This window comes from Psychrobacter sp. 78a-MNA-CIBAN-0178 (assembly GCF_040309625.1).
GTDB lineage: Bacteria > Pseudomonadota > Gammaproteobacteria > Pseudomonadales > Moraxellaceae > Psychrobacter > Psychrobacter okhotskensis.
Genome location: NZ_JBEOOZ010000002.1, coordinates 1 through 57,671, shown reverse-complemented (window position 1 = coordinate 57,671; position 57,671 = coordinate 1). Strand labels below are relative to the sequence as shown.

At 44.0% G+C, this 57,671-nt stretch carries 47 protein-coding genes and 1 tRNA gene (1 of these 48 running past the window's edge); 18 read left to right on the top strand and 30 right to left on the bottom strand.

The window, feature by feature from the left end; translation table 11 throughout:
- Together AAEY80_RS02010 and speB are read right to left on the bottom strand one after the other, a co-directional pair.
- Window positions 1-1,452: the 5' portion of a 5-guanidino-2-oxopentanoate decarboxylase gene (locus AAEY80_RS02010; RefSeq protein ID WP_350587827.1), read on the bottom strand. Its footprint begins 270 nt before the window's first position; the window shows 1,452 of its 1,722 coding nt (coding positions 1-1,452); its start codon is at window positions 1,450-1,452; its stop codon lies off the left edge, out of view.
- Between the two features lie 117 nt (window positions 1,453-1,569).
- A complete protein-coding gene (speB, locus tag AAEY80_RS02005; protein WP_201584031.1) occupies window positions 1,570-2,538 on the bottom strand; it encodes an agmatinase in 969 nt (322 codons plus the stop codon).
- Window positions 2,539-2,751: 213 nt separating this feature from the next.
- Between speB and AAEY80_RS02000 the strand changes: the two genes are divergently transcribed.
- On the top strand, window positions 2,752-3,672 hold the full coding sequence (locus tag AAEY80_RS02000; protein WP_201566051.1) for a LysR family transcriptional regulator: 921 nt from the start codon (window positions 2,752-2,754) through the stop codon (window positions 3,670-3,672).
- Window positions 3,673-3,827: 155 nt separating this feature from the next.
- Here AAEY80_RS02000 and AAEY80_RS01995 read toward each other — a convergent pair whose 3' ends face one another.
- The 3 genes from AAEY80_RS01995 to AAEY80_RS01985 all read right to left on the bottom strand — a co-directional run bounded on the left by AAEY80_RS01995 (window position 3,828) and on the right by AAEY80_RS01985 (window position 8,130).
- Complete coding sequence (locus AAEY80_RS01995; protein WP_201566050.1) at window positions 3,828-5,618, bottom strand: potassium/proton antiporter; 1,791 nt, start codon at window positions 5,616-5,618, stop codon at window positions 3,828-3,830.
- 308 nt (window positions 5,619-5,926) lie between these two features.
- Window positions 5,927-6,316 (bottom strand): GlpM family protein, encoded by a 390-nt coding sequence (locus AAEY80_RS01990; protein WP_227687547.1) that lies wholly within the window; start codon window positions 6,314-6,316, stop codon window positions 5,927-5,929.
- 143 nt (window positions 6,317-6,459) lie between these two features.
- Window positions 6,460-8,130, bottom strand: a complete 1,671-nt coding sequence (locus AAEY80_RS01985) for an alpha-keto acid decarboxylase family protein (RefSeq protein ID WP_025650871.1) — start codon at window positions 8,128-8,130, stop codon at window positions 6,460-6,462.
- A gap of 258 nt (window positions 8,131-8,388) precedes the next feature.
- On the opposite strand from AAEY80_RS01985, the gene AAEY80_RS01980 reads away from it, so the two are divergent.
- A tRNA-Gly gene (locus tag AAEY80_RS01980) sits at window positions 8,389-8,463 on the top strand.
- Between the two features lie 425 nt (window positions 8,464-8,888).
- On the opposite strand, the gene ppiC is transcribed toward AAEY80_RS01980, so the two are convergent.
- On the bottom strand, window positions 8,889-9,167 hold the full coding sequence (ppiC, locus tag AAEY80_RS01975) for a peptidylprolyl isomerase PpiC (RefSeq protein ID WP_201566049.1): 279 nt from the start codon (window positions 9,165-9,167) through the stop codon (window positions 8,889-8,891).
- A 305-nt stretch (window positions 9,168-9,472) separates the two neighbouring features.
- Here ppiC and AAEY80_RS01970 point away from each other — a divergent pair, with 305 nt between their 5' ends.
- Window positions 9,473-9,784 (top strand): DUF1244 domain-containing protein, encoded by a 312-nt coding sequence (locus AAEY80_RS01970; protein WP_025650869.1) that lies wholly within the window; start codon window positions 9,473-9,475, stop codon window positions 9,782-9,784.
- A 116-nt stretch (window positions 9,785-9,900) separates the two neighbouring features.
- Here the strand turns inward: AAEY80_RS01970 and AAEY80_RS01965 are convergent, their stop codons facing one another.
- The 6 genes from AAEY80_RS01965 to AAEY80_RS01940 all read right to left on the bottom strand — a co-directional run bounded on the left by AAEY80_RS01965 (window position 9,901) and on the right by AAEY80_RS01940 (window position 15,680).
- Entirely contained in the window at window positions 9,901-10,338 is a 438-nt protein-coding gene (locus AAEY80_RS01965) for an SRPBCC family protein (protein ID WP_101212045.1), read from the bottom strand.
- 159 nt (window positions 10,339-10,497) lie between these two features.
- Window positions 10,498-11,478 (bottom strand): 23S rRNA pseudouridine(2604) synthase RluF, encoded by a 981-nt coding sequence (gene rluF, locus AAEY80_RS01960; protein ID WP_201566048.1) that lies wholly within the window; start codon window positions 11,476-11,478, stop codon window positions 10,498-10,500.
- Between the two features lie 171 nt (window positions 11,479-11,649).
- Complete coding sequence (locus AAEY80_RS01955; RefSeq protein ID WP_201575760.1) at window positions 11,650-12,363, bottom strand: DarT1-associated NADAR antitoxin family protein; 714 nt, start codon at window positions 12,361-12,363, stop codon at window positions 11,650-11,652.
- Between the two features lie 158 nt (window positions 12,364-12,521).
- Complete coding sequence (locus tag AAEY80_RS01950; protein ID WP_350587826.1) at window positions 12,522-13,256, bottom strand: hypothetical protein; 735 nt, start codon at window positions 13,254-13,256, stop codon at window positions 12,522-12,524.
- 365 nt (window positions 13,257-13,621) lie between these two features.
- Window positions 13,622-14,269: a glutathione S-transferase gene (locus AAEY80_RS01945; RefSeq protein WP_201616571.1), complete on the bottom strand. Its 648-nt coding sequence runs from the start codon at window positions 14,267-14,269 to the stop codon at window positions 13,622-13,624.
- A gap of 91 nt (window positions 14,270-14,360) precedes the next feature.
- Complete coding sequence (locus AAEY80_RS01940) at window positions 14,361-15,680, bottom strand: short-chain fatty acid transporter (RefSeq protein ID WP_025650863.1); 1,320 nt, start codon at window positions 15,678-15,680, stop codon at window positions 14,361-14,363.
- Window positions 15,681-16,340: 660 nt separating this feature from the next.
- On the opposite strand from AAEY80_RS01940, the gene AAEY80_RS01935 reads away from it, so the two are divergent.
- Window positions 16,341-17,120 (top strand): class II aldolase/adducin family protein, encoded by a 780-nt coding sequence (locus AAEY80_RS01935; RefSeq protein ID WP_173239721.1) that lies wholly within the window; start codon window positions 16,341-16,343, stop codon window positions 17,118-17,120.
- A gap of 7 nt (window positions 17,121-17,127) precedes the next feature.
- Window positions 17,128-18,009: an alpha/beta fold hydrolase gene (locus AAEY80_RS01930; protein WP_025650861.1), complete on the top strand. Its 882-nt coding sequence runs from the start codon at window positions 17,128-17,130 to the stop codon at window positions 18,007-18,009.
- Between the two features lie 160 nt (window positions 18,010-18,169).
- On the opposite strand, the gene AAEY80_RS01925 is transcribed toward AAEY80_RS01930, so the two are convergent.
- From AAEY80_RS01925 to AAEY80_RS01895, 7 genes are all read right to left on the bottom strand, one after another.
- Entirely contained in the window at window positions 18,170-18,805 is a 636-nt protein-coding gene (locus AAEY80_RS01925) for a hypothetical protein (protein ID WP_350587825.1), read from the bottom strand.
- Window positions 18,806-19,193: 388 nt separating this feature from the next.
- On the bottom strand, window positions 19,194-20,480 hold the full coding sequence (gene amaA, locus AAEY80_RS01920; protein ID WP_350587824.1) for an L-pipecolate oxidase: 1,287 nt from the start codon (window positions 20,478-20,480) through the stop codon (window positions 19,194-19,196).
- A gap of 17 nt (window positions 20,481-20,497) precedes the next feature.
- Complete coding sequence (gene nhaC / locus AAEY80_RS01915; protein WP_025650858.1) at window positions 20,498-21,958, bottom strand: Na+/H+ antiporter NhaC; 1,461 nt, start codon at window positions 21,956-21,958, stop codon at window positions 20,498-20,500.
- A 290-nt stretch (window positions 21,959-22,248) separates the two neighbouring features.
- Window positions 22,249-23,739, bottom strand: a complete 1,491-nt coding sequence (gene amaB / locus AAEY80_RS01910) for an L-piperidine-6-carboxylate dehydrogenase (protein ID WP_350587823.1) — start codon at window positions 23,737-23,739, stop codon at window positions 22,249-22,251.
- Window positions 23,740-23,909: 170 nt separating this feature from the next.
- A complete protein-coding gene (gene hglS, locus AAEY80_RS01905; protein ID WP_502945281.1) occupies window positions 23,910-25,310 on the bottom strand; it encodes a 2-oxoadipate dioxygenase/decarboxylase HglS in 1,401 nt (466 codons plus the stop codon).
- Between the two features lie 209 nt (window positions 25,311-25,519).
- Window positions 25,520-26,791 (bottom strand): 2-aminoadipate transaminase, encoded by a 1,272-nt coding sequence (locus AAEY80_RS01900; protein WP_350587821.1) that lies wholly within the window; start codon window positions 26,789-26,791, stop codon window positions 25,520-25,522.
- A 267-nt stretch (window positions 26,792-27,058) separates the two neighbouring features.
- Window positions 27,059-28,006 carry a LysR substrate-binding domain-containing protein gene (locus tag AAEY80_RS01895; protein WP_201632147.1) on the bottom strand — a complete coding sequence of 316 codons (948 nt, stop codon included), beginning with the start codon at window positions 28,004-28,006 and terminating at the stop codon, window positions 27,059-27,061.
- 600 nt (window positions 28,007-28,606) lie between these two features.
- Between AAEY80_RS01895 and AAEY80_RS01890 the strand changes: the two genes are divergently transcribed.
- Window positions 28,607-29,806, top strand: a complete 1,200-nt coding sequence (locus AAEY80_RS01890) for a sugar transporter (RefSeq protein WP_201618707.1) — start codon at window positions 28,607-28,609, stop codon at window positions 29,804-29,806.
- Window positions 29,807-29,903: 97 nt separating this feature from the next.
- On the opposite strand, the gene arfB is transcribed toward AAEY80_RS01890, so the two are convergent.
- On the bottom strand, window positions 29,904-30,317 hold the full coding sequence (arfB, locus tag AAEY80_RS01885) for an alternative ribosome rescue aminoacyl-tRNA hydrolase ArfB (protein WP_173239714.1): 414 nt from the start codon (window positions 30,315-30,317) through the stop codon (window positions 29,904-29,906).
- Between the two features lie 330 nt (window positions 30,318-30,647).
- Between arfB and uvrA the strand changes: the two genes are divergently transcribed.
- The gene (uvrA, locus tag AAEY80_RS01880) at window positions 30,648-33,245 is read left to right on the top strand and encodes an excinuclease ABC subunit UvrA (protein ID WP_350587820.1); all 2,598 of its coding nucleotides are present in this window, start codon (window positions 30,648-30,650) and stop codon (window positions 33,243-33,245) included.
- A gap of 30 nt (window positions 33,246-33,275) precedes the next feature.
- Here the strand turns inward: uvrA and AAEY80_RS01875 are convergent, their stop codons facing one another.
- Window positions 33,276-34,154 carry an HpcH/HpaI aldolase/citrate lyase family protein gene (locus AAEY80_RS01875; protein ID WP_350587819.1) on the bottom strand — a complete coding sequence of 293 codons (879 nt, stop codon included), beginning with the start codon at window positions 34,152-34,154 and terminating at the stop codon, window positions 33,276-33,278.
- An 82-nt stretch (window positions 34,155-34,236) separates the two neighbouring features.
- A complete protein-coding gene (locus tag AAEY80_RS01870) occupies window positions 34,237-35,373 on the bottom strand; it encodes an AraC family transcriptional regulator (protein ID WP_350587818.1) in 1,137 nt (378 codons plus the stop codon).
- A gap of 390 nt (window positions 35,374-35,763) precedes the next feature.
- Between AAEY80_RS01870 and AAEY80_RS01865 the strand changes: the two genes are divergently transcribed.
- The gene (locus AAEY80_RS01865) at window positions 35,764-37,023 is read left to right on the top strand and encodes an alkane 1-monooxygenase (protein WP_350587817.1); all 1,260 of its coding nucleotides are present in this window, start codon (window positions 35,764-35,766) and stop codon (window positions 37,021-37,023) included.
- A gap of 119 nt (window positions 37,024-37,142) precedes the next feature.
- Here AAEY80_RS01865 and AAEY80_RS01860 read toward each other — a convergent pair whose 3' ends face one another.
- The 4 genes from AAEY80_RS01860 to AAEY80_RS01845 all read right to left on the bottom strand — a co-directional run bounded on the left by AAEY80_RS01860 (window position 37,143) and on the right by AAEY80_RS01845 (window position 41,914).
- Window positions 37,143-37,904 carry an SDR family oxidoreductase gene (locus tag AAEY80_RS01860; RefSeq protein WP_502945548.1) on the bottom strand — a complete coding sequence of 254 codons (762 nt, stop codon included), beginning with the start codon at window positions 37,902-37,904 and terminating at the stop codon, window positions 37,143-37,145.
- A 177-nt stretch (window positions 37,905-38,081) separates the two neighbouring features.
- Complete coding sequence (locus AAEY80_RS01855; protein ID WP_350587816.1) at window positions 38,082-38,876, bottom strand: SDR family NAD(P)-dependent oxidoreductase; 795 nt, start codon at window positions 38,874-38,876, stop codon at window positions 38,082-38,084.
- Window positions 38,877-38,879: 3 nt separating this feature from the next.
- The gene (locus AAEY80_RS01850; RefSeq protein WP_010198539.1) at window positions 38,880-39,887 is read right to left on the bottom strand and encodes an NADP-dependent oxidoreductase; all 1,008 of its coding nucleotides are present in this window, start codon (window positions 39,885-39,887) and stop codon (window positions 38,880-38,882) included.
- Between the two features lie 221 nt (window positions 39,888-40,108).
- Window positions 40,109-41,914 (bottom strand): acyl-CoA dehydrogenase, encoded by a 1,806-nt coding sequence (locus tag AAEY80_RS01845; RefSeq protein WP_201583996.1) that lies wholly within the window; start codon window positions 41,912-41,914, stop codon window positions 40,109-40,111.
- Window positions 41,915-42,113: 199 nt separating this feature from the next.
- Here AAEY80_RS01845 and AAEY80_RS01840 point away from each other — a divergent pair, with 199 nt between their 5' ends.
- Window positions 42,114-43,124 carry a GlxA family transcriptional regulator gene (locus tag AAEY80_RS01840; RefSeq protein ID WP_201583994.1) on the top strand — a complete coding sequence of 337 codons (1,011 nt, stop codon included), beginning with the start codon at window positions 42,114-42,116 and terminating at the stop codon, window positions 43,122-43,124.
- A gap of 207 nt (window positions 43,125-43,331) precedes the next feature.
- Here AAEY80_RS01840 and AAEY80_RS01835 read toward each other — a convergent pair whose 3' ends face one another.
- A complete protein-coding gene (locus AAEY80_RS01835) occupies window positions 43,332-44,588 on the bottom strand; it encodes an LD-carboxypeptidase (RefSeq protein ID WP_350587815.1) in 1,257 nt (418 codons plus the stop codon).
- A 271-nt stretch (window positions 44,589-44,859) separates the two neighbouring features.
- Here AAEY80_RS01835 and AAEY80_RS01830 point away from each other — a divergent pair, with 271 nt between their 5' ends.
- The gene (locus tag AAEY80_RS01830; protein ID WP_350587814.1) at window positions 44,860-45,330 is read left to right on the top strand and encodes a YkvA family protein; all 471 of its coding nucleotides are present in this window, start codon (window positions 44,860-44,862) and stop codon (window positions 45,328-45,330) included.
- Window positions 45,331-45,494: 164 nt separating this feature from the next.
- Here AAEY80_RS01830 and AAEY80_RS01825 read toward each other — a convergent pair whose 3' ends face one another.
- Window positions 45,495-45,794, bottom strand: a complete 300-nt coding sequence (locus AAEY80_RS01825) for a hypothetical protein (protein ID WP_350587813.1) — start codon at window positions 45,792-45,794, stop codon at window positions 45,495-45,497.
- A gap of 98 nt (window positions 45,795-45,892) precedes the next feature.
- Window positions 45,893-46,450 carry a hypothetical protein gene (locus tag AAEY80_RS01820; protein ID WP_350587812.1) on the bottom strand — a complete coding sequence of 186 codons (558 nt, stop codon included), beginning with the start codon at window positions 46,448-46,450 and terminating at the stop codon, window positions 45,893-45,895.
- Window positions 46,451-46,907: 457 nt separating this feature from the next.
- On the opposite strand from AAEY80_RS01820, the gene dnaQ reads away from it, so the two are divergent.
- The 8 genes from dnaQ (at window position 46,908) to AAEY80_RS01780 (ending at window position 55,617) form a co-directional block, all read left to right on the top strand.
- A complete protein-coding gene (gene dnaQ / locus AAEY80_RS01815) occupies window positions 46,908-48,494 on the top strand; it encodes a DNA polymerase III subunit epsilon (protein ID WP_350587811.1) in 1,587 nt (528 codons plus the stop codon).
- A gap of 143 nt (window positions 48,495-48,637) precedes the next feature.
- Entirely contained in the window at window positions 48,638-50,320 is a 1,683-nt protein-coding gene (locus tag AAEY80_RS01810; protein WP_350587810.1) for a hypothetical protein, read from the top strand.
- A 165-nt stretch (window positions 50,321-50,485) separates the two neighbouring features.
- A complete protein-coding gene (gene nudC, locus AAEY80_RS01805; protein WP_350587809.1) occupies window positions 50,486-51,448 on the top strand; it encodes an NAD(+) diphosphatase in 963 nt (320 codons plus the stop codon).
- Window positions 51,449-51,548: 100 nt separating this feature from the next.
- Window positions 51,549-52,382, top strand: a complete 834-nt coding sequence (locus tag AAEY80_RS01800; protein ID WP_350587808.1) for an RnfABCDGE type electron transport complex subunit B — start codon at window positions 51,549-51,551, stop codon at window positions 52,380-52,382.
- A 104-nt stretch (window positions 52,383-52,486) separates the two neighbouring features.
- Entirely contained in the window at window positions 52,487-53,131 is a 645-nt protein-coding gene (gene nth / locus AAEY80_RS01795) for an endonuclease III (RefSeq protein ID WP_502945549.1), read from the top strand.
- Window positions 53,132-53,236: 105 nt separating this feature from the next.
- Window positions 53,237-53,833, top strand: coding sequence for a DJ-1/PfpI family protein (locus AAEY80_RS01790; protein WP_101212026.1), 597 nt, complete (start codon window positions 53,237-53,239; stop codon window positions 53,831-53,833).
- A 162-nt stretch (window positions 53,834-53,995) separates the two neighbouring features.
- The gene (metK, locus tag AAEY80_RS01785; RefSeq protein ID WP_025650834.1) at window positions 53,996-55,162 is read left to right on the top strand and encodes a methionine adenosyltransferase; all 1,167 of its coding nucleotides are present in this window, start codon (window positions 53,996-53,998) and stop codon (window positions 55,160-55,162) included.
- Window positions 55,163-55,320: 158 nt separating this feature from the next.
- Entirely contained in the window at window positions 55,321-55,617 is a 297-nt protein-coding gene (locus AAEY80_RS01780; RefSeq protein ID WP_173239734.1) for a DUF3144 domain-containing protein, read from the top strand.
- 157 nt (window positions 55,618-55,774) lie between these two features.
- On the opposite strand, the gene AAEY80_RS01775 is transcribed toward AAEY80_RS01780, so the two are convergent.
- On the bottom strand, window positions 55,775-57,430 hold the full coding sequence (locus tag AAEY80_RS01775; protein WP_025651074.1) for a BCCT family transporter: 1,656 nt from the start codon (window positions 57,428-57,430) through the stop codon (window positions 55,775-55,777).
- Window positions 57,431-57,671 lie beyond the last annotated feature (241 nt).

Genomic DNA, 57,671 nt, shown 5'->3' with positions numbered 1-57,671 from the left:
AATTAACGGCAGCTCAAGCTCAGCGGCGCAGATGAGCTCGGCAATCGTAAACTGAATACCACCGTCGCCAATCAAGCTAACCACCGGACTGTTTGAGCCAATCATAGCCCCAATTGCAGCAGGCAAACCATAGCCTAACGTGCCAAATCCAGTCGATGAGTTAAACCATCGACGCGTTGCCAACGCTTCAAAGCCAAGGTTGCCGCTATAGACAGGCTGGGTCGAATCACCAACAAAGATAACGTCTTCTACCTCATCCCGAATCAGCTGCAGCAGCGCATTTTGACCCGCAAAATCTGGTGTCATGTTTTCTATAAGTGACTGTTTTGCATCAGCTACTCGCGCTACTGCTTGATGGTTTAACGCCTGATCCTCTAAACGGCTACACAGCCCACTGATAGCCACTTGCGCATCGGATAATACGGCGATATCGGCTCTAAAAGGACGCTGCAATTGCTGAGCATCGCAGTCAATGCGAATCAGCGTGCCATTGATTTTAAACTCACCATTAAAGAACACGTCATAATCAGTCTCACCCAGCTCAGTGCCAATGGCTAATACTAAATCAGCCTCGCTAATAACAGCACGGCCGGTATCTAATGACTGATTGCTACCCAAACTCAACGGATGATTAGGTGGTAGCAACCCTTTAGCATTGATGGTCAAAAAAGTCGGTGCATCGATAAGCTCTGCCAGTTTTTGTGCATCATGGTCGACATCAACACAGCCACCACCATAAAGAATCACGGGATTCTTTGCGGCTTTCAAAGTTTCAACAATCAAATCTAATTGCGCAGGATTGGGCAGCGGTCGCATCACTTGCGGAAAGGTCAAGCCATTCGTATTATCTTGACCTTTTGCAATATGACTCAAGCTAGGAGGCTTGGCGACATGACTGGCATCGGCGGTAATCACATCAATAGGTAGCTGGATATGCACGGGGCCCGGACGCGCGCCATTAAACAAAGCAAAAGCTTCAGCGATGACTTTCGGTAATGCTTCAGGCTGCCAGATGGTTTTGCTGGTGAGCGCTACCTTACTAACCATGCCTTGTTGGTCATGCAATTCATGCAAGTGCCCTTCACCGCTACCCGTATCTTTTACCTTATTGACACTAGAGATTACCAGCATTGGGATAGAGTCAGCCAAGGCTTGCGCCATAGCAGTCATGATGTTGGTCATACCGGGGCCAGTAATGATAAAGCAGACGCCAACTTTGCCAGACGCACGGTAATAGCCATCAGCCATAAACCCAGCACCTTGCTCGTGACGCGGTGTCACGTGGCGAATACTGGTACTCGGTAGACCTCGATATAGCTCGACCGTATGGACACCCGGAATACCAAATACGGTCTCTACCCCATAATACTCTAGCCATTGCACGAGCAGCTCACCGCAGGTTAGAGACGGCGTGGCTGGTGCTGAAGCAGGCGTTTGCATCGTTTGCGTCATGAGTTAATCATCCTAAAATATTTAATTATTATTTAAAGAAATCGTTAAATCTAATATAAAAACCAATACCACCCTATTAACAAAGGATGAATTTGGCGAAAAGATAACGAATGATGATTAATAGATCGCTTTGACTTTATCGTCGTAGCGGACGCCCGGCAAGATACACAGCATCTCAAACAATAAGTTCGCGGCTAATACAGAGGTGTTACCAAATGGGTCGTACGGTGGTGACACTTCTACTAAATCACCTCCGACGACATCAAGGCCACGCATACCGCGAATAATCTCGATACCTTGCGTCGAGGTTAAGCCACCGATTTCAGCCGTGCCCGTACCCGGTGCAAATGCAGGATCAATACCATCGATATCGAAACTTAGATAAACAGGACCATCGCCTAACTTTTCACGCACTTCTGCCATCAATGGCGTCAGTGACTTATACCAACATTCCTCAGCAGGTACCACGCGAAAGCCTTGCTGGGTTGACCAATCAAACTCTTCAGCACTATATCCAGTGCCACGCAGACCGATCTGCACCACACGATTGCCATCGATGAGGTTCTCTTCGACAGCACGGCGAAATGGCGTACCATGAGCGATTTTTTCACCGAACATCTCATCATTGATATCTGCATGCGCATCAATATGTACCATACCGACAGGGCCATGTTTTTTGGCGAGTGCACGCAGAATAGGCAAAGCAATGGTATGATCGCCGCCCAATGTCAATGGGATAGCACCATGATTCACGACTTTTTCTGTATAGAACTTTTCGATGATATCGATACTTTTTAAGAGATTGAAGGTATTGATAGGTACGTCGCCGATATCAGCGACTTGTAAAGACTCAAAGGGTGCCGCGCGAGTGGCAACGTTATAAGGGCGAATCATGCGTGATTCATCGCGAATCTGGCGAGGGCCCAATCTGGCACCGCTACGGTTTGACGCCCCAATATCCATAGGTACACCAACGAAAGCCACGTCTAATCCTGCTGCATCAGCCTGAGTTGGCAGGCGCATCATAGAAGCAAAACCGCCAAATCTTGGCATGTCGTTGCCGCTCAATGGTTGATTGAATTTCATAATTCACATCCTTGTTTTATGTCGTCGAAATAGACAATTTGTTATATATCAATTTTTATATGACTCTGACAATACCTAAATATCGGTAGGCAGACCATGGTAAAATTCAGAAGTAAACTTCTATTTTTTCGTAGTAAGTTAGATTTAATCGTTATTATTAGAAGTTTTATAAAAGTTTTGGTCAAGACAATAGATACGGGAACATAACTTTCGATGTTAGATGAATTGATAAAAATAGACATCAAAACCTTGCGTAGCTTTATGGCAATCGTGGAGTGTCAAGGCGTGACCGCCGCTCAGTCGCGCTTAAATGTGACGCCCTCTGTTATTAGTGGACATTTAACCCATTTAGAAGATCGCTTGGGTATGACGCTTTGTCATCGTGGCCGCGCGGGTTTTAAGCTGACAGAAGATGGCGCTGCGGTTTACGAGGCTTGCTTGAGTTTTACTGAAGCGGTGGCCAGCTTTCAGCATCAACTGCACTATATTCGCCAATTAGATTCGGTGCGTGGCGGTCATATCCGACTGTGTCTCATTGACCAGATGCCGACGTTTTTTTATGACGCCTTGCGCCAATGCTTGGCTGCTAGCTATCGTGACAATCCACTCATTCATTTTTCTATCGATGTGCAAAGCCCTGAAAGCATGCTGGAGAAGCTGCTGAGTAACGAGAGTGATATTGGCGTGGGTTATTTTGGTAGTTTTCCACCATTACTCACTTTTCAGCCAGCATTTATTGAAAGACAGGTCGTCTGCTGCGGACGCGAGCATAAACTGTTTTATGACTCAGAAAACTTAAGCTTTGAGGACTTGGAACAAAACCATCCATGGATAAAACGAGGGTATATTACTGATATGAGCATCAATCATGTCCGCCCCAAGACGTTAAGCGCTACCACTTATCATATGGAGGCAACCGCGCAGCTGATTTTGGCAGGTCATCATGTTGGCTATTTGCCACGCGATCTAGCAATGCGCTATGAAGAGATGGGGCTGATGAAAATACTACTGCCTGATGAGGCAAGCTATGAAGTGAAGCATCACTGGGCATACCGAGAAAACCTACACAAACATGTGGCAGATTTTTTGAATAAAATGATAAATTTGTTGTCAGAGAATTATTCTAAAGCGTAATTTATCAGCAGATTTTGCTACTCGGATTCTCAGTGTTTCTTAATCACAGTGTCCTAATAGCTGGTGCATTGTCTTGTATTGAAAGTAATGCCTTTAAAGACAAGGCTTTATCTTACTGTTTTGATCATCAGCTGTTAACAATTTGCGACAAAATTTTAGGCGGTCGCTGCTTGGTCTTGGTACTTTAGACCAATGGTTCTTAGCTTCCCTTTGTCATCGACTTCCTTAATAACCAATGACCATTCATCGCTTATCACAACAGTATCGCCTGACACTGGCGCAGTACCTAAGTGTGATTTCACGTACTCGGCCACCGTCTGCTCCCACATGTTTTTTGCGCTGTCTTCATCGGACGTTTTAAGTGTTTTTACCAATGTCTCAGACGCCATAATTCCTGTAAAAAACGGCAAGTCTCCAAGCTTGACACTCGGTGATAGCAACCAATCGCCATAGAAGTCATCGATAGCTTTGCGATCCAATGTCGTGTCATTAAAAATCTTAGCGATTTTGCTCGCGTGATTACCTCTCATGGCATACCAGACACTATCGCCGAATTTTAGCTTTGTGTTGTCATTGACTACTACGATTTGCTGATTACGGACTAGCGCAAAGACACTGATTTCATCTGGATTGATGCCTTTAGAGATACCCATAGGATGACGCCCAATGGCAAATGCACCTGACTTTGCCTCAAACTCATATAGCGTGATACTGGCCTTATCGGATACCCAGACCTCGTGCTCCTCTTTTGGGTCTTTATTGGTTGGAATACGTACTTTAAATAGATTGGCCATCGTCGGGATAGTTGTGCCTTGCAAAATCAATGATAAGACCACGACACCAAAGGCAATATCAAACAGCATAAAGGCATTATCTATACCAGCCATAACAGGTAAAATTGCCAAAGTAATAGGCACTGCACCGCGTAAACCAACCCAAGAGATAAACCCGATCTCTCTGTCTTTAAATTTGAAAGGTTTGACACTGGTATAGACGGCAATAGGACGCGCGACAAAGATCATAAAGAGCGCGATTGCAACCGAATAATGCCAGACATTGAGGACGTTTGACGGAGTGACCAGCAGTCCTAATACCACAAACAGCACCGCCTGAGACAGCCAAGCAAAGCTGTCCATCACTCGCATGACATGCTCAGTCGAGCGCACTTTATGGTTACCGATTAACACACCAGTGAGGTATACCGCCAAAAATCCACTGCCGCCAATGAGATTGGTCGCGGCGAACACAGCCAAGCCAGCGGAGAGGATTAAAATGGCGTACATGCCTTCTGCCAAATGTACCTTGGGCAATAATCGGGATAAGAAATAACCGAATAACAAGCCCATCCCTAGCCCAAAGCTCAGCTGCTGTAGCAATAAAACTAAAAAGCCAGACACTGTCTGACCAGCAGGATCAACATTTAGGGCAATCAAACCAGTGACTAATAAAATAGCCAAAGGATCGTTGGCACCAGACTCAAGTTCAAGCGTGGCTTGTACACGGTCGTTAAGCTTGACACCGCCATTACGTAATAGAGAAAATACTGCTGCCGCATCGGTTGAGCCGACAATCGCTGCCATCAGCAAACCAAAGCGCCAATCGACATCGAGCAGCCAAGTGACAAATACACCTAGCACCATGACCGTGACCAACACGCCCCACGTGGCCAGCGTAATCGCAGGCTTTAGACCCACTCGGAACGATTTAAAGGAAGTGCGTAAACCACCATCTAGCAAGATACAGGCTAAGGCTGCCTGCCCAACGAAATTGGCTAGCGCATATTGAGAGAACTCAATACCCAAGATACCCTGCTCGCCTGCCAACATACCCACTATCAAAAACAGCAACAATAATGGTACGCCTAAGCGCGCCGATAATGTACTCGCCATGATACTGGCGAAAATTAATATCGCGCCTACCAAGTAGAGGATATTTAAGGTATCCATTTTTTAAGCCCTATTTTGTCGTTGTCGTGATTGTATTTGTGGTTATATTTATGATGAGTGGGATATTACTTGATTCAAAAAAAACTTACGTTGTCGCACTGTCAGTAGATATCACACCAGATAAGCGCCTATCAGCGATGGTCAATCGACCACTGCCAAGCGTAACATCTACTATCAAATTTTATAAAAGATATTTTAGCCAAATCATATCCGTTTATAGATGAAAGCTGTCTGTACTACCTCATGTAAACGTCAACTTTTATTCAACGATAATTGTCATCTGTATCAGCTAATCTAAGCCTGAATGCTTAAGCTTGAATGTATTGCCATGTCAGTACTAAGATAGCCGCGGCTATCATCCAAGCGACGACGCCCAATAGTAAAGCCTTATATAAGCTCATATAGCCAATACTGAAAAACACCACAAAAGTATAAATAAGATGCGGGATGACACCAAGCATACTAAATATCAATGCCACTCTTAGATCCGCGGCACTACGCTCAGTACCAACGATGAAATGACTGATCAGGGTAAATGTAGGGAATAGCGGTGCCAATGCCGCCAGATAGAAGAATTTGGTCTGCGCAAATAATTGAATGAGCAAAACCATCAAAGCGCCAATAAGCATTTTTAGCCAAATCACGACGGGGTCATCTCCTATGGAATGATAAGGGCTGGAAATAACCCAATCTACCATGATACTAAAGTCTGCAAACCGACATAAGAGCAATAACTGATTAATTAATCTATAGGATAAAAAAGTGCAAGAAGCCCCATTTAGCAACATTGCTAGATGGGGCTTCTTGCACTTTTTTATGAAGCGAGTTTTTTATTAATTACTCAATCATTTTTTGGCTTCAGCGCGGCACTGATGTCGGCCAGTAGTGGCGGGATATCATGCTTACCAGCGATGACTTCCAACATAACCAGCTTGTCTTTGGCGGCAGCTGCTTGCTTGAGAGCTGCTTTTAACTCACCCGCTGTCTCTGCTTTTAGTAGCAGACTATTATCATCAGTAGCACCAAACGCTTTTGGCATCAGCTGCCAGTCACATTTAGGGATGTCGTTATAATACTGATTTTCACCATGAATCGCCCGCTCAACGGTATAGCCGTCATTATTAATCAGTACAATCACAGGATTGACCCGCTCTTGAATCATGACCGCAATCTCTTGAATGGTTAATAATGCCGAGCCATCACCAATCAGCAAAATACTACGCTTATGCGGCGATGCAATGGCCGCGCCTAAACTCGCCGGCAAAGTATAACCGATAGAACCCCACATAGGCTGTCCATAAGACGTCACGCCTTCTGGCAGACGCACATCACTGATACCAAAATAGGCAGTACCTTGTTCAGAAAACACCAAGTTTTTATCATCAAGCGCATCAGCGATGATATGCCATAAGTCATCTTGACGGATAGCCTCATCATCCTTGCCATGTTGCTCATGCGGCTTTACCTCTTCACAGAACTGCTTTGGCACAATGTTAATATCTGAAGTCATCACCTCATGCAATGTTTTTAGAGCATCTTTTAGGGCAATGGGTGCAAAGTTTCTGCCTGCGATACTTGCACGCTCATAATGCAGGTCAACCACCACATTTTCATCAATATTTTGGCTAAAACCCGCTGTCGTCGTATCCGTATACTGCACGCCAATCTTAATCAAACATTCACAGTTTTCGACCATATCCTTAACGACGGGACGCGATGCCACGCCTGCATAAGTCCCTGCCCAACGATCACTGTTTTCGTCAAGCAAAGTTTTGCCCCACGATAGCGTCGTATAAGGAATATTGGTATCGGCAAGCAACGCTTTTAACTGCTTTTGCAGCCCTAAACGATGCACCATCAAGTCTGCCATAAGCGTGGTGGTTTTGTTTGGCAGAAATTCTATTAGCGCTTGCTTAAAATCATCTAACGCCGCTTGACTGGTGATATCTTCTTCACTATCGACAAGTTTGGTCGTTGGCGGATAAATTGGCGTTTTTGCAACATCTGGTGATAACAGTAAATAACCGGGACGATGCTTTTTAAGAATCAGACGAATAACCCGATCAATCTCAGAAGCAGCATTTTCAGGTGTAATGTGCGCGCGCGCCACAGTCACCGGCTCGACCATTTTAATAAAATGGTTAAATACCCCGTCACCCAAAGTATGGTGAATCCGGCGTTTGGAATCTTGCAATGCTGTGCTTGGTGCGCCGACCACATGCAATACCGGTGCATACTCTGCAAACGAGCCTGCCGTTGCATTAATCGCTGACAGCTCACCGACGCCAAAAGTCGTTACCATAGCGGCAAAACCACGCTCACGTGCATAGCCGTCAGCTGCGTAGCCTGCATTCAACTCATTGGTGTTACCCACCCAGCGCAATTTATCAGAAGCGATAACATTGTCTAAAAATGTTAAATTAAAATCACCGGGCACACCAAATATTTCAGTGGCACCCGCTTCAGCGATTCGATCAAACAAATAATCAGCGATGGTATATTGTTGACTCATTTCTTATCCTTTGACTTATCATTCTAAGTATTGTTGGTTTTTAATTTGATTATGACTAACTATAAAGTACATCCCAGCTTATTTATTTAATGCAAAGCTTTTGGAATGCATATTATAAGAAACTGTTATAACATACATTTATGGCCAGATAACATACCTGTCTTACTAACTTTTACTTTTTTCGTCATAGGTATTGACACTCTTAAAAAACTGCGTATAATACGCCTTCATCAACTAACGACAGTTAATTGATAATCAGCGGGAATAGCTCAGTGGTAGAGCATAACCTTGCCAAGGTTGGGGTCGAGAGTTCGAATCTCTTTTCCCGCTCCAAATTAGCTTGAATAAAGCGCAAAAGCCTCACATCTCTTAATGGGAGATGTGAGGCTTTTTTTTGTCTATTTTTAGGGGATTACGCAGAGCACCTATGATATTCAAATATGGGCGGACTACTGGGCATACAATAATAAAGGCGGCTTTATTAAGCACGTAAAGACGCTTTGCGGGAATTATGAGCTTAGCGCATAAATACAATTTGAGATGATTTCTCAACGCTATGCTCACTTAGATGATGTTGTATGTAAATACTATGGTTATAACTATCCGATTGAAGTACACATATACGTCAGCATGATTTTTAGCAGACAGATAAGTACCAAGAATTAAAAAAGCCAGACAACTAAGCTGTCTGGCTTTTCTTGTGTGCATCATCTATTAAAAACAGTTTAAGGCTTCTATGCCACTACAGTCTCTAACGCTTACGTCCTATAAAGCACTTTAACCACATGCCAGCCAAATTTGGTTTTCACTAAATGTGGGGTAAAGAGTTCGCCGCTGAAGCAGACTTTATCAAATGCTGGTACCATGTCGCCTTTTTCAAACTCACCTAAGCTGCCACCTTTTTTGCCTGATGGGCAGGTGGAGTGTTTCTTAGCCAGTACATCAAACTGCGCGCCTTTTTTGAGTTTGGCAATAATGTCGTCAGCCAATGCTTTATCTTTGACTAAAATGTGTAATGCGCTAGCGGTGCGAGCCATAACGTAAACCTTCATAAAATATTGATTATCAGGGCATTATATCACTACTTACTTTGGTTTCTCACCTAACTTGACTGCGCTATTTTATCAAAAGCCATTATCTACACAGGCGATTTTATAAAGCGCTGAGTTCTTTTATCCAATTTTTCAGGTTTGGAGGGAATTTCAATGTTAGCTCATGTAAATAAATTTTTAATAAATGGACAACCATTAAATGAACAGAAAACAGGTTATCATTACTCTTAAAATGCCCTGTATAACAATGCATAAATACCCATTAACAATTAACCATTAGGAAGAATCTTATGGCAAAATTAGAATCCAACATCGAATTAGAAGCCGCAGCATTCCGTCGTTTATTGGCTCACTTGGACGAGCGTAAAGATGTACAAAATATTGATTTAATGAACCTTGCTGACTTTTGTCGCAACTGTTTATCCAAATGGTATAAAGCAGCTGGTGAAGAGCGTGGGATTGACATCGACTACGAAGACGCGCGTGAGCTTGTTTATGGCATGCCCTATTCTGAGTGGAAAGAGAAGCATCAACAACCAGCAACACCAGAGCAATTGGCACGCTTTAACGACATTGAAGCCGCCAAGAACGAGTCCAATTAAGAGTAATTGTAGTTGCTCTCAATCAATGAATCAATATTGATTGAGAACAACTATAAAAACGCTAAGCAATACTTGGAATACAATCAAGCGAGGCCGCTAGTTTAGCGGCTTTTAGTTTATCTGCTCTCTAAAGACTTGAGCATACTATTAAATACTTTTGTACCTTGTTTTTGCATTTTACGATCCAACGCCCATCCAATTAATGGCACAACTATTCGACCTTCAGACAGCCAAGTCACGTGTGTGGTTCCGTCTCCTAAATCTTTTAGATCAATCATGCCTTTGTTATGTTGCATTCTTATAGGTTTAGATTTTTCGATTTTGTATTGCATATGGGTGGGACGCTCAAACGCCGTAATGCGCTCCCATACTTTAAAGGTGCCCGTTTGTACTGATCGTAAAGCGCCAACGCCATTGCGTTCCTCGTCACCTTCAGTCAACAATTTAGCAGTACCTACAGCTTTAAATAATCCATAGCTAGCGTGGTCACTTAGTGCTTCAAAAACCTCATTAATCGGTTTTTTGACAATGCGTTCTACTTTTATCTTGAACATAATATTATCTCATTAAGGTTAAGATTATTTAGCTTATTGCCATTTCATAAATGAATAAAGCAATCAAACTTTAAGTTATCTGGATTTTGATACAGTATCTTTTGTAAAACGCTCTAAACCAGTCAACCACTACTTACCAATCTATGACTTTGAAGACTGTTACCGCTTAGAGCCTCGACCTTTTGAAGGCCGATTGCCACGTGCAGTAGGTTTGCCATTGCCACGAGATTTATTGCTATCACCAAAAGGACGCTTATCTTTAGAACCTTTCGGCTTTCTAGCACCATCCTTTGAGTGTTTGGTACTTCCCTTTGCGGCGCCCGTTGGTTTTGAAGATGATTTTGGCTTTGATGAGCTATCAGTGCGAGCTTTTTTTCGAGGCGCATTCTGAGACTTCTTGCCCGATTTATTGTCCTCTGAAGAAGACGCTCCTATAGACTTCAGTAAAACAGACAGCTCTTTTTCGGTCAAATCTCGCCAGTCTCCAACGGGAATTCCCTTAAGACTGACATTCATAATCCGTGTACGTTCAAGCTTCACCACTTCATAGCCAAAATGCTCACACATACGGCGAATTTGGCGGTTCAAACCCTGAACTAGCGTGATGTTAAACACGGTGGGTGCGACCTTAGTAACCGGGCATTTCTTTGTCATCTGCCCCAAAATAGGCACACCACCGGCCAAACCCTCGATGAAACTATCGGTGATCGGTTTATTGACCGTGACCAAATATTCTTTTTCGTGATTATTGCCAGCACGTAATACCTTATTCACCAGATCGCCATTGTTGGTCAAAAAGATTAAACCTTGGGAGTCCTTATCCAAACGACCGATGGGGAAAATACGTAAACTATGTCTCACAAAATCGACGATGTTGTTTTTCTCAGAGCTCTCGGTGGTGCTGACAATACCTACTGGCTTATTCAACACAATAAAAACAAAATCATCAGGCTCTCGTGGCTCAATAAGCTGGCCGTTAACTTTTACCGCATCTCCAGCGACTACTTGCGCGCCTACTTGAGCACGCTTGCCATTGACGTACACATTACCTTGTTCAATAAAGCGGTCAGCGTCGCGTCTGGAGCAAATACCGCTTTCGCTGATGTATTTATTTAAACGAGTCGAGGAAGCGTTAAACATAAAGCACCGTTTTACTTAATAAAAGGCTTTTCCTGCTAAGAAAAAAACCTAAATTGAATGAATAATTAATAACTGGATGGCTCGTATTATATAGGAAACTCAGTGCTCATTTGTATCGTCGCTTTTAGAAAACCAATTGACTTCTTATATCAAATTGAAAGCACAGAGCAATCAAACCCACCCTTCTTCCAAAAGCTGCTCGGTGTTACTTATTTTGAATTCATGATATAAATTGAAGAATACCGCAGGGTCTTCAATGTTATCGAGCAACTCGCGTTTATTAAGCGCCACAAACATCGCCAGCGCATAAGCGGCACAATGGATAGTTTTTTTGGGATTAAAATCACGATCAGTAAAGGCCTGATATTGCATGACTTCCTCATGCAGATGCGGGTTTTGCTTTAGGGCATTGATATACAGCCAGTCATAAAATGTCGTCAACGGCTCTACGCTCCATTCCATGCCAAAATAATTATAGCCAATCAGCTCACCTGAAGTTATTAAGCGCTCGTCCTTTTTGGCTTGTCTTGGCGGCACACTTAGCAAGTCGATATAAGGGCCATCATCCTCAAAAACCATACTGCTTTGAAAGGCGTTTTCGACACTATATTGCTGCCCATCTTGCTCATTCGTGAGCTTTAAGCTCAATGGACTGAGCGGAAAACTCAATTTATTGCCCGATTTACTCGATAGCTCTAGGACATGACTAAAGCCATACTTTTTACGAATGACTTGATGCATATCATTAATGGATTTTTTCTTTTGGCGACTCGCAAACCCCACATGCCGCTCAAACCGAACCATGTCCGTTTTGACCAGATTATCACTGTTGGTTCTCGGCATGAATACGGGTTTATGTTCTACAGCATCTTGTCTTTGATCCACAGGGTTCTGTGTTTGTTGCATAGCAATGTGCCTTATATCAATAATCTTGTATAAATGTTCTTTTGTAACGGCTTTTTTATAACAGCTTTGGCATAAACAGTATTTTAAAATAACTGTCATGCGAATTTAGGACATACCCTACTCTTAGCGCTTGCTACCTACTCAGCAGCATCTAATAAGGTGTTAAGCTCGTCCACCATGGCATCGTCTATGATGTTGTCCTCAACATAGCTCACTGTCTCATCTATAGTGTTCAGATCCATTTCTCGAATACCTAAGCTGGCTAGCTGCTTATTGATCGAGTCTAAACTGTCATTCTCTTCGGTATCGTCCAATAGATTTTCTTCGAATCTGCCTCTAACGAACCAGTACATTTTTTCTAATACGGTTTCTTTTTTGGTCAAAGTAGAATAACCGTCACCATAAATGAACAAGTTAAAATGATAAGGTATCTCTACATCGTTAATGAAAAAGGTGCGCTTGCACTCTAGTGTATAAGCTTGAATCTCCTTGTCCTCAGCGGCTAGGTCCTCAGCGTCTAGGTCTTCAATACCTTCATCATTTTTATTGTCTTCATCATATTCAATCACTTCTTTTACCAACTCGCCTAGGATTTCATAGCGCCCTGCTTTGACCTTATGATTATAAATGATAGAGGACTCCGCGATTGCGTCAAAAATAATCGCACTGACGTCTAACGTATGATTGTCAATATCATAAAAACTCTTTAGCGCGGGTAAAAACTCGGTCAGCTTTTCTTCAGGTACTTGAATGAGAAACTGCTGCTCGTATATTTTAATCATGTCTTCAGGCGCATAAGTGTTGGCAGTATCAGTCTCGTTTCTACCAGTCGGCTGCAAAGGTAAAAAATTATACGGGTTATTATTGCTCATTCAGGACGGCCTTTTTATTTGGAGGTACTTTGTTAAATTTTTATTGCTGCTAATTGCTATTAGATAATGAGTGATACATAAAATACCGCTCACACTCTGGCAGCTCATACTCAATGCTATCAATAATCTCATTACGCTGTTTAGTGATAAGTCGATAACCACTAATTACCAATGACTAATCACGCAATTATACGGCAGGTTACCATTATACGTCTTATAGTGCTTGTCGATACATTTTTACCCGTACAGTTTCGCCTTAGGAGGCCAAATACTGCTTTTAACCATGAAGCGTGGTTATATCCACTAAGCATCTCGTTAATAACGCACGTTCATCTTAATGAACCCTTATCGTTAAGCACTTAGGATTAAGAAGGAAATAGCACCACATCATCCTCTTCTTGCCAAGGCTGGTACTTTTTCATTGCCTGCAGGAATGATGGATGCGCCAGCCAATCTTGCAACCAGCGCTGTAGATTTGGGTAAGGTAGATCATAAAAAACATCGCGATCCACATGCGCAAACTGACGGACAAAAGGCATGATGCCAATATCGGCAATCGTTATGCTATCGCCTAGCAAATAAGGGTTTTTAGTCAGCAGTTCTTCTAGCACCTGTAAAAAGACTTCGCCCCGTTGTCGATACTCTTCCTGAGTCATCTCAGGATGACGGTCGGCGTACTTATAACGATCTAGCCAATGTTTAAATTCGTTATCGTTTTTATCGATCAGAGCGTTGGCCTGTTGCAAAACCTCTGAATCCAGCAACCTTTGCGGATCTTGCTGCTCAAGCACCCACTCCATTATCTCTCTACTCTCTTCAATCACCCTACCATCAGCCAGTTGCAAAACAGGCACTGTAGCTTTGGGACTTATCGCTAGCATCTGCATCGGTTTATTTTTGAGCGTTATCTCCCGCAGCTCCACTTGTAACTCAGCGAATAAGATGCCAAGCCTAGCACGCATGGCATAAGGACAACGACGAAAAGAATACAGGCGATGCAGTGGAACAGTCATAATATCTCTCACAGGTAACTCAAAATCAGGAAAGAAGAATAAAAAAGACCTCGCCCCTAACTCAAAGCAAGGTCATTACTTTAGCATTTATTTATAAGAACAATAATCCCAGACCAATCACAACGCCACTGACAATCAACACGATGACACAAAAGCCCATGATATCTTTGGCTTTTAGTCCAGCGATTGCTAAGGCGGGCAATGCCCAAAATGGCTGGATCATATTTGTCCAAGCATCGCCCCATGCCACCGCCATGGCAACTTTTGCAGGGTCACTACCAAGCATTTCTGCCGCTTCCAACATAATCGGCGCTTGCACTGCCCACTGTCCACCCCCTGACGGGACAAAGAAGTTGACGAGTCCTGCACTTAAGAAGGCAAAAAGTGGCAACGTGTCTGCTGACGAAACGCTGACGAACGCTTCTGACATAACAGCTGCCAAGCCAGACGCCGTCATCATACCCATAATGCCTGCATAAAACGGAAATTGGACAATAATTGCGCCTGCGCCTTTGACCGCTTCTTGCACGGCAATCAAATACTTGCGCGGTGTTCCGTGAAATATGATGCCAAGGAACAAGAACATAAAGTTGACCAAGTCGAGCGTCAATGCAAAGCCGTTTTGCACAAAATAATAGATGATAAAGGCTATGCCCATGACACCGATAACCATCGATAGTATCCAGCTGTTTTCCAAACGCTCTGCTGGTGTCATGGCTGATTTTTCTGGTAGTTCCTCAATGATTGGATCAGCCAACACTTTTGGATCCACCGTCACCGTATCTTCTTTTTTTGGCATCATCAGACGGTTTAATAACGGCACAATAATAACCAAGGCTGCAACGATAATTAAATTATAACTCGCAAAGATAGTCGCACTCGTCGGAATGATACCAATTTTATCAACGAACGGATGGCCTTCTGTGGCAATCGATAGAGGAATCGATCCCGAGAATCCGGCATGCCAAATAATAAAACCAGAATAAGCACTGGCAATCAATAAGCGGTAATCGACATGTTCAACACGCTTCGCTAATTCTTTGGCGAATAACGCACCGATGACCAAGCCAAATCCCCAGTTGATCCAACTCGCTGCAAGCGAGACTAAGGTTACTAAAATAATCGCACTACCGGGCGACTTGGCAAAGCCGGCAAGTTTGCCCAATCCTTTTTTAAATATTGGGCTGCTTGCCAATACAAAGCCAGTGACGAGTACCAGTACCATCTGCATTGAGAACGCGAGTAATGCCCAGAAGCCCTCACCCCAATATGCCACCATCTGTACCGGTGAAGAATCGGTTAGACCTAAGCCCATACCAAAAATCACGACGGTTAAGATGATGACAAATAAAAATGGATCCGGTAAGTATTTTTCCATCAAACTATTCGAAAAACGCGTGATTCCCTTCATTGTAAAACTCCCTTTTTATTGAAAATCGTCCCTTACTTCTAACGCTAATGTTACCTCATTCTTCCTTTATATTCTTACTCATTCAGCAAGAATTAGCTCTTATTACGCTGTATTAGCTTCTAAAATCTTCTGTCTCATTAGTTAACAGAAAAAGTCTTTGCAGAGCGATATCGCTCTGCAAAGACTTCTAATGATCAACAACAGTTATCAAAATTTTTTATAAGCTCTCATAGTCTTTGATAATCTGTCAGATGCAATCAATAAATAGATAATATTTAAACTTTTATCTTTTTCACGATAAACAGCAGCAACATCTTTCACTCGCTTATGATAACAATGCGAACACTGACCCTCAATAATAATTTTCACTCTTAAAGGATATGGTACTCATAGGCTCCTTTAGGTGTATGACAATGGTGAGATCATAAGAAATAAAATTGGAGGATACAAACGTTTAATCTAATTATCAAAATAGAAATTAAATGAAATCTATTGATTTCAAACACCTATCTTAAACGTGTCATAAGCGAGTAACAGTTATCTTTATAAAGAATTCAATTGCTTTTACTTATCGTAGGATATAGATTTGAGGGAGCCGTGCGGACAAAATGATGGATTCATCGCCTTTCAAAAATAGCTAAGAAATTCGAGGATGACATAATGAAAAGCAATTCAACACTCAATGTAAATGACAACGTAAAAGACAATGTAACTGAACAAGAATGGCAGATGCGAGTCAACCTTGCCGCTTGTTATCGATTGATTGCCTTGTATGGCTGGGATGATTTGGTCTTTACTCATATTTCGGCACGTGTGCCAAATACTGAGGATGAATTTTTGATTAACCCTTATGGTTTACTATTTGAAGAGATTACCGCCTCTAGTCTGGTCAAAGTCAATCAAGCTGGTGAAAAAGTGTCGTCATCAGAATTCGATATCAATCCTGCAGGGTTTACCATTCATAGTGCCGTCCACGAAGCTCGTAGTGATGCCCATTGCGTTATCCACCTCCATACCAGCGACGGTGTGGCTGTATCTACCCAACAGCAAGGATTACTGCCTATCTCGCAACAATCCTTATTTCCATTATCTAACTTGGCTTATCATGACTATGAAGGTGTCGCTTTGAACCCTGAAGAAAAAGTGCGCTTAGTGTCTGATCTTGGAGAAGCCAATTTCATGATTTTACGCAATCATGGTTTGCTCACTTGTGCAAGCACTGTGGCCGATGCCTTTTTAAACATGTACATCTTGCAAAAAGCGTGCGAGGTCCAAATCAAAGCGCAGAGCGGCGGCAGTGAATTAACCTTGATATCACCGCAAATATTGGCTGGCATTCAAGCGGCATCGAAGCAAGTAACTAAAGAAGCCAATGGTGATATTGCGTGGCCGGCCTTATTAAGAAAGCTGCACCGAACTGATCCGTCTTTTGAGGAGTGAGCCAATAATGATAACGCTGAATGAATGGCAACAACAGGGACAATTCGTATTTATTGACGGTCAGAAAATTTTTACCCGTCAGGGTGGAGATAAAAATGCGCCAGTATTACTGTTAATTCATGGTTTCCCCAGTGCCAGTTGGGATTGGGAAGGTATGTGGGAGAAGCTCACTGAGCATTATTACGTTGTCACTCTCGATATGTTGGGGTTTGGCTTGTCTGACAAACCCAAAGACGCGCGCTACTTAATTAGTGAGCAGGCTGATATTTTTGAGACTTTTTTGCAAAATCTTGGCATCCATGACTATCATATTTTGGCACACGATTATGGTGACACAGTCGCACAAGAGTTATTAGCTAGGCAAGTTAGTGGCAGTAGTGACAATAGTAAAAGGCGCATTGACAGTGTTTGTTTTCTAAATGGTGGCCTGTTTCCTGAGACTCACAAACCAATCTTGATTCAAAAATTATTATTGTCGCCCTTAGGTCCTTTGGTATCCAAATTCATTAATAAGCAGAAGTTTGCGGATAATTTACAACAAATATTTGGGCCAGCAACGCCGCCAACCCCTGAGGTCATCGAAACGTTATGGCAGCTGTTAACTCATAATAATGGTCTAGCAGTGATGCATAAACTGATTAACTATATACCACAACGTCAACAATATCGTGAACGCTGGGTAGACGCGATTATCAATAGCAGCATACCAATTAAACTGGTTGCAGGTGCCAAAGATCCCATCTCGGGTAAACATATGATTCAGCGTTACCGTGAATTGATCCCGAATGCCAATGTTGCTGAGATGTCAGCGTTGGGACATTATCCACAAATTGAAGATGCCGATGCTATCACCGCCGAATACCTAAGCTTTAGAAGTAATGTGAATTAAAGAATATCTGCACCAAAATGAGCAAGGAAAGGTATGTGAAAAAGCGTCGTTAAGTGACTAGTCAAATCTCGCACTCGTCACCACTGTCAGCGGTCTGACATTACCGTCAGGCTTTGCTTCGACCTTCGACCTTCGACCTTTGGCATTTAACATTTAAAACTTAACACGCTTTAGATTCTGGTAGAGCATATCTGACGCTATCAACCACTTCATTACGCTGTTCAGTGATTAATTGATAACCTTTAACCATACCATTATAAGGTAGGTTGCCCTCGTGCTGCCGATAATGCTTGTAGATACTTTTTTTCACTATCGACGCTCGCTCAGACTCATCTAGTTTGGCAAATCCCTCTGGCAATCTTATATGAGCCAAGCGCGAAGCAGCACCACGAGCCATCCAGTTCACGTCCGCAGTAAACTCAAAGTTTACCTCTGCTCGCAAACTATATTTTGGCAACCGGCTAGGATAATGTGTTAAGTCATCTTTAATTTGGGCAATATCTTCTGCAAAAGGTGCATGAGGTATCTCAAGCACTGTAAATAATGCTATTAAAAACTCATCAGCAGTAAAATATTTATCAAGATAGCTGCTATCAAGCCCGAGATATTTGTTCGACAATACATGACGCAGTCGCTCACAAGCAGGAATGGTATGCTTGATAGGATAACCCATGGCTTTGACAATATCTTGCGGACGCAGCTCAAGTGTTGCTATCTGATTGATCGCATACTGTGCAAGAAGATGACGTGGATGATAATGACGGGTATATTTGGATTGGTTGGCAATGTGGCTCATGATATTGAACACCTTAGACTCCTGTAACTCCGACGAAAAACGTTGAAATAAGCCCAAGTAGGCAAATAAAAACAGGCACAGATGAGGATGTCGGAGTACAGGCTCATGCGCTTTACCAGAATTGTTTTATATCGTGCTGGAAGTTGCAAGGTTTGTACGCTGTCATTAATTAAAATAACGGATGACGATACAAAACTGTTAAACCCACGATAGTGACTCAAGGATAATAGCATATCAGATACTAGAAAATAAATATGGATATTAATACGCTTTAGTAATCAAACAAGTATTAATGTCTTCCTATCATCGTAAAACTCTAAATATCTTTATATTTAAAAGAACTTTAGCAAAATCAGACGATAACTCAATAAAGTTATCCAATATAAAGTTATCCAATGATTCTTAGGCATTGACCTGCATGATATAAAGTCAGTCCCAGCTCAGTAAAGCCAGACTTAATGCCTCCAAAAGATATTTTTGCCTCTTCTAAAGTCTTAAATGGCAAGGGAATACTGTCCCTATTACCTGTCATTATATAATCTGCAAAGCACTTACCCATCAGCGTGCCTGTGGTAATGCCGCGACCGTTATAAGCCGTTGCGGTCAGCAAACCCTCAGCAGGCTCCATGACTCGGAAGATATGATCTTGCGTAAAGCCAAAGCTACCACACCACTCATACTGCCACTTAAATGCTGGCAAATCTGGATAATAGCTTTGTTGCACAGCGTTAGCCCATGATTGGTAAAAGGATTTTGGTTTAAGCTGCGTACCACCGACCGTTCCTAATAATAAGCGATCATCGTCATCACGGCGAAAGCTAGACAAGGCCAAGCGTGTATCCCATGCCCCTGTTTTGTATGGCAAAATACGATCTGCCGCCTCTCCGCTGAGCGGCTCAGATGCAATCTGATAGTAATACACTAGATAAAACGTCTTTTTGATTTCTGTCCACTCGCCTTCGGTATAAGCGTTGGTTGCAATAATAACGCGCTCAGATTTCACGCGCGCTTTAGAAGTCCTTGCATACCAATAGCCATCCACCTTTTCTAAAGTTTCAACAGCGGAATGCTCATAGATAGTGACGCCAAGATCTTTTGCTACTTTGGCCAGCCCTCTCACATAAGCCAGCGGATTTATGGTACCCGCACGGTGATCGAGTAACGCTTTATTGATATTTTTGGTGCCACAATATTCGTGGCATTTACTGCCGGTTAATACTTCAACATTCGCACCGCGACGGCTTAGCTGCTCGTATCTAATATCGACATCGACTTCACCTTTGGCGTTATGTGCCATATGAATATTACCAGCTTGAGTGGCTTGTGCATCGATATTATAACGCTTGATTAAGTCGAATACTAAGCTTGGTGCTTGTCCAAGGGCTTCAGTTAAGCGCTCACCCGCCGCTTCACCTAACGCAATATTCAAATCATCAGGGCGCGCCCACGTTCCTGCATTGACCAGCCCTACACTTTTCCCTGAGCCGCCACTACCGATCGTTTGGCTCTCGAGCAAGATAACCTTGACGCCTTTTTCTGCCAAATGAATCGCAGCCGATAACCCGGTATAACCGCCGCCTATAATACAGATAGTTGCTTCAGTATCGCTATTCATCTGGCTGTAGGTATCAATAATAGGTGCGGTCATATTCCACAAACATTGCTCTTGCAACATCTTATATTCCTTATAAATTACACGTTGTCTACAGTGGAGAGCGTGCTTGTGTCGTTATTAACAGTAGGTTCTTCACGGGGAATAAATTTATCTAAGAATACCCATAGCAAGCCAAATAGCGGCGATAACCAGCAGGCAAAGGCAAAGGGCGCATAAGTAAGGGTCGCAATACCTAGTGTTGCCGCAACGAAACTACCACCCATGTTCCAAGGAATCAGAGGAGATAACAGAGTGCCGGTATCTTCAATAGAGCGCGTAAGCGTCGTGCGCTTATAGCCCATTTCTTGATATTTGTCTTTGAGTAGACGGCCTGGCAATACCAGTGTGGTATAGACGTCACCGATGAGCGTACCGACACCAAGAGTGCTGAGATAAGTGGTAATTACTAAGCCAAATCTTGATTTCACCATCTTATTAATTTTTGCCATGATGGCTTTGAGCGTACCGTAATGCTCAATGGCACCAACGAAGGCTAAGGCAAAGATGGTCAAGGTCACAACCCAAGTCATTGACATAATGCCGCCTTTAGACAGCAGTTGGTCGACGACAGCAAAGCCTGTCTCACTGACAAAGCCATTTTGTAGGACGTTAAAGATATCGTGAACACCCACGCCTTGCATAAAGAACGCGACTAAGCCTGCAACTACTACACCTGATAATACCGTTGGAATAGCGGGCATTTTCATTACCGCCGCAATGACAACGACTACAGCAGGTAATAAAGTAATCACGCTCAAGTTATAGTTGGCCGCTAGTGAGGTTTGAATTTCTTTGATCGAAGATAAATCGACATTTTCTGCACCGTAACCCATCCCAATCCAAGCATAGATAATTAATGCAGTCACCATGGCAGGTACAGTCGTTGGCAACATGCCGCGAATATGATCCCAAAGCTCAACACCAGCCGCTGCTGGCGTTAAGTTGGTGGTGTCTGATAGAGGAGACATCTTGTCGCCAAAAAAAGCACCAGAAACGATAGCGCCGCCCGTTAGTGACGGCGGGATTCCCAAGCCTAGCCCAATACCCATCATAGCAAGACCGACTGTACCAACCGTGCCCCAAGAGGTACCGGTTGCGACAGAAATAATGGCGCAGATAAGACAAACGGAGACTAGAAATGATGAAGGGGAAAAAATGCTAAAACCGTAGTATAAAATCGTAGGGACGGTACCAGCGATAATCCAAGCCCCGATGAGCATACCAACGCCCATCAAGATAATCATGGCCGGTAGACCAATTTTAACAACCTTTAAAAAGCGTTGTTCCATGCCGTCCCAATCACGGCCACGCAGCTTCATAAACAAGCCGGTGATTAAAAGACCGCAAGCTAAGGGAATGTGAGGGGTAAAATCTTTGAATACAAAAAACTGCACCATCAGAATAATGGCAGTCAACACCAGAGGTGCAATATCTAATAAAAAACTAGAAGACGGACCGTAGCCATCTTTAGCTTCGTCATAAGGTTTATCATCCATCATAAGACACCTACCTTCCTTAGTAGTGGTTACTGTTGTCATAGATATAACAGTAGTGGGAACAACCAATCCATGGCTGCTGATAATGCTAAAAAAACGCTGAAAAGAGTACTAAAAAGGGAGTAAAAAAACCTGTTTTTGAAATCATGAATAGTTATTCATCACTTGCGCAGGCTTTCATACCAAAACAATAAATACTTAATAATTGGCTACCAAAACAATTGATACTTGGCTTGTTAAATAGGCGCTGAGCCTACTTAACAAGCGTCACATCACATCACATCACATTCTTACTAGCCAAAGTTGATGCCTTGCGCCAGTGGCAGCTCGGTTGAATAGTTGACCGTATTGGTCTGACGACGCATATAAGCTTTCCATGCATCAGAACCTGATTCACGACCACCGCCGGTTTCTTTTTCGCCGCCAAATGCGCCGCCAATCTCAGCGCCACTGGTGCCGATATTGACGTTAGCGATACCGCAATCACTACCGCGATCGCTGAGGAACGTTTCAGCTTCACGCAAGTCATTGGTAAAGATACAAGAAGACAGCCCTTGTGGTACATCGTTTTGCATCGCTAGCGCATCGTCAAATTCTTTATAAGGCATGACATATAAAATCGGTGCAAACGTCTCACTACGTGCTACGTCATTTTGCTCATCAAGCTCAACAATGGCAGGGGTCACATAATAGGCATCGGGGAACTTATCCATCAGCACCCGTTCGCCGCCCGTGACTTTACCGCCAGTATTTCGAGCCTTTTCTAACGCCGCTTGCATGTTATTAAAGCTGTCTTCATCAATCAGTGGACCGACCAAATTGCCTTCGAGCGGGTGGCCGATGCTCACAGTATCGTAGGCAGACTTAACGCGCGGTAAGATATCGTCTTTGACCGACTCATGAACGAATAGACGGCGTAAAGTGGTACAACGCTGTCCTGCCGTTCCTACTGCTGAGAATAAAATGCCACGTAGCGCCAAATCTAAATCAGCCGTCGGTGCCAAAATCATGGCGTTATTGCCACCAAGCTCAAGCAAGCATTTACCAAAACGCTCAGCGACTTTAGGTCCTACTTCTCGGCCCATGCGCGTACTGCCGGTGGCACTGACCAAGGCGATGTCTTTATTTTCAACCAACGCATTACCGATATCGGTTTTACCCAATATAATTTGCGATAGATGTGCGGGTGCTTTACCAAATTTTGCCAAGGCTTTTTCAAATAACGCTTGGCAAGCTAAGGCGACGAGTGGGGTTTTTTCTGAAGGTTTCCAGATGACAGGGTTGCCACAGACGATGGCCAGCGCCGTGTTCCAAGACCAAACGGCAACGGGGAAGTTAAAGGCCGAGATGACGCCGATGACACCCAGTGGATGCCATGTCTCACGCATGTGGTGACCTGGGCGTTCCGAGGCGATGGTTAGACCATAAAGCTGACGCGATACGCCCACGGCAAAGTCACAAATATCAATCATTTCTTGTACTTCGCCAAGGCCTTCTTCTTTAATTTTTCCGGCTTCTAGCGATACTAAGATACCTAAGTCTTCTTTGTGTTCACGCAGGACTTCACCCAATAGACGAATCAGCTCACCACGTTTAGGGGCAGGAACGACACGCCATTCTTGAAAGGCTTTTTTGGCATTTTGGATTTTAGTATCGACGTCGGCCACTGTATCTAACGTAACTTTACCGATGACTGAGCCATCAATTGGGGTGGTGACTTCAAAGTCGCCATTTTGATAGTGTGCTTCTTCTACGCCCATTGCAGACATATATTGCTTAATCATAATCAATCCCTTGCATATTGGTATAATGGTTTACTACGTCCTTGACTGACTTATAAAATTACCCTGCTACCTACTAAGTTGCAAAATAATAAATTTCTTGCAGTCATTCCTTTTTGGAATGACGTGCTAATAAGTCGGCTATAAGCTAGACATTTCTAGCCTAAATCTTACTAAATACTGACACTAGACAGGCACTGCTCAAGGCTTTGCGCCTGCATCGCTTCATACAATGCCATCTCATCGTAAATGACTGCCCCCAAATCACGCTCAAACTCTTGTTGGCTTGAGTAACCGTCATATTGGCTTGGCTGCGCCTGTTGCAGATTCGATTGGAAGATACCGGCGGCACTGACGGGCAAAAAGTCCTCATAAACGATGGGTTCAATGCGAAGCACTTCATCATTAATCAGAGCAGTCAGCTTAGCATTAGGCAGTTTATTCAAATCATCAGTGCTTAAGGTCGCGGCTAACAATGCTTGACCGTCCTCAGAATCAAGGGTGCTGTCCGTCAGCTGGTAATAAAAATACGCCAGCCCCTCATCGTGTAGAGTTTGATAATCATCAGGAAAAGCGGTAAATACCTTGGTTAAAATTTGATTATACTGAGCCGCATTGTCCTCATTTGGGGTAGCACCAAGCTGGCGGCGAGCTGCGGCCAGTAATTCATCATAAAGCGCGCGGCCCTTTTGCGTTAACGCCACACCGCGTTGTTCAATCTCTCCAAAGCGCGCGGTATGATGGCCTTGCTCATACTCCTCATGGCTAGCGTCTGAGTTATTAGCAACTTTAAAGCCAACCGCTTCTTGTAGCGCCTTAAAACTGGTTTGCCTTAATAAGATAGGACACGCTCTACGCGGTGGCCCTTCGATAATGGCTTTTGAGGGTATGCCTCTTGCTTGCATGCCTTGTTGTACGGCATCAATATCCAAGGTTCTAGGCGTTAAATGATTGATATGTGGACCCTTAAAGCCGACCACATCAGCGACGAGCGGATGCTGATTTAATAGACGCTGATAGAGCGCTTTTGCCACCGGCGTTTTATCATGCCAACGAAATGTCTCTAACGCTTCTTGGACAAATTGCTCTGCTTGCTCAGTAGTCAAACCACCTTGCGCCTCAAAGACTTCAATAAGCTCAATGACGCCAGTAGTGAATATCTGACGCTGCGCCAGTGTGGCCGTGGCTTCTTGTTGTAAATTTTCATCGGCAATCAAATCTAAACGCAATAACGAGGTAAAAACGCGAAAGGGGCTTTTATGCAATGAATGCGAGTCAAGTGCGCGAAAAGCTGTTGAATGCACCGGCACGCCAGCAGGCGCTAAATCGTAGTAGCCGACAGGGTGCATACCCATCACGGCAAAAAGACGGCGCATCATGCTCAGCTCTGCTGCGCTACCCAGCCGAATCGCCCCGTGGCGCTCCATGCTTAGGCGCTCAATCTCGCCCGTATGCAGCAGTTGTGATTTGATATCAGGATGTGAGGTTAATACTTCGGTATTGACCTCACTGACCAAATCAACCAAGTCGCCGTATAGCGGCACCTCGTTCTGATACATGGCTGACATGGCCATAGAAAAATGATGGCGGATATCATCGCTGCAGATAAAATCCTTATCTGGACTGACGCTACTATTTTTCACAAATAAACATCCTTGTAATAGAGTTAATAAATCTTTAGCTTAATAATAAGTATTTTGTTTCGAGCATTTGGTTATGACGATGCGCTATCTATCCTAAGCACGCCTAAGCACTCCTAAACATGCCTAAGCACTCCTAAACATTAAGCGGCAGGCAATCCATCAGGAAGCGCGATGAGTACCTCTTTTAGAATATCCAACCCTTCTTTTAGGGTGTCAGAATCTATGGTAAGTGGCGGTAATAAGCGAATGATATGGCGATATTGCCCACTTGGCATCAGCAATAGACCACGCTCGCGGGCTTTGGTTAATACTTGCGCCATCACACTTGGATGCACATCATGCTCAGGATGGCGCAGCTCGATACCGCGCATCGCACCGATACCAGTAAGACCAAATAACCAAGGTGAGATACCTTCTTGCTGCCATTGGCTGATGGTCGTCTCAATCGTCTGGGCATAATGCTTGGCTGACTGCCAAATGTCATTAGCTTGCATGATATCAAGCGTGGCATTGGCAGCGGCGCAAGCAACTGGATTGCCAGAATAAGTACCGCCCAAACTGCCTTTAGGAAGACCATTGACCACACTAGCCTTGCCTATGACCGCACCTAATGGCAAGCCGCCTGCGATACTTTTGCCAAGTAAAATAAGGTCAGGCTCAATCCCTAAATTGGTAAAAGCAAACGGCGTACCCGTACGACCATAGCCGGATTGAATTTCGTCCATGATGAGTAACATGCCGTGCTCATCACAAAACTTACGTAGATATTGCGCAAAGGTGGGCGACATCAATTGAAAACCGCCTTCCCCTTGTACAGGTTCGACGATGATGGCACCGATATTATCGATATCGGTTTCTACCATAAATAAACGCTGGAGCGCATCAATCGCTTGCTCGTCGCTGATATTGTTATCGGGGCTGGGGAAAGGTATGTGATAAACGCCGCTCCCTAATGCACCAAGCCCGCGCTTATAAGGCGCGACCTTACCATTGAGATTGACCGCAGCCAGTGTGCGCCCATGAAAGCCACCATCAAACGCAATGACGCCTGTGCGACCCGTCTTCATGCGTGCTATCTTTATAGCGTTTTCGGTTGCTTCTGCGCCGCAGTTGGTGAGCATCCCTGCCAGATCGCCGCTAATAGGCACAAGCTCACACAATCGCGGCATAAAGCTTTGATACGGCTGATGCGCTGCCGCATTGTAGGCATAGTGAATCAGCGCCTGGGCTTGCTGAATGATGGCGTCAACGATGTGAGGATGGCAATGACCAAAGTTTAAAACGCCGATACCGCCGACAAAATCGATATAGCTGCGGTCATTGTCGTCCCAAACTCTGGCATTTTTGCCTTTGACGAGCGTGAGCGGATGCACCATCGTAAAGGCATCGGTCACGTTATAAAGCTTGTCCATGATGAATCTCTATCTCTTCCTTGAGTTAGACTCATTTCAACAAAACATCATTCCGGCAGCAAACGAATAATAGTTGTGGTGGCATTCCTTTTTGTCATTGCCAGTAAATTAGCTCCCTAAACGAATCCTTTAAAAACAAAAAAAACTGCGTATTAAGGCAGTTTTTTTAGCTTGTTAAATTTTCACAGCAAACAACTTTGCAGGATAAAAAAAACAAGACCAGTGCTATAAAAAACACTTTAGATTATCGAAAAAAACAGCAGGACATTATAAAACCAACCCTAACGCCTTTTCACGCTCATCTGAGATTGCTAAATAAGCCGTAATCCATTCTAAAACCGCTTTGACCTTATGCGATTGCCCTGAAGCAACAGGATAAGTCACATAATAGCTGCCGCGACCCTTTGCCGCATAATCCCACGCCAGCACTAAAGCGCCTGATTGTAGCTCAGGCTCAACCAAGCGTAACGGCACTAAGGCTATACCATAGCCCAGTAAGGCGGCAGAAATGCAAGCATGAAAAGTCTCAAAACGTGGCCCTACAAAAGTGCCATCGACGCTGATATCTTGTTGCTTAAAATACTCATACCACGCACTTAAGCGCGAACTTATTTGCAATAACACATAGTCATTTATACACTCAGTACTCAGTGTTTTATCTCGCAAATACTGCGGCTGACAGACCGCAACGCAGTATTCATCGAACAGTTTTATGGCCTCCATATTGCTCCACATGCCATCGCCATACAAAAAAGCAATATCGACATTTTGGTCTTCAGAAAAAAATGGCCCCGCCAGCTCTTTAATATCCAAGTTAATAAGCGGATATTCTTGACTAAAGCCACTGAGTGCTGGAATCAACCAACGGGCACAAAATGTCGGATGTGAGACGATTTTTAGCAGCTCGGTATTACTGCTATGCGACATCAAATTGGTGGTCGCCACCTCGATATGTTTTAAAATCTCTAAAACTTCAAGATAATATGACTTGCCAGCAGGGGTCAGTGAAATCCGGTGCGGCGTCCGATAAAACAAAGACAGGTTTAGCATCTCCTCCAACTGCGCCACTTGCTTACTGATGGCGCTTTGGGTCATGTGCATCTCTTGCGCGGCATTGGTAAAACTCAAATGACGAGCAGCGGTCTCAAAACATTGCAGCGCCGTCGTTGAAGGATATCGTCTAAAGGCTAATGGTTTATTGGTGTCGGTTTTCATAGATTGCTTTTCTTTTATCCCATCTTAGGGCGTGTTTTCAATTCATTCGATAGTCATCTAAATGGGCTAAAAATGGCTAAATCTTGCCAAACATCGTCAAATAGCTGGTTAATATCCCGATATTATCTGCGCTGTTTTTCTTGTTTGACAGCAATTTATCTCATTTTTATCGCCATTTTTGAAATGAATACACGCCCTAGTAAAATATCAATGATTATTTAAAATCACGTTATCAGGCATTCCTAGCCTATGCCTATCCTTATGGCGTCATCATACCTATATTCAAGCGTAAATAGCGATACCTCACTATAAGCGCTATGTAACTGACACTGATGCCATCATCGGATTTACTTAACCATTCAATCAGTTACTCGGTCGCCAATTTTAAAGACTCTCCTACAAAAAAACGGTCGATTCCTGATAAAATAGTAGGGTCTGATGATAGGCTCTGACATACCGCAACTGATTTGCTATCTTGCCCTCCTCTTTTTCATCATTACGACCTATGCCGCCATGTATTTCCGACATCACGCTTAAACTCATGAATTATTTTTCAGCTAATTTGCACTATTAGCGCCTTCTTTATTTGTATTGGATCATATGAAACATAACCTCGAGGTGAGCGCAAATGCTCGCCGAACTCAGTATTTCCAAGTATTCTTAATGGGCGTCAGCGCCTTTATTATGAATACTACCGAATTTGTCCCCGTTGCCCTATTAAGTGACATCGCCCAAGATTTTTCCATCACTACAGCAGAAACTGGCTGGATGTTGACGCTGTATGCTTGGATTGTCGCGGCGATGTCATTGCCATTGATGCTACTTACCAGCCGTTTTGAGCGTAAAAGCTTACTTTTGGGCTTGTTTGTGGTATTTATTGCCAGTCATGTATTGTCCGTATTTGCTTGGAGCTTTGATGTATTGCTGATTAGCCGCGTGGGCATTGCACTTTCGCACGCGATATTTTGGTCCATCACCGCCGCGATTGCGATACGCGTGGCACCTGAAGGTAAAAAAGCACTGGCGCTTAGTGTACTTGCGACCGGTACTTCATTGGCAATGGTGCTCGGCGTGCCATTAGGGCGCTTAGTCGGTCAATGGTTTGGCTGGCGGGCAACCTTTGGCGGTATTGGGGTGATTGCTTTTATCGTGTTTATTTTGCAAGCAAGGCTATTGCCAACGCTGCCAAGTATGTTTGAAGGCTCGTTTAGAAAAATTCCAGAATTGCTTAAAAACCCCTTATTGGTCTGTTTGTATCTACTGATTTTACTGGTCTTTACCGCGCACTATACGGCTTATTCTTATATCGAACCTTTTATGCGACAGGTCGGTGCCATCAGTGAAAACGCCGCGACGGTTGTCTTGCTATTATTTGGGGTGGCAGGGATTGCCGGCAGTGTGATTTTTAGTCGCTGGGGTGATCGTTTTAATACCAGATTGATGCTGATATCGATCATATTAATGCTGTTATCTATGCTGGTGCTCTTATTTGCCGTGACCTCTATCTGGGCGCTGAGTTTCATTGCATTACTGTGGGGCGCGGCGCTGATGCTGCTGATTATCTCCATGCAAGCCAAAGTCATCATGGTCGATGTCACGGCGCAAGATATGCTGATGTCGATGTTCTCAGGGATTATTAATTTAGGCATTGGCGCCGGTGCGCTGTTTGGTGGTTATGCCGTAACGCATATTTCAATATCAAGCGTCGGCTATGTTGGCGCGGCTATCGCCAGTGTGTCGCTGCTCTTGATGTTATTTATGATAAAGCGCTTTCCTGAATTAAGTAGAAGACTTGGTTAGCTAAAAATCTGATAGTAAATAAGCCTATACAAAATGCCAGCCAATTAAATGGGCTGGCATTTTGCTGTTTGCTTTATTAAAAAATTAAGCCGCTTATTTAAAAATCTACTTTACCGCGTAACGCTTTGGTCTTACCGCGCTGGGTTTTTTGATCGACGCGTTTACGTTTGACATTTCTGCTAGGTTTGGTCGCTTTACGGGTTTTATTGACATGAGTGGCTTGAATAATAAAGCTTTGCAGCCGCTCCAAGGCATCAATTCGATTACGTTCTTGGGTACGAAACTGCTGCGCTTTAATAATAAGCACACCTTCTTTGGTGATTCGGCTGTCTTTGCTGTCCAATAAACGCTGTTTAATGACATCGCTCAAGCTCGAAGCGGGAATATCAAAACGCAGATGGATAGCAGACGACACTTTATTGACGTTTTGCCCGCCTGCTCCTTGCGCGCGTATGGCGCTAATATCTACTTCGCTGTCATTCAGGCTAATGGTATTGCTGATAAAAATCATAAAATACTTTTATAAATGATTGATAGATAAGGTTAATGATAAAGCATTCCCAGTTAACGCGCCACTTGCCCGCTTAATAGCGGCCAAAACGCCGTATTTCTTAACCTTTATAATATGCAATTTATCGGGTAAACCTTATAAATGTTATCGTTTGACGTTGCTGTGTCTATCCTCTGTGTATAAAGCGTAAGCCTGCGCAGTGATTTGATTTTAAGGTGGTAGGATGACTTTAAGCAGATACGATATTAAAAGAACACAGTATCAAACAGACACGGTATTGTTGAATCAAAGCGTTAACAAGCCGTTTTTAGTCAAAGGAATAAGCGTTGTATGACGACCAATAATAACAAATCTAATCATAAAAAATCTAACACTTCTCTCAAAAACCACAACCTTACCGCTGCACAAAGCATTCAAGTTAGGGGCGCGCGGGTGCACAATCTCAAAAATGTCGATGTGGATTTACCGCGTAATGCGTTGGTCGTTTTTACCGGTATATCAGGCTCAGGCAAATCGTCACTGGCATTTGGTACCTTGTTTGCTGAGTCGCAACGCCGCTACCTTGATTCGGTATCGCCTTATGCGCGGCGCTTGATTGACCAAGTTGGCGAGCCTGATGTCGATTCGATAGAAGGCTTACCGCCTGCGGTCGCCTTGCAACAGCAGCGCGGTACGCCGTCGGTACGTTCATCGGTTGGTAGCGTGACGACGATTTCAAATGGTCTACGCATGCTGTACTCGCGAGCAGGCGAATATCCTGCTGGGCAAGACATGCTATATGCCGATGCCTTTTCGCCAAATACGCCAGAAGGTGCTTGCCCTACTTGCTCAGGTATTGGCCGCGTGTTTGAGGTCACAGAAGATTTGCTCGTGCCTGACAAGACGAAAACCATTCGAGAACGCGCCATTGCTGCTTGGCCACCAGCATGGCAAGGGCAAAATCTGAGCCGGATATTGACCACACTGGGCTACGATATCGACAAACCTTGGAACACGTTATCCAAGGAAACCCGCGATTGGATTTTATTTACCAATGAAACCCCAGAAGTGCCGGTTTACCCAGAATACAATCTCGAGCAAGTACGCGAGGCGATTAAAAAAGGTGAAAAACCCAATTATAAAGGCACTTTTACCAGTGCAAAAAATTTCGTCTTACATTCTTTTGCCACGACCCAAAGTCCACGTACCAAAAAACGTGTGGCACAGTTCATGCAAATTTCAGAATGCCCAAGCTGCCATGGCAAAAAGTTAAAACAAGAATCGCTGTCGGTTAAATTTGCAGGGCTTGATATTGGCGAGTTATCACAATTAACCTTGACTGAACTGGCGCTTAAACTTCACGGCGCTGCCAATAAAAAACTCAGCGATGATATGCCTGACCGTGAAAAAGCCATTGTTGCCAAGCGTATTACCAGCGATATTTTATCGCGTGTAGAAGCGTTAACCAGACTTGGGCTAGGTTACTTATCACTTGAACGCACCACACCTACCTTATCGCCCGGCGAGCTACAGCGCCTAAGACTTGCCACTCAAATTCGCTCTAGACTATTTGGCGTGGTTTATGTACTCGATGAACCGTCCGCTGGCCTGCATCCTGCCGATACTCAGGCGCTATTAGGCGCTCTAGATGAACTGGTAGCCGCGGGTAATTCATTATTCATTGTCGAGCATGATGTCAGCGTCATTCGCCACGCCGATTGGATAGTCGATGTCGGACCAAAAGCGGGCAGTCACGGCGGTGAAATCATCTATAGCGGCCCTGTCGCAGGCTTGCAAGATATCTCTGATTCCTATACTGGACAATATCTTTTTAATGGGGATTCCAAAAATAAAAAATTAAAAACCCAGCAACCAAAAGCCCATCAATTAACAAGCCAGCAGCCAAGACAACCTAATCATTGGCTAAAACTTGCCAATATCGAGCGTAATAATCTACAAGGGTTAGATGCGGCATTTCCTTTAGGGGTGTTAACCACAGTGACGGGCGTTTCAGGTTCGGGGAAATCGAGTTTGGTCAGTCAAGCGTTGGTTGAACTGGTCTACAATGCGCTAGGGCAAAAAACTGTGATTGAAGCGCCCACCGATGAAGCGGCCTTACTGGAGCAAGAACAAGAAACGCCAATAGGCGGAGAGATAGTCAGTGGTATGGAGCATATCAAACGCTTAGTCACTGTAGACCAAAAAGCCATCGGGCGCACACCGCGCTCAAATCTGGCCACTTATACTGGACTGTTTGACCATGTGCGCAAGTTATTTGCTGCCACCAAAGTAGCAAAAGCAAGGCACTATGATGCTGGACGTTTTTCATTTAACGTTAAAAAAGGACGTTGCCCAAATTGCGAAGGTGTCGGTTTTGTCAGCGTTGAGCTGCTATTTCTGCCGAGTGTTTACTCGCCTTGCCAAGTGTGCCACGGTCAGCGCTACAATGACGAAACCTTAGAAATTACTTATCAAGGTAAAAATATCGCTGAAGTACTTGATTTAACGGTCGAAGCGGCTTCTGAATTTTTCGTTGATGATGCCCCAATAATGCGCGCCTTAGATGCCTTGCTAAAAGTTGGGCTTGGCTACCTAAGACTTGGGCAACCAGCGACCGAGTTGTCTGGTGGCGAAGCACAGCGCATCAAGCTTGCTACCGAACTGCAGCGTACCCAGCGCGGCGATACACTGTATGTGCTCGATGAACCAACGACTGGCTTACATCCTTCTGATGTCGCGATGCTGATGGCACAGTTAAATGGGCTGGTCGCAACCGGTAATACGGTGATTATGGTTGAGCACGATATGCAAGTTGCTAGCAACAGCGATTGGATTATCGATATGGGTCCGGGTGCTGGTGATGAGGGCGGTCTTATTGTGGTAGAAGGCACGCCAGCAGAAGTCGCAAAGTCAAAAACCAGCCGTACTGCGCCTTTTTTACTTTTTTAGCCTATTTCGGCGCACTCTATTAACAACCTTTTATCCACTCAGCAACTGACGGCAGCGCTCGATTACGGGCGCATCGACCATCTGACCTGCTATTTTAAACACCGCTTGTCCGCTTCTGTCGTACTCTTCTAGCACTTGTTTGGCAAATGACAATTCGCTCTCTGTTGGTTGTAAAGATGCTTGCACGGTGGCGACTTGCTTGGGATGAATACACAGCATCCCTGACATGCCCATCTGTGACCAAAGCTGTACTGTAGCACTTAAACCTTCGTCGTCCTTAAAGTCAGGATAAACCGTATCAATAGGCGCTAATAATTGATGTACTGTTGCCGTTAAGATTAATTGATAGCGAATCTGATTGGCGATGATGTCTGCTGCTGGCGTTCCAACAGTGACACCCAAGTCATTACACAAATCTAAAAAACCATAGCTGAATGTCAACAGCCCGGACGCTTTTGCCATCGCCTCTACCTGATGCAAACCAAGCGCACTTTCTATTAAAGCAATTACCGATAAGCCAGTGGCTTGGTAAATTGCTTCAATATCTGATGCTTGTTCGGCTTTTGCCAATACGATACCCGCCAGATTAGGCAACTGCTGGCACAATGCTAAATCTTTTTTACACTCATCACTACTCGCTTTATTGATACGTAGCCAAATCGGCTGCAGGTTTTGTAAATTATCCTGCTCATTATAATAGTTTTTTATAGATTCGCGAGCTTGCGCTTTGTCCTCGTAGGCAACCGCATCTTCTAGATCGACAATCACCGCATCTGCGCCACTAGCAAAGGCTTTTGCTACTCTATCGATTCGAGTCGCTGGGACAAATAGCCACGTCTTCGTATTTATATAACTGTTTACTACTGCGTTATGATGAGGCTGCTTTTTATCTTTAATAGGATTTTTCATTGTTGTTTCTATTGTTGCTTTCATAGTTACCCTCACGATTAATCGCCCGTAGTCATCAGTCTATTTGGGGTGAGCATTTATGTTATGGCTTTGATTTTTTGCTATGAGCTTTGCGGTAATGACTGGGTGATTGCCCATAACGCCGCTTGAATGCACCACTAAACGAGTGATCCGACGCATAGCCTACCAGTTCGCTAATCTTGCTAATTGAATATTGTTCTTGCCGCAAAAACCTTGCCGCCAGTCGCAAGCGATAGTGACTCAGATATGCCAGCGGCGTGATACCAACTGACTGCTTAAAGCGCTCATTAAGTCCTGAGCGCGACAGACCTGATGCTTTCGCTAAACCCTGTAGTGTCCAAGCATCTTCTGGGTAACGATGTATCAAATATAGGGTATCTGATAGACAAGGATCTTTTAGGGCGGCCAGCCAATTGCCATTTTCATCTCCGTTACTAGTAATGTTATTTTCAACACTGTTGTCGGTATCATTGTCTATCTGCCATGGATGATCAATCCACGATGGCGTACTGTTTAAGGCATTATCTGTAGTGTGATTTATGTTGTCATTAAATCCTGATGCCATTTCTAGCTGTTCGACATACTCGCGTATACACTCAATCATCAGCATGCCAGCCAAGCGCTCAAGCATCGTAGTCTTGCCGGGACGCTGCAAGCTCACTTCTAATAAGAAAAACTGCAATCCAATATGCACTACATCATTATAAGCCGAGTGCTTTTGGGTCACTGGCGGTAAACTGGCAGGCAACGCGGATAGCAAAGGTCTTGCCATATCGGTGTCAAACTGACTGCGTACCACAATAAATTGTGCCTCGTTATCTTGCACATGGTTAGTTTGAACATGATTACCTTGGGCAATAACTTTATGACCGCTATCTGTATTATTAATCTCTAAGCTAATTTGACCTTCAGTGTGTGCGGGCATGAGCGTTTTGACTGTGATATTGGATACTATTGGCGCTGATTGACACGTATAACTGTCCTGTGTGGTCAACATTACCATGTTGTTGGCTGTGATGATTTTCCTGTCATGATTACCACTGCCATAGCATAGATGTACCTCGCCACTGACGATCACAATGAAGGTCAGATAGTCCTGTCTATTCTGTACCAGTTGCCAAGTGCCGCGTGCATTAACAGTGATATATTGCACCTTTTGCAAATGCATCTCATCAAACAGTCGACTTAAAATATCCATGTCTCAACCCAATCCCAACTACTCGCTTTAAAAAGCGTTATTAGCGCTAATTACTATATATATATACGCTATGTATAAGCCCTAACATAACGAAGTCTGACGATTAAATCTGCATATACTTTCATTTTTGGACGCAAAGTGAGATTTTTTTGTCAATCAACGCCGTTTTCAAGACTATCAAAGGTCATAATAAATTATCAGAATGTTGATTGATAATACATAAACTAAATCGTTTCTGACACCGTATCCGTTTTATATAGGACTCACTATATAGTCATTTCAATATAATTTGGATACAAGGAAAACGAGTGAAAGTCTTATAAATAGCAGACTAAGCGAGACTGATACCGTATCTAATTTATAGAGAATTGACTATACAAGGACTGTATAATGACTAAGACATTAAGCGCTAAAAAACATGCCATCATTCAAGATGCGATGGATGGGTCACTATGGCGCGACCCAAAAAGGAGGTTTTGGCTGTGTAGTCCATCACTGCCTCTATTAGGCTGCTTGTTCGCTTTAGGATTACGAGATCAAAAGGGCTTCGAGCTTAAAAATACAGCGCTGGCTTGGGGAGGCACTATCTTGATCCACGGTATCATCCCGTTGGCAGATGTGTTGGTCGGTCGTGATGATAGCAACCCGCCTGATAGCGCTATGCAAGCGCTTGCCCAAGACCCCTATTATAAGTGGATTGCTCATGCTTTTATACCGTTACAATATATGGCTTTTGGTCTGCTGGCTTATCAGTATAGTCAGCGAAAGTTGCCTTGGTATAATCGCTTAGGAGTGGCATTGACGGCAGGAATCGGCAGTGGTATTGCGATTAATACCGCCCATGAGCTTGGTCATAAGTCTGACCACCTAAACCGTACTTTGGCACGTATCAGTCTTGCGCCAGCGGCTTATGGACATTTCGCCATAGAGCATAATTTCGGTCATCACCGCTGGGTGGCGACCCCAAAAGATCCAGCCAGTAGCAAGTACAACGAGAGCTTTTGGCAGTTTTTACCGCGCACAGTGTTCGGTGGCCTACGTTCCGCTGTAAGCATTGAAAATGAGCGGCTCGCCCGTCGACATAAAGGCTTTTGGAACAAAGACAACGAGCTGTTGCAAGGTTGGGCGATGTCGGCGGTACTTTATGCCACTCTTTATAAGGCTTTTGGCAAAAAAATCCTACTCTTTATAGGGTTGCAAGCAGTATATGGCTTTAGCCTGTTAGAAGTGGTGAATTATCTAGAGCACTACGGTCTGCTCAGAGAACAAGACGACAACGGCCGCTTTGAGCGCACACAGCCCGAGCACAGCTGGAACAGCAATCACACCGTGACCAATTTGTTTTTGTATCAATTGCAGCGCCATTCTGACCACCACGCACATCCAAGCCGCGCCTATCAGTTGCTCAGACATTTTGAGGAAGCCCCGCAACTGCCGATAGGCTATGCCACGATGATTATGCCCGCCTATATCCCGCCACTGTGGTTTGCCATTATGAATAAGCGTGTCAGAACACATTATAATAATGATATGAGTAAGGTTAATATGCATTCCAAACCATTAAGCCCATTAATGCAGCGCACGACGAATACGTTTGAGAAAGGCTTACAGCTATTAGATCGCGTCATGGCAAAACGTGCGAGTAGATAAATTTAAAATAGTGAGTCAAAAGTAGTGAACTAAAATTAATAAACATTGAGACATAAAAAAAACACGTTATTAAGTAACGTGTTTTTTATTATAAAAATATAGCGATAGTTATAACTAGATTAAGCCAACATACCGCCATCAACCACCACCGTTGCGCCCGTAGTATAACTTGAAGCGTCAGATACGAGATACAATACTGTACCAGCCATCTCATCAGGATGGGCAACACGTCCTAACGGAATTGCATGGAGCGCCATCTTTAAGACTTTATCATTAGTTGTTAAAGCAGAGGCAAACTTAGTATCAGTTAAGCCTGGCAATAACGCATTGACGCGAATATTTAACGGCCCACATTCTTTGGCGAAAGCTTTGGTCATGCTAATGACAGCAGCTTTGGTGATTGAGTAGATACCTTGCTTATCACCAGCGACTAAGCCATTGACCGAGGCAGTATTTAAAATTACGCCGCCGCCCTGCTCGCGCATCATCTTACCAGCAGCTGTCGACATAAAGAAATAGCCACGAATATTGACTTCGACGGTCTTATCAAAAGCTGCTAAATCCGTATCTAAGATATGGCCATAATAAGGGTTTGCCGCGGCATTATTGACTAAAATATCAATTTGACCAAATTCGCTTTTGATATGCTCAAAGATAGCAGCAATCTGCTCCATTTCCCCTACGTGGCAAGCAAAGGCACTGGCTTTATGACCATCAGCGATGATGCTATCGGCAACCGCTTGGCAAGCGTCAATCTTACGGCTAGAGACAATGACATGTGCGCCTCTTGACGCTAACAGACGGGCGATAGATTCACCAATACCACGGCTAGCACCAGTGACTAAAGCAATCTTGCCGGTTAAATCGAATAAATCTTTCATTATTATTCCTTATATTTTTTTTAAATTAGCAGTTCAGTTTTAAATTTTTTTATCATCAACACTTAATCAGTGATAGTCGAAAAACTGCAAATCCATTACAAGGCAGCCGAGCGTAGATATTACGAATAGTAAATCAAGCGAGGCTAACGCCGTAATGATTTAGCAGTTATTTGACTATTAAGCCAACATTCCACCATCAAGGGTAAACGCATGACCATTCATAAAACTACTTTCATCGCTTGCAAGCCACGCAATCGCGCCAGATACCTCATCAACTGTCCCCAAACGGCGTAATGGACTGGCATTAATAGTTGCTTTTTGGGCGCGCTCGTTCATCTTCGCCATGGTATTCTGCACCATAGGTGTATCGATAAAGCTTGGACATACCGCGTTAAAACGAATATTGACGCGCGCATATTCATGGGCAGCAGACTTGGTCAGACCCATCACGCCATGTTTGGCAGCGCTATAAGCTGACAATAAAGGCGCAGAACGAAGTCCTGCGATTGATGCAACATTAATCACATGTCCACCGCCATTTGGTGCCATACATGCAACCGCCGCACGCATACAATGCCAGACGCCTTTCAGGTTGACGGCGATATTACGATCAAAATCATCATCGCTTAGCTCATGCATCGGTGCTGGCTTATGATCGATACCCGCATTATTTACTACGACATCAAGACCACCCAACGTTTCCATGGCAAAGGCGAATAAGGTGCGTACTTCATCACCACTGGTAACATCGACTTTTTTAAAGACGATACTATTGCCCGCATCTTGACCTTGCTTAGCAACGGCTGCGCCCATCTCTTCTGCCATATCACCGATCACGACTTTTGCGCCGCGACTGGCTAGCAATAACGCACTTGCCGCACCAATGCCAGACGCACCGCCTGTGATTAAAATACGTTTACCAGAAACGTTACTGGCTACGTCTGATGCAATTCCATTTGTATTCAGTGTCATGATTTATCCCTCTACCTTAAGTACCAGTTTGCCGAAGTTTTCACCTTTAAAGAGCATCATCAAGGTATCAGGGAAAGTCTCGATACCTTCAACGATATGATCTTTTACTTTCATATCACCTGACTGAATCCAGCCAGCAATCTCTTTCATCGCGATTGGATATTCTTTGATATTATCAAAGACAACGATGCCTTCCATACGGGCACGATTGACCAATAATGACAGATAGTTTGACGGCCCTTTTACCGCTGTGGTGTTGTTATATTGGCTAATCGCACCGCAAATCACGATACGCGCGCGCAGATTAATTTGGGTAAGGACGTCATTTAAGATATCGCCGCCTACGTTGTCAAAGAAGACATCGACACCGTTTGGACAGGCTTGCTTTAAGCCTTTTTTGACATCCTCATTTTTATAATCTACCGCAGCATCGAAGCCTAGCTCATCGACTAGGAATTTGCATTTCTCAGCACCGCCTGCGATACCAACGACTCGGCAGCCTTTTAGTTTAGCAATCTGTCCAACCAAACCACCAACCGCACCCGCAGCACCAGAGACGACCACCGTCTCGCCAGCTTTTGGCTCACCTGTTTTTAATAAGCCAAAGTAACCGGTCATACCCGGCATACCGAGCACGCCTAAGTAATAAGATAAGGGTGCAAGGTTTGGATCAACTTTGTATAAACCAGTACCATCACTAACTGCATACGACTGCACGCCATTGTGACCACAGACATAATCGCCGACGGCAAACTTCTCATGCTTACTTTCAATCACTTCGCCCACGGTACCCGCGCGCATGACATCACCAATCTGTACCGGTTCGATATAAGATTTGGCATCGTTTAACCAGCCACGCATCGCTGGATCCATCGAGATATATTCAATTTTTATCAGTAACTGACCGTCTGTGATGGTCGGTAGTTCTGACTCGGTATAATCCCAAGTCTCCGCACTCGGTGCGCCAACAGGTCTTTCTTTTAAACGCCACTGCTTATTCATTGTTGTCATTATTTATTCCTTTAAATTTTTATAAAAAGCCATTGGTATCGTTTGCTTAAAAAGAGTTTATTCAAAATAAGCCAAATATATTAAAAAGCGTTCTTCTGGGATAAATTTTTCTCGCTTGCTGTGCGCTTTGCACTCCAGAGGCTTCGAAAAATTCATCCCAGCATCACATTAGTCGTATTGTTCAGGCATGTTCTTATATTGAAAACATTCCAAACAATTACTTAAAACCATTCTGCTTGCATATTGGTACATACCGCATTGTCATTATTTAGCAGTTCGATATCACGATTGATTAACGGCAACTCCCAATCGATAAAGTATTTTGCTGCTTGGATTTTACCTTGATAGAAGTTTTGCTTTTCAATATCTGTTGTCTCGCTTAGCAATTGCTCAGCTTTACTCGCTTGGCGAATCCAAATCCAGCTGACCACGATAGAGGCAAAGATATTCATTAGTGCTTGTGCGTTACCCGTTAATGTAAGTGCTTTTTCCGTTTGCAGGATTTTGCTTAGATGTACCAATACTTCATGCAGATGACCCATATAAGGCATCAATTTACCGGCAAGTTTGGCGGTTTCTGGTGTGCTGATACTTTCTAAGTCTTGGGTAATTTCACGTTTTAGAATTTGAATACCAAGACCCTTGTTTTGCCATAACTTACGGAATGACAAATCTAACGCTTGCACGCCATTTGTGCCTTCATGAATGGGATTGAGACGATTGTCACGCCAAAACTGCTCGGCTTGATATTCACGCGTATAACCTGCGCCGCCCAATACTTGAATGCCTAAATCATTGGCTTTTGGACCATATTCAGATGGCCATGCTTTTAACACTGGCGTGAGCAAGTCCAATAACTCTGATAGCTCAGCTTTTAGTGTTGCATCTTCACAAGTATTGATACGGTCGATCAGGTTTGAGCCGTATAAACACAGCGAGATACCGCCCTCGCTATAGGCTTTTTGCGCCAACAACATACGCTTCACATCGCCATGCTGGATAATCGCCGTTGCTGCATCTTCAGGCTTATTATTGGGCGCGATTCTGCCCTGTGTTCTGTCTTTGGCATAATCGAGCGAGTATTGATAACCACGATAGCCAATCATCGCTGCGCCAAAGCCAACCGCGATGCGCGCTTCATTCATCATCTTAAACATATAACGCAGACCAAAATGCTCTTCGCCGATAAGATAGCCATAGCACTCGCCTGCATCACCAAAGCTTAATGCCGTGGAAGTCGCGCCTCGATAGCCAAGCTTATGAATGAGTCCGGTTAAATGTACATCATTGCGCTCGCCGACCGATGCATCGTCATTTAAACGATACTTCGGCACGGCAAATAAAGAAATACCTTTGACGCCACCAGGACCGCCGGGCACTTTAGCTAAGACCAAATGCACGATATTGTCAGACAATTCGTGATCGCCTGCTGAGATATAAATCTTGCTGCCTTTTACGCGATAGCTGCCGTCGTCTTGTTTAACAGCGGTAGTTTTGATATCGGCAAGCGATGAGCCAGCATGCGGCTCGGTTAACGCCATGGTGCCGGTAAATTCACCCGTTAGCATACGCGGCATAAAGGCATTTTTAATCTCATCACTGGCGAAATGTGAGATAACATTAATCGCCGCCGTGGTCAAAAACGGATAAGCCGTCGTTGATGGGTTGGCCGCCATAAAATAGCCTGCCACTGCGGTCATAACCGTTTCGGGTAATTGCATGCCACCATCGTCAAAGCTATAACGACCAGCGATGAAACCCGACTCGCGGAACGCATCAAAGGCGACTTTTACGTCACTTATCATGCTGACTTTTTTGCCATCGAACTGTGGCTCGTTTTTATCTGCCACATGGTTATGGGGCAAGAATAAATTGGTCGCGATTTTATTGGCGGTGCCTAATACCGCATCAAAGGTTTCGCGGCTGTGTTCTGCAAACTTCGGATGCTCGGTTAAATGTTCAGTGCCCAATACATCATATAGTTGGAACGGTAACTCAAAGTCATTGATAAGCGTATCTGCTGCCATAGTATTCTCGTTAACTCATTAAATTTGATGATTCATTGATATTAATCTAATTTAACGCCTTGCCGTATTGTCATTTATGACATAATTATGGTCAAATAAGACATCTTCTCTAACCTATAGTGAGTGAATTTCAAATTACGTATCGTGCGGCTGGTGAATATCAGCTATAAATTTGCATACACTTAAAGGAAGCCAAATTTTGCCCTACTTCAAACCATTTAAAGTGATTATCGTTGGCTTCGATGGCGTGCTCGGTAGTGTGCTTGCTGGGGCGCTAGATTTATTTTCGTTTACTGGCGTCAGCTGGCAGCGATTCTTGGATGAGGCAGTAGAACCAAGGTTTGACGTGCAGATTGCAAGCTTAGGTGGCGCGGATATCAGATGCAGCAACCGTTTGATTATGCGAGCGCATTGCGATATTCAGGAAGTCACAGAGTGCGACTTACTATTAATTCCAACCATTGGCGATTCAATTGATAAAGTATTGAGCCAAAATAGCGATTTAATTTCACACATCAAGCGACTGGCGAATACCAAGGCGGATATCGCTAGTAATTGTAGCGGGGCTTTCTTTTTGGCAAAAGCAGGCTTGCTCGATGGCAAAGTAGCCACCACCCATTGGGGTTATGCCCGTAAGTTTAAGACCGATTTTCCATTGGTTGATTTGCAGGAAAACCAGTTTGTCACTCAATCAAAGAATCAATCTGGCAATATATTCTGTGCGGCAGGCGGTAGCGCCTTTTATGACTTGGGACTATTATTAATCGAGCGGTATTGCGGACGTGAGATTTCTACCCAAGTGGCAAAAACTCAAATTATTGATAGTAAACGCGGCAATCAAAACAGCTATACCAATGTAACCTTGCATAAACCACATGCTGACCAGTTGGTTAAGCAGGTACAAGAATTTATCGAGGAAAACTTCAAACAACCTATGCAGGTGAGCAATTTGGCTGCTATGGTGAATATCACCCCGCGCACCTTAAACAGGCGTTTTCAGTCATGCGTTACTATGCGCCCAATTGAGTATATTCAAGCAGTACGAATTGAGCAGGCCAAGCGCTTACTGGAATTGGGCGATGTGACGATAAAATCGCTAGCTGAGCAAGTCGGCTATGATGATATCTCGTCATTTACGCGGCTGTTTAAACGCGCTACTGAGCTAACCCCGAAAGAATATCAGGATAAATTTTCACGACTGGCGATTTAACTTGATAGTAGACTTTTTAGAAGTAATACGTGGCTGCAATAAATTTATCACAGCAACAATTTTTATATAATTCATTCGATATAAAAACGATACAGCGAGATGAAACGTTGTTTTTTGTAGCCTCTGTCGGCGTAGGCACAGCACGCAAGAAAAACAACGTTTCATTGAGCGACCTGATAACTACGTATCTGATTTATTTGGATTTGACTATAGGCTTAAACTTTTTTGCCACAAGCCTTCGACATGAATGGCATCGGCTTTAATCGTTGGATAATCGCTAAATGCCAATTGATAGCCACCAACTGTATTTGGACTAATCTGACACATCGCGCCAAGTGTAAAGCTGTGCTTTTGCCCAATATGACCAAAGCGCATGCCGCTATAAATCGGCAATCCTGTCAGCTGATGCAATTGACGAATGACGGTGGCGACATCATAACGCTTATCATAACTGTCCTCACCGCTACCCGATAACGCACCGAATACAATCGCTTGCTGACCTTTAAACACCCCTGCCAAATACAAATCATAGAGCATGCGCTCGATGCGGTAAGCTTGCTCGCCGACGTCTTCTAAAAATACGATACCGCCAGCAATACGTGGCAAATACTCACTACCTGCCAGCGCCGATACCACGCTTAGATTGCCACCCCACATAGTGCCGGTTAGATTTTTTGGCTCAGAATTTGTCAGAATACTGGGTAAATTTACACTGGTTAACGACGCATCTGCTATATTGATAGTCAGATTGGGATTGGTTAATGCTTCTACAAATTGGCGACAGCTGACTTGGTCGGGTTTGGTTTTGCCAAACTCGCTATAGAGCATCGGCGCGGCAAGTGAGCTCATACCGCCTTTTGCCAGTAGCGCACACTGAATCGCGGTCACATCGCTAAAGCCCGCCAGTATCGTGCCGCGCTCCTTCATAATACGACCTAAAGTTGACCAATCAACCATCGGCAATAAACGCATCGCACCATAGCCGCCGCGTACACCAAGTAGCAGTTTAGGCGCTTTAATCGCACCCGTAGCAATGTTTTGCAAATCACTAGCGCGCTGCGAATCTGTACCTGCAAAGCGTAAATACTGCCGTTTGGTAATCGCAGGATTATCCACCTTAAAGCCCGCACAAGCCATGCGATCTAACGCCAACTCATTACGCTCGTCACTACCGCCGACATTGGAGCTGGCAAAAAGCCGCGTCTCAATATTTGGCGTGATACAACTCGTTTGCACCTGCAATGTTTCGGGCGCTGCTTGTTGTGCTTGTCCTGATGGCAGGCTCTCATCCATCAACGCCGTTGGCAGATCATCTTTGGTAAATTGCGTGCTGTTATCTTGCCCAGTAGTATTAGCAGCCAGTGCTTGAGTAATGCTTTGGGTCGCTAACAGCCCTGCCCCTGCGCTGATTCCGACTTGACGTAAAAACTGGCGACGATTCAGCTCAGAAAATTTCTTAGTCATTATTCTACCTTTTTTGCCATGCAGCTAGGGTCTGTTGGACAGACGTCTTTAGCACACGTTAAATATTTGTTTTATAAGATCTCATAAACTGGATTATAACGCAGGTTTGGACAATATCGCGTCTTAGGATGGTTTAGCTCAGCTCAATCTATCGCTGCTATAGTCAACAAAACGATACAGAATCACTCACAGTCTTATTTGGCTGAAGTCGCTACTCTTGTTATAGTAAAGGGCGTTCAATAGTCTTTAACAAAAAATAAGGAATATGAGTATGGCTGACAAAGAGAAAGATAATAAAAGCCTGATAGACAGTATTAAGGTCATTTTAGGTAAAGAAGATAAGCTCAATGACCAGCTCGAAAACGGTCGCGGCCTTGAGCGTTATGCTAAGGATTTGCTACTGCTGATGAGTTTAGTCAAAGATTATTATCAAGGCAACTATCGCAATATTCCCTACAAAACTATTTCTGCGGCAGTGGTCGGTCTGCTCTATGTCCTGAACCCTATTGACATCATTCCAGATTTTATTCCCTTTATCGGTCAAATCGATGATGCATTGGTACTGAAATTTTGTCTCAAGCTCATGGAAAAAGACTTGCGCAAGTACAAAACTTGGAAAGACAAGCAGACAGCGTCTAAAGATGAAGACTCTAATAAAGACGATGCCTCAAAGCCTACCGATAAAAAGTTAGAAGATAACAATAAGGATATGGATAAAGAAGGTAAAGAGTCTAAGAAGTAATATAGTGGCTTAGTAATCGCTATTAAACGATATATTCAGCGTGCTTCTATAGTATTATTTGTGATAAAGAAACGGTCAATGAGCTATTCATTGACCGTTTCTTGGTATTAAATTAACGACACTTTTATCTGTGTTATCTATCAAAGTTACCTGTCAAAAAATCATTAATCCGGCACATCATAACGGGCTTTTTCTGGATTAAGACCGAATGAATAGACAAAGGTTGCAACGAGGCTGTTTATAACGATGAATGGTAAATCGATAACAGTATGTCCGAGTAAATAACGCCCCATGAGCCATGAAACAATCAGCATAATAATAAAAAAACCGCCTAGATACGCTAAGATGGTGGGATGCTTAAGATTATAAGGCTGTTCAGGCTTTTTATCGAGTACGTATGTTCTGACTGCCCAACCAGCAGCATAAGAAAACCCGCCTAACACCACATAACTAAAAAAATTCATATTACCTGACTCTAATGACTTAACTACTTATTAAGAAAAGACTGTTTATAAAAAAGGACTATTTATAAGAAAGAATATCTATAATCAATGATACTTGCTTAGCTGTCTGTACCGACATTATCAATAATAATATTGGCATGAGGGTTGGCTAAAATATCGGTATTAACCTCATCACATTCCACGCGATAGATGGTATTAGCACCGCGATAAATATAAGATAAATACTCACTATCCAGTAGCGGATCGATATTAGCATAGACAGGCTTAATATGAGCCAGCACTAACACTCTATCGGGACGACCGATGACAGCATCGACATTGTCAGGATCTATAGAGAAAAACTTGGGTATGTCGCTATTTTCCAGTACTTCTAACGGCTCGGCATCATCCCAAACGCGCTTGGCACTAGCAGGCTCTTTCATTTGCATCACCCAAGCCCCGTCCTGTTGACTGACTTTTATTTGCGCAGGCTCGTCATGGCTAACGGTATAACACCCTTCAAAAACAGATAGGTCTGCTACCGCTTCAACCGCTTCGGTATCAGCTTGGGTATTACTGTCATTACAAGCACTCAAGAGTAACGCGCTGCTTGCTGTGATACTGACCATCAAAAGCATCAATCTTTTATTATAAAAAACGTTTGAGCGTAAGGACATAATAGGGTTATCCTGCATTCATGCATTAAAACTGTTAGGAAAAAAGCTATTGTTAATCAGTGTCGCTAATTATTGATGGCGAAAAATCAGCCCTTAAAATCATTATTGAAATAACTATTCGTGCTATTTTTGATTCATTCTTTTTTAAAGCCATATAGCTACTTTAAGCATGACCATAAGAATTTCTATTTAGTGCTATTTAGCAGTGGCAGTATACTCGTACTCGTGCCGTCAGAGGCTAGTCACCTTAGCGCAATACCGCCTATTTTAACAGAAAACTGTAGAGTTACTATTATGATATGTGGTTTTGCGATTTTGTGCGTTACGATCGCCCATATCAGCGATAGATTTGTTATACTCAAGCGCAGTTAAGTGACGCGCCACTATCGTTTTGATAGCGCTTATAAAATCGCTTAATCTACCCTACGTTTATCATTTATTAGGTCACAACGTTTTTATGTCAGACAATCGTACCTCTACGCCGCATAGCCATAAAGACCACACGATTGATCCGTTGGCTGCAAAAGAAAACACCACCGTCGCCTATACCGATGGCGCTTGTAAAGGCAACCCGGGGGCTGGTGGTTGGGGCGCACATCTTATATTTAGCGACGGACATACACAAGATTTATATGGTGGTGCTAAGGAAACGACCAATAATCGTATGGAGCTGATGGGCGCGATAAAAGCATTAACCCACAGTCCACATGAGCACAAACTTGAGATTTGGACAGACTCCAGCTATGTTAAAAAAGGCATTACTGAGTGGATTGAAGGTTGGAAAAAAAGAGGCTGGAAAACGGCCAGCAAAAAACCAGTCGCCAATCAAGATCTTTGGCAGCAATTGGATACGCTATGCCAAAAGCGCAAGGTTGACTGGCACTGGGTAAAGGGTCATGCTGGTCATGCTGGTAACGAAAAGGCAGATGAGCTGGCCAACTTGGGTGTGACATCCAGCAGTGAAGCATCATCGCCCATAGAGTCGCAAGAAACGGCTAAAAAAAAAGAGCAAATAATGCCTGATAAAGCGCAAAGCGCCTCTAATAATGATGACTGGCTAAAATATGACCCGTTAGGTCTTGATATGGATGACGAACTTGACGAAGAAGCCTTCAATGAAGAGCTCGATGATGAACCATTCGTCAACCCTCTATTAGACGAAAAAAGCCATGATAATGCTAGCAAACCAATGAGTACCACCGATATGCCAGAAGAAGCCCAGACGATGACGACTGACACCATAATAAATAGTGATAATCCAGACATGGCAACTGATGAGCCAAAATTTGATGGTGACACCAGTCGTGCCAATCCCTATTTTAAGCCATTGCTACCCAAGCCGATACACCGTCACGAGTCCGATCGCCAGCTCATTATGGATACCGAGACCACCGGACTTGATCCACAAAAAGGCGACCGTATCATTGAAGTTGGTATTGTTGAGATGATCGGGCGCAAATTCACTGGTGAAAAGCTACACGTCTATATCAACCCGCAGCGCGGGATGGATGAAGAAGTGATTCGCATTCATGGTATCTCTGAAGCGTTTTTAACCGACAAGCCAACCTTTGATCAAGTCGCTCAGTCGCTCTATGACTTTATGGACGGTGCCGAAATCATCGCTCACAACGCCACCTTTGATATGAACTTCTTAAACATGGAGTTCGCTAAAGTTGGCATGCATGACTTTGCACAGCGAGTAAAAGTCACTGACTCGCTAGTCATGGCCAAACAGCAATATCCAGGACAAAAAAACACCCTAGATGCCCTCGTGCGCCGCTTAGATGTCGGTAAACAAGACCGTACTTTCCACGGGGCATTATTGGATTCCGAGATTTTAGCTGAAGTCTATCTAGCAATGACGGGCGGTCAGGTCACCCTCGCCATCGAAGAAGACTCACAAGCAGACGGCGGACAAACAGCCCACGCCAGCTTTGCTAATTTGGCGTCCTTATTATTAGTGTCACCCACCGATGAGATGGCCAGCCAGCAATGGTATAGCGAGTTGGCCGAACAATATCCTGAATTAAAAGCAAACATGTAGCACGTGATTAAAATAACCTCTTATACTGACATTTGGATACGGTAGTCTTGATTGTTATAAGCGTTAGCCTTTACGCATAAACGCCTGTTAACTCATCCTCTAAATGATCGCTATTTTCATCAGTACGTTATGGAAAAACACCTATGAACCAGTCTGCCCAAATGAAATTAACTGCTCCCACGCTTAGCGTTACTGACTTTAATTTGCCATCGCTACATTTGTTGCATGATGAAATTATCGTCACCCTTAAAGACACTGAGATTCATCTAAGCGAATTTAACGATGATAACAGTCAAGCGCCTTTATTATTAGACTCTATTACCGTGCTAAAGCAGCTGTCTTGTATTTTTGAGCTGATTTCTTTGGTTGGTGCAGAAGTGTTAAATACCGCCATCGTCAATGGTCTGCAGCGCCTTTATGACAGTGGTGATAATAATGATACTGCCTTGATTATGGATTTATCAGAAGCCATCATGACCCTCGATCGTTATGTGGAATTTGTACTGTTGACAGAGTCAATAGAGCCGACTTTATTATTACCAATCATTAATAAGCTTAATGCTCATGGGCAGCTAGCGCCAATCGAATCAGATTATTTTGCGAAGTTTGGTAGTAGTAGTGTCATTATTGCCAACCCTGAAAAGAACTTTCAGCCCTTACAAGAGCTTAACCTTGACAGTGAGCTACTGACGTATGCGTATCGTAGTGGTCTTGGTATTGCACTGCTCAACCAAGATGGCGTAGTGACTCAAGACGCTCAGAAAAAATTAGATGCCATGAGTGCTGCTTGTGCTTTGATAGCTGCTCAGAGCAAGAGTCTATTCTGGCAAGCTGCCGCCGCCGCTGTCACTGATATCGCGACCATTTTGCCGCTTAACCTCAGCCAAAAGCATACGCTTATTTATTTAGAGCAGCAGTTCCAGAGCTATCTACCTATCATGGACACGCGTTTTGCTGATCTAGTCAGCTTTGCCTGTCAGCGTGATAATGAAGCGGCGCAACTGCTGCGTGAACAATATGCGGTCAACCAATTAGAAGACCCACAGCGCGAACAAATGAAGCGCTTCTTATTCGGTCCTAACCGCGCGCTGACAGACACTTTAAACGCTATTATTCAGACTCAAATCAATACGATTAAAGAAGATGTGGATAGCTACGCGCGTGGTGATTCGCTCAATCCTGCTGATATGCAGACGGCACAAATTATCGAACAGCTGACGGTACTGGGCTCAGCATTACGCTTGTTGGGACTGTCAAATGCCGCGAGCAGCCTGAGTACAGCAGCCGACGCGGTAAGCAAGTGGCGTGCGCCCTCGCCTGAAGATTTCGATCATTTACTCTTGGCATTGATGCATGCTGAAAACGCCACTATTTCCATGGCTGAGATGCATACCCCTGGGGCTATCTATCTGCCGCTGAACAACCCCCATATCTCATTGCATCAGCTCAATACTGCCTATGATACGTTAATACAAGAAAGTCGTACGGCTATCGCCAGTGCTGAGCAAGCGATTAATGATTATTTATCTGAGCCTGAGCGCGATATGCTCAATATTCAGAATATACCTGAAATGCTACGCCAAGTGGCAGGCGCGGTACGCTTTTTGCAACTGCCGACCCCAGCTAGCATGCTGAGCCAATTGGCCAATTATATACAGCAGCGCATCGAAAGCGGACACCGTATCGATGATAGTACGCTGGCTTATATCGCTGATGTGATTATGGCTGTCGATCATCATTTAGATGGTTTTGAGCACAATCGTCCCGTGAGTAAACAGGCGCTTGATGTTGGTCAACAAAGCTTAAGCCACTTACTTGCCGCTTAAGAATGATAGCGGCGACGGCGCTGTGATAACGATTGATTTTGAATGTTACTTTTGAATGTTACTTTTGAATGTTACTTTTGAAATAGTTACTTCAAAACAGCCACTTAAAGCAAGTTCGCTCTTCATTTGCTACGTACTTACTTTAGACTGTTTGGAAACCTGCTTATGACTCGCGCTTTTGTATTTAGTGATGATACCCTCCTCTGCCGTCAGACGATTGACGGTTGGTGGCCATTACAAATCCAACTACCACCATCGTCAAATGCAAACGACAATGGCAACCTACCAGTGCCCGCCTATCAAATAGGCAACGTCGCCCTACTCGAAAGCCTAGCGCCACATCACTGGCAGTCTGATGCTGATAATAGGGTTAATGATGGTACAGAGAATTTAGTTGTTACTGAGTCTGAGGCTGCCACTTTTACTGCACCAGTAGCCAATGCCATCACTTATGACTATGCGATCGCGCATGATATCGTATTGCCTATTACTGCAGAGGGCAGCGGGAACGCTTTTGTGCCGTATCGACAGCTTATCACCCAGCTACCTGCCGCCTTATCGGCTCAGATTAGCCAAGCAATACAGTTGTTACGCTGGCAAACCGATACGCAGTTTTGTAGTCGCTGCGCATCCCCAGTCGTTCATGCCACAGCAGATGAGCGCGCCATGGTCTGTCCAGTATGCCGATTACGCCAATACCCCCGTGTCCAGCCTTGCGTTATCACGGCTATCACTCGCCCCAATCCACAGACGGGAGAGATGCAAATTTTGCTCGCACACCACCACCGCCATGGAGAACAAAAACGTCCTCTCATGTACGGCTTGATTGCAGGTTTTGTAGAAGTGGGTGAAAGTCTAGAGCATGCGGTCGTTCGTGAAGTGGCAGAAGAGGTCAACATCAGCCTATCAGATATTCGCTATGTCAGCAGTCAGCCATGGCCATTTCCTTCCAATTTAATGCTTGGTTTTCGCGCATCTTATGCGGCTGGCGATATTGTAATACAAGAAGATGAGCTGTCGCACGCCGATTTTTTTGACCTCTCTAATCTGCCCAAAATACCGTTTAAGGGCAGCATTGCCTACGAGCTGATTGCCAAGATTGCCCATGAGCAAGGCATCGCACTATAGTAGGTTGACTATATAACTAGATTAAAAGACAATCATTTCAATATTTATATCTATTTTAATAACGACAGTCTTGATGACTGATGTTAAGGTTTTTAATTAAATGCAAAGCAGTCGTAATATTCGCCTAATCAATCTGCCAATCCTGTTCGATACCTTGCGTATCGAGACATTGCCTGCTGATATGCAGGCAAAAATTGCCCGTATTGATGCCTGTCTGCCGCAGACGCAGTGCGGTCTGTGCGAACATCCGGACGGTTGCTTGCCTTATGCTACCGCGATTGTAGTGGATAACGAGCCATACAATAAATGTGTGCCGGGCGGTCAACCAGTTACTGATGCTATTGCGCAAATCGTCAATCCCGCCAGCGCTACAACAACCCTTAGAGCCGCGCCATCTCAGTGGCCGATAGACGCCACATCGACGCGACCGACCGAGGTACGTGCCGTTATCCGTGAAGATGACTGTATCGGCTGCACCAAATGCATACCCGCCTGTCCTGTTGACGCCATCGTCGGTACTGGCAAGCACATGCATACTATTTTTACGGACTTGTGCACGGGCTGCGAGCTTTGTATCGCCCCTTGCCCAGTCGATTGCATTGACCTAGTCACAATTGAGCGCGAGCTGTCTATCTCTGAGCGCGAGGCAGAACAAGAGGATTTAAGGCTGCGCTATCATACGCACCTTAGGCGCGTCACTGAGCAGCTTGCTGACAGCAGCAATAGCAAGCCTGTTGTCAGTATGGTAGAGGCAAAACTGAATAATGCCGCCAGTCAGTCTATAGATATCAGTGAAGCTCAAGCAAAAAACACCATTGCCGCTGCCAAGCTGCGCAGTAAAATTAAAAAATTAGAAAAGCAGTTAAATGTGCGTCCAAATGAGCGCAAAAAAATAGAACTTGAAGGATTAAAAACTGAACTTGCACAACTTTAATAGCGAGTACTCACTTCTGAATAACCAACGAATAAAATCATAGTAAAAATACCATGAGTAAAACTGTCAAACACAAAACTGCCGATACCCCGCCGTCTCGGCGTATGCCCAATCGTGACGTCCGTCCGTTCTTTGAAAAGTTGGCAGCAACGATTGATGAGCCGGTCACGGAATTACATTATAGAAGTAATTTTGAGCTACTGATTGCCGTCATCTTATCGGCACAAGCGACGGATGTCAGTGTCAATATTGCCACCAAGCAATTATATCCTGTGGCGAATACCCCTGAAGCCATCTTGGCATTGGGTGAAGAGGGTTTAAAATCCTATATAAAAAATATTGGCTTATATAATGCCAAAGCCAAAAACGTCATTAAAACCTGCCAAGATTTGATTGAGAAATTTAATAGTACCGTTCCTGATAATCGTAAGGACTTAGAATCACTCGCTGGCGTTGGACGTAAAACTGCCAATGTGGTCTTAAATACCGCTTTTGGGCAGCTGACCATGGCAGTCGATACGCATATCTTTCGCGTCGGCAATCGTACTGGCCTCGCCACTGGTAAAAACGTGTTAATCGTTGAAAACAAGCTGGTCGAACGTATCCCAGATGACTTTATCGTAGATGCGCATCATTATCTGATTTTGCATGGCCGCTATACCTGTCAGGCTCGCACACCCAAATGCGGTGCTTGCCCTGTTTATGAGGAATGTATGTTTAAGGACAAAGCCAAGTTTTTAGAACTATAGCTTTCAGGATTATATTTTTTGGAATTGTAGTTTTTAAGATTATAGTTTTTAAGATCATAGTTTTTGGAATTATAACCATTCTTTATTTAGAATTAAGGAATCCTAATGCATACGCTGACTGCTCTACTCTTTGATGATTTTGAAACTTTGGATTTGTTTGGGCCTATCGAGATGTTTGGCTGCTTGCCTGAGCACTATCGTCTGCAATTTGCCTCACTGAGTGGTGGTATCATTCGCAGTAAGCATGGCGTTGCGATGCAAACGGTCGCTGTCACAGAATTGGCGTATCAGACTGATATTGTATTGATGGTTGGCGGGATGGGTACTCGCCAGCAAGTCTATCACAAGCCGTTTTTGCAGGCGCTTAGGGCATTGGTTGAGCACGCTGATTGGGCGCTTAGCGTTTGTACAGGCAGTGCATTATTGGCTAAAGCTGGTGTTCTGGATGGCAAGCGCGCAACGTCTAATAAGCTCTCATGGCAATGGGTAATATCGCAGTCTGATAAAGTTGATTGGGTAGAGCAAGCGCGCTGGGTCGTCGATGGCAAGTTTTATACTTCTTCAGGGGTTAGTGCTGGCATGGATATGGCGCTTGGCTTTATCACTGATAGACATGATATAGAGACGGCTCGTCAGATCGCTCACTATACTGAATATCGCTGGCAAGAAAATAGCGATATTGATGACTTTTACCGTGGCTAACCCATGCCTAGTTACTTCTTAGTATTATCCATCGCTAGAGTTTTCACTCAATTCACGGTAAAATGTCATAATTTTTTGATTCACTTTTGCCTTATTTTTCCGTTAACATTTAATCATGACTGAGTTTATAGATTACAGTCCTTGCCATTAAGCGATCCAACTATGCGCGAATACAACTTATTTACCTCAGAATCTGTGAGCGAAGGCCATCCTGATAAAATGGCTGACCAAATATCAGACGCTATCCTTGATGCCATCTTACGTGAAGATCTTCATGCCCGCGTTGCCTGCGAAACTTTGGTTAAAACCGGTGCCGTGATATTGGCAGGTGAAGTGACCACGACGGCAAATATCGATGTTGAGCGTATCGTACGTGATACCGTCAATGGTATCGGTTATCACCATTCAGACTTGGGTTTTGATGGCGAGACCTGTGCGGTCATCAACATGCTTGGTAAGCAATCTCCAGAAATTGCCCAAGGTGTCGATCGTAGCGATCCTGAAGAGCAAGGTGCAGGCGATCAAGGCTTGATGTTTGGCTATGCCAGCAACGAGACTGAAGTATTGATGCCAGCCCCTATTGAATATGCCCATCGCTTAATGGAGCGTCAGTCTGAGTTACGCCGCGCAGGTGAGCTACCATGGTTACGTCCCGATGCCAAGGCGCAAGTGACCTTAAAATATGATGGCACTCGTCCTATTGCTATCGATGCTGTCGTCCTATCGACCCAGCATGACCCTAGTATCTCGCAGGCAGATCTGCAAGAAGCGGTGATGGAATCTATCATTAAGCAAGTATTACCAGCGGATCTACTGCATGCTGGCACTCGCTACCATATCAATCCCACGGGCAAATTTGTCATTGGTGGGCCAGTTGGTGATGCTGGATTAACAGGTCGTAAAATCATCGTTGATACTTATGGCGGCATGGCACGTCATGGCGGCGGCGCTTTTAGTGGCAAAGACCCTTCAAAAGTAGATCGCAGCGCCGCTTATGCCGTGCGTTATGTGGCCAAAAACATCGTCGCTGCGGGACTGGCTGACCGCTGTGAAGTACAAGTGAGCTATGCCATTGGGGTCGCTGAACCGACGTCTATCTCGGTCAACACCTTTGGTACTAGCAACATCAGCCATGACGAGATCATTCGCCTGATTCGTACCCATTTTGATCTGCGCCCTTATGGCATTACCCGTATGCTGAACTTATTGCAGCCTATGTATCAGCAGACTGCGACGTTTGGCCATTTCGGTCGTCCCGGCTCTGAAACTGCCTTTACGTGGGAAAAAACAGACAAAGCTGAAATCTTAAAAGCAGACGCAGGGTTGTAAAATATTACCTGATGCCCCTTAGTCTCTTACATACAGACCGTCTCTATAAATTGAAAATTACCGATACTTATTAGGAATTGCTTATGTCTCAAGACAATATTCAAGACAGCAACACTCAAGACAACAATGTTGATGCTAATGTTGAAATCACCCCTGAAATGCAGGCATTTTATCAACGTGCGGATGCCATCATCGGTGTAGCAAACAGTCAATTGGGACCTGATGCTCATTCAGGTCAAGTCGGCGCGTCTTTATTGTACGCCGCCGCGCGTTATAGCGCCTCAGTGGCCTCTATCGGTTTTGTTAAAGGCGATGACTTTGCCAAAGAAAAAGACGATATCGTCGAGTTCTATGTCAAACAATATCGCCAGATGCTAAGTGATAACTTAACCGATTATGCGCAAAACTTTGATAAATACGTTCAACTCAATCAAGATGATAAAGTTGCTAAATAAGTCTTCTTAAATCTATGAGATATCGTTAAATATTAAACCCAAGTCTAATAGTAGGCTTGGGTTTTTTATTGACCTTATTAAAGTAGCTGAATAAAAAGTCCCAGCACAAGGCTGGGACTTTTACGTTTTATGGTACTTTTAGCAGATAGCTAGGCTATTAATCATTAGGCTCAATGATTTTTGGTGGACCTGTCAGTAAACCTTCGTCGCGGAACTCATTGGCTGAGTTATGCTCTGCCGATTCTTCGGTGATAAACCACTGCTGCTGACGATACAAAATCAATCTATCGCGGCTCAATCCCCGCAGTAGTGAATACATCATGATTAATATGACAACGGCAAAGGGAAAGCCTGAGACAATAGAGGCTGCCTGTAGCGCACCCAAACCGCCTGCCGCTAACAATACCGCCGCAATCACACCTTCTGTCCCTGCCCAGAATAAACGCTGAATCTTCGGTGGATTGGTATCGCCGCCTGAAGTCAGCATATCAATGACAAAACTGGCTGAATCTGACGAAGTAACGAACCAAAGAACAATCATCACGACAATCAACAAGTTAAGCGCTGAAGTAAATGGATAAGACTCCATTAGCTTAAAGATGGCACTACCCGTATCTGCTTGCACAGCTTCAACCAGACCAGGACTGGCCATATTAGGATCAATCGCTGCCATCAGCTCCATATGTACCGCTGAACCACCAAAAGCGGTGAACCATAAGAATAAAATGGTAATAGGGATTAATAACACGCCTAGTATGAACTCACGAATGGTACGACCACGCGAGATACGAGCGACGAATACACCGACGAATGGCGACCAGCTAATCCACCATGCCCAATAGAATACTGTCCATGATGACTGCCAGTTTTCTTGACCTTCATAAGACTCTGTCCACAGACCCAAAGGAATCACTTGATGTAAGTAATTACCAATGTTTTCAACGAAGCTGTTAAAAATAAACTGCGTGGGACCTAAGATAATGACAAAGCTTAACAGTACAATTGTGAAGAAAATATTGATGTCACTTAAGCGCTTGATACCTTTATCAAGACCCATCAAGAGCGACATGCCTGCCAACATAGTAATGAACGCAATCAAAATGATCTGTACGGTAATGTTATTCGGAATACCGAATAGCGTCTCAAGACCGGAGTTAATCTGCAGCACCCCAAGACCTAAGGTAGTCACCACGCCAAACATGGTACCGAATACCGCAAGTGTATCAACTGTATGCCCCATAGGACCATAGATTTTTTTACCGATTAACGGATACAGCGTCGAGCGAATCGCTAATGGCAAGCCAACACGGTAGTGAAAATACGCCAAAGCCAAGGCTACAATGCCATAGATTGCCCAGACGTGTAGGCCATAATGCAAGAATGAGATATTCATCGCTTGTTTGGCCGCTGCAATGGTTTCAGCTTCACCCAATGGCGGTGCCATAAAGTGATACAACGGCTCAGCGGTACCCCAATAGAGCAAGCCAATACCGATACCTGCCGAAAACAGCATCCCAATCCAAGAGACTAAATTATACTCTGGCTTCTCTGTTTGGTGCCCAAGCCTGATATCGCCGTATCGGCTAAATATCAAATAAATACTCATGAGCAGAGCTAAGTTGACCACCACAATAAAAAACCAACCAAAGCGCATAGAAACAAAGGCTTTTGCTTGGTTAAATACCAGCTCTGCTTGCTCGTTAAAAAAAGCACCAAAAATAATGAACGCGACGATCAAAATCGCCGAGGTTAAAAACACGGGTTTACTTACCCGTGGAAAAGGGCCCAGACGGCCAACTTTAACGTGATCCATTTAATAATCTCAATTTTTTAGGATGCCAACCTTAACAAGATACTTACGAACTATCAAATTAGGTTAACAACCATTTATTGTTATAAAGCAAAAAATCCTAAGATATCGGTTTATCTTAGGATTTTTTACGGCTTAGATTAACACATGAAGTGCAATACCAAATATGAGGTGAAAAAAAGACCTAGATGCGCTAGCATCAAAGTCTTTATCCACCGACCAAAGTGAGATTGCAACCATGAAC

Bases quoted from the DNA above. Each gene is read 5' to 3' on its own strand.
- speB (WP_201584031.1), bottom strand. From the start codon at position 2,538: ATGAAATTCAATCAACCATTGAGCGGCAACGACATGCCAAGATTTGGC.
- AAEY80_RS02000 (WP_201566051.1), top strand. From the start codon at position 2,752: ATGTTAGATGAATTGATAAAAATAGACATCAAAACCTTGCGTAGCTTT.
- AAEY80_RS01995 (WP_201566050.1), bottom strand. From the start codon at position 5,618: ATGGATACCTTAAATATCCTCTACTTGGTAGGCGCGATATTAATTTTC.
- AAEY80_RS01990 (WP_227687547.1), bottom strand. From the start codon at position 6,316: ATGGTAGATTGGGTTATTTCCAGCCCTTATCATTCCATAGGAGATGAC.
- AAEY80_RS01985 (WP_025650871.1), bottom strand. From the start codon at position 8,130: ATGAGTCAACAATATACCATCGCTGATTATTTGTTTGATCGAATCGCT.
- ppiC (WP_201566049.1), bottom strand. From the start codon at position 9,167: ATGGCTCGCACCGCTAGCGCATTACACATTTTAGTCAAAGATAAAGCA.
- AAEY80_RS01970 (WP_025650869.1), top strand. From the start codon at position 9,473: ATGGCAAAATTAGAATCCAACATCGAATTAGAAGCCGCAGCATTCCGT.
- AAEY80_RS01965 (WP_101212045.1), bottom strand. From the start codon at position 10,338: ATGTTCAAGATAAAAGTAGAACGCATTGTCAAAAAACCGATTAATGAG.
- rluF (WP_201566048.1), bottom strand. From the start codon at position 11,478: ATGTTTAACGCTTCCTCGACTCGTTTAAATAAATACATCAGCGAAAGC.
- AAEY80_RS01950 (WP_350587826.1), bottom strand. From the start codon at position 13,256: ATGAGCAATAATAACCCGTATAATTTTTTACCTTTGCAGCCGACTGGT.
- AAEY80_RS01945 (WP_201616571.1), bottom strand. From the start codon at position 14,269: ATGACTGTTCCACTGCATCGCCTGTATTCTTTTCGTCGTTGTCCTTAT.
- AAEY80_RS01940 (WP_025650863.1), bottom strand. From the start codon at position 15,680: ATGAAGGGAATCACGCGTTTTTCGAATAGTTTGATGGAAAAATACTTA.
- AAEY80_RS01935 (WP_173239721.1), top strand. From the start codon at position 16,341: ATGAAAAGCAATTCAACACTCAATGTAAATGACAACGTAAAAGACAAT.
- AAEY80_RS01930 (WP_025650861.1), top strand. From the start codon at position 17,128: ATGATAACGCTGAATGAATGGCAACAACAGGGACAATTCGTATTTATT.
- AAEY80_RS01925 (WP_350587825.1), bottom strand. From the start codon at position 18,805: ATGAGCCACATTGCCAACCAATCCAAATATACCCGTCATTATCATCCA.
- amaA (WP_350587824.1), bottom strand. From the start codon at position 20,480: ATGTTGCAAGAGCAATGTTTGTGGAATATGACCGCACCTATTATTGAT.
- nhaC (WP_025650858.1), bottom strand. From the start codon at position 21,958: ATGATGGATGATAAACCTTATGACGAAGCTAAAGATGGCTACGGTCCG.
- amaB (WP_350587823.1), bottom strand. From the start codon at position 23,739: ATGATTAAGCAATATATGTCTGCAATGGGCGTAGAAGAAGCACACTAT.
- hglS (WP_502945281.1), bottom strand. From the start codon at position 25,310: ATGGCCATGTCAGCCATGTATCAGAACGAGGTGCCGCTATACGGCGAC.
- AAEY80_RS01900 (WP_350587821.1), bottom strand. From the start codon at position 26,791: ATGGACAAGCTTTATAACGTGACCGATGCCTTTACGATGGTGCATCCG.
- AAEY80_RS01895 (WP_201632147.1), bottom strand. From the start codon at position 28,006: ATGAAAACCGACACCAATAAACCATTAGCCTTTAGACGATATCCTTCA.
- AAEY80_RS01890 (WP_201618707.1), top strand. From the start codon at position 28,607: ATGAAACATAACCTCGAGGTGAGCGCAAATGCTCGCCGAACTCAGTAT.
- arfB (WP_173239714.1), bottom strand. From the start codon at position 30,317: ATGATTTTTATCAGCAATACCATTAGCCTGAATGACAGCGAAGTAGAT.
- uvrA (WP_350587820.1), top strand. From the start codon at position 30,648: ATGACGACCAATAATAACAAATCTAATCATAAAAAATCTAACACTTCT.
- AAEY80_RS01875 (WP_350587819.1), bottom strand. From the start codon at position 34,154: ATGAAAAATCCTATTAAAGATAAAAAGCAGCCTCATCATAACGCAGTA.
- AAEY80_RS01870 (WP_350587818.1), bottom strand. From the start codon at position 35,373: ATGGATATTTTAAGTCGACTGTTTGATGAGATGCATTTGCAAAAGGTG.
- AAEY80_RS01865 (WP_350587817.1), top strand. From the start codon at position 35,764: ATGACTAAGACATTAAGCGCTAAAAAACATGCCATCATTCAAGATGCG.
- AAEY80_RS01860 (WP_502945548.1), bottom strand. From the start codon at position 37,904: ATGAAAGATTTATTCGATTTAACCGGCAAGATTGCTTTAGTCACTGGT.
- AAEY80_RS01855 (WP_350587816.1), bottom strand. From the start codon at position 38,876: ATGACACTGAATACAAATGGAATTGCATCAGACGTAGCCAGTAACGTT.
- AAEY80_RS01850 (WP_010198539.1), bottom strand. From the start codon at position 39,887: ATGACAACAATGAATAAGCAGTGGCGTTTAAAAGAAAGACCTGTTGGC.
- AAEY80_RS01845 (WP_201583996.1), bottom strand. From the start codon at position 41,914: ATGGCAGCAGATACGCTTATCAATGACTTTGAGTTACCGTTCCAACTA.
- AAEY80_RS01835 (WP_350587815.1), bottom strand. From the start codon at position 44,588: ATGACTAAGAAATTTTCTGAGCTGAATCGTCGCCAGTTTTTACGTCAA.
- AAEY80_RS01830 (WP_350587814.1), top strand. From the start codon at position 44,860: ATGGCTGACAAAGAGAAAGATAATAAAAGCCTGATAGACAGTATTAAG.
- AAEY80_RS01825 (WP_350587813.1), bottom strand. From the start codon at position 45,794: ATGAATTTTTTTAGTTATGTGGTGTTAGGCGGGTTTTCTTATGCTGCT.
- AAEY80_RS01820 (WP_350587812.1), bottom strand. From the start codon at position 46,450: ATGTCCTTACGCTCAAACGTTTTTTATAATAAAAGATTGATGCTTTTG.
- dnaQ (WP_350587811.1), top strand. From the start codon at position 46,908: ATGTCAGACAATCGTACCTCTACGCCGCATAGCCATAAAGACCACACG.
- AAEY80_RS01810 (WP_350587810.1), top strand. From the start codon at position 48,638: ATGAACCAGTCTGCCCAAATGAAATTAACTGCTCCCACGCTTAGCGTT.
- nudC (WP_350587809.1), top strand. From the start codon at position 50,486: ATGACTCGCGCTTTTGTATTTAGTGATGATACCCTCCTCTGCCGTCAG.
- AAEY80_RS01800 (WP_350587808.1), top strand. From the start codon at position 51,549: ATGCAAAGCAGTCGTAATATTCGCCTAATCAATCTGCCAATCCTGTTC.
- nth (WP_502945549.1), top strand. From the start codon at position 52,487: ATGCCCAATCGTGACGTCCGTCCGTTCTTTGAAAAGTTGGCAGCAACG.
- AAEY80_RS01790 (WP_101212026.1), top strand. From the start codon at position 53,237: ATGCATACGCTGACTGCTCTACTCTTTGATGATTTTGAAACTTTGGAT.
- metK (WP_025650834.1), top strand. From the start codon at position 53,996: ATGCGCGAATACAACTTATTTACCTCAGAATCTGTGAGCGAAGGCCAT.
- AAEY80_RS01780 (WP_173239734.1), top strand. From the start codon at position 55,321: ATGCAGGCATTTTATCAACGTGCGGATGCCATCATCGGTGTAGCAAAC.
- AAEY80_RS01775 (WP_025651074.1), bottom strand. From the start codon at position 57,430: ATGGATCACGTTAAAGTTGGCCGTCTGGGCCCTTTTCCACGGGTAAGT.